Origin of the sequence: Nocardiopsis sp. LOL_012, from assembly GCF_048060475.1 — a bacterium.
Classification (GTDB): Bacteria; Actinomycetota; Actinomycetes; order Streptosporangiales; family Streptosporangiaceae; genus Nocardiopsis.
In genome coordinates, this window is the sequence record NZ_JBHMIV010000007.1 from 55,908 (window position 1) to 113,578 (window position 57,671).

A 57,671-nucleotide genomic window follows, 5' to 3' on the forward strand; every position below is an offset into this window, starting at 1 on the left:
GTGGTGGTTCGACCAGATCAGCGACATCATCCCCAACCACGTCGTCTCCGCCACCGACGTGCCCGAACAGTGGGCCGGACGAGCCGTGCGCTGCCGCAGGCTCACCATGCTCCCCGTGGAGTGGATCGCCCGCGGCTACCTCGCCGGCCTGGGCCTGAAGGAGTACCAGAAGCAGGGCACCGTCTCCGGCGTCTCCCTGCCCCCGGGCCTGGTGGAGGCGTCCAGGCTGCCCGAGCCGATCTTCACCCCCACCACCAAGGCCACCGAGGGACACGACGAGTTCATCACCTTCGACGACGTCGTCGACGAGATCGGCCGCGAGACCGCCGACCGCCTGCGCGAGACCACCCTGGAGATCTACCGTCGGGGTGCCGAGATCGCCGCCGAGCGCGGCATCGTCATCGCCGACACCAAGCTGGAGTTCGGCCGGGCCCCCGACGGCACGCTCATGCTCGCCGACGAGGTCCTGACCTCCGATTCCTCCCGGTTCTGGCCCGCCGACGACTGGGAGCCCGGACGACCCCAGCACGCCTTCGACAAGCAGTTCGTCCGCGACTGGTCCAGCACCGTCCCCGGTTGGGACCGCACCCCGCCCGGCCCGGAGATCCCCGACGAGGTCGTCCGGATCACCCGTGCCCGCTACGTCGAGGCCTACGAGCGCATCACCGGCCAGACCTTCCGGCCCTGACCCGGGCCCGCTCCCCCGGGGAGCGGGCAGCCTCACAGGACGTCGCGACCGGGTTCGTGCTCCACATCCCAGTACTGGATGAATCCCTCACCGCAGTCGAAGTCCTCGAAGTCCATGTTGGCGAGGGACAGGTTGTTCTCGATCGCCTGGATCGCGCCCGGAGCCGCCCGGAAGGATCTTCCGGGCCGATCCCACAGGTCCACCACCAGCAGCGGATGCCGGGGGTCGCGCATGGTCAGTTCATCCGCGACCATCAGGAACGAGTGGGAGTCACAGGGTGTCAGGGCCATGAGCTGTTCAAAGGTCAGGCCACTGTGGCTGGTGTCGTCCACTGTGTCGACGTGTGCCTGGGGCGCGCCCGGGTCGTCCTCAAGCGGTTCGGCGCCCTCGTCGAAGACGGGAAATCGCACAGCCCCTATGACCATGTCCCATACCTCGTCGTCACCGTGGTGAGTACGTACGACCAGCGGGTTCTCGCTCACGGGGAGCCGAGACGGATGTCCTGTGCAGGGGCGATAGCGGGGAGGGGCGGACAGTAGGTCCAATTCGGCGCCGAACACCTGGTCAGGTTCCCGGGGCAGTGTGGCCCTGTCGGCGTCCAGCCCTGTCGTCCCGGAAGAGAGCACCAGGTAGAGCATCGCCGCCTGGCGGGTTCCGATCCGCATCACACTCTCGTAGGAGACGAAAGGTTCCTCTCGTGGCTCGTCGTCCTCGGGAGAGAACATGAAGGCGAGGAGGGGTCGGTGCACGGGATCGTCCATCGTGCGGCCGTCGGCCAGCAGCACCAGTTCCGGGCGCCAGGGGCCGGCCTGTTCCAATGCCGAGGCGATCTCGGCGGTGGTGGCGTCCCGCCAGGCGGGATCGTCGACCAGGACCAAGATCCTGTCTTCCCGTGTGTGAGCGATCCCGTCGTCCCCACTCTTACGGGGGGACGGATACACACCGGGCAGGTCGATCAGGTGCGCAAGGGTCTCCCGCCACGCGTCCTGATCGTCGAAGGCCGTGCGCACCACCAAGAGGCCCGGGGGTGCCTCCTCGCTCGTGCCAGAGAAGGGAAGGGAGGGAAGCGGGGGACGTCGCATGGGAAGCACCTCGTACGTGGAGGGGACGGGACTGGCCACATGGATATCAGGAGCCCGCGACAAAGCCATCGATTCCGACCATGGTCCATCCCCACGTGCGCGGGGCTCACCTACCGTCCTGGGATAGGGTGCGCTCGGGAAACGTCATCAGGACGTAGAGCGGCCCCGGCACTCACCGGGGCCGTTTCTCTCGGCAGCGTCAGAACTGGTCGGCGCCGACCGCCTGGCCGATGGGGAAACTGTGCCGGGAGGCGGCGCAGATCGTTTCCAGCGCATGGATCGGTACGTCCTCGGTGGAGTAGCTGACACGCAGCACCTGGACGACCCACTCACCGGGGATGTCGAGAAGGTCGGCCTCATACGGTGTCGGCGGTCGTGCGGTCAGGGTTTCGGTGGCGTGCCCGAACTCGTGCCCCAGGTCCTCGATGGCGGCCTGGAGAGTAGGCAGGACGAACCCGTCACCGTCGAGCCGGGTGTTCTCGCCGACGTCCACCCGAAAATAGGACGTACTGATGCGAACCGGCACCGAATTGGCCCAGAACATTTTGCGCCGAGCGATGACGGAGTCCCCCGGCTCCACCCGTAGCCCGAGGGCTACGTGCTCGTTCGCGGGTTCTTGGCCAACGAACAGCATTTTGCGCTCCGGGGCGAGTCCCTGCTGTTCGGCCTCGGTCAGGTAGAGAGATTTCGATCCCCGCGTGGACGGAGGCGTTGGCAGCGCCCGCTGGACCAGTACCCGGGGGCGGGGCTCCACCGGCCCGGTCGGTGACCTGTGGGCGGAGCCGTCCGCGCCCGCCTTCTTCATCTGGGACACGCGGCCAGGGGATACACCGAGATGCCGGGCGATGTCCTCCTGGAGCAGTCCGGACTGCTGGGCCTCGATGATGGCGCCACGCCGGATACGGGACAGCTCAACACTCTGTCCCTGCAAGCTGGCCATGGCGGCGGATGCCGCCCGCGCTCTTTCCAACGGGTCGGTCATAGCTGCGATGTCGTGCAATGTCCTTGCATCCATGGCGAATCCTCATCTCCAGGTACTCCACACGGCAAACTTTAGCCCCCCTATTGCGGATGGCGAAAGGGTGGGTTACCGTCGTCACACGCGAAGGTTTAGCCCCTATAAAGTCAGCGCCTCGGCGTCGACCAGCAGTAGGCGATAGAGCGGTTGACGGCCACGGATCCAGTGTTCCCGAGGCCGCTCGGCCCGAGCGCGACACCGCATGTCCTCACCACCCGGGCACAGACATGTGGTGTACGTCCTGATGACCTATCCCGCCGGACCGCACGGCCCCTGGAGGTGTGCGCTTTGCGCTACCTGCGACACCACGAACCCCGCCCGGCGTGGCGGCTCGCGGCCACCGTCCCGCCCCCGCGCCGCCCGCGCCGCGCCCGCCGAGTGCGCTTCTACGCCCACCCCGTTGGGGACCTCGCACCGCTCGCCCAGGCCATCGCCCGCCTGCTCACCCTCCAGGGGGCCGCCGCAGGATCGACATCACCACAGGCGGCCTGCTCGCCGCCGCGAGCGGGGACCTGCTCGGGGCGCTGGACATGGTGGAGGGGGCGCTCTCGCGCCTGCCGGTGGCCTACGCCGCCGAGCCCCCGTCCTCCGGGAAGCCGCAGACCTCGGGGAAGCGAGCCTCCGGCTCCATCCGGCGGGTGGTCTGACATGAGGCGTGTGTGCGACATCGCCGAACTGCCCACCCTGGCCGAGCTCGCAGCGTGGGCGCGCGGGCACGGCGCGGGGCTGCGCTACCTGGGGCCGAACCTGGAGGGGCGGGCGGTCTACGCCGCGCCCCGGGGCCACCTCACCCGGGTGGCGGTGACGGAGAGGCCCGACCCGCACCGGCCGCCGCTGGTGTGGACCTCGCCCCTGGAACACCTGGAGGCGGTGACGTGAGCCTGGACAGGGCCCTGGGCGAAGTGCTGGAGGGCCGGTGGGTGCTCACCACCCGCACCGCCGACGACGGCACCGTCACCTACGTGGCCCACCGCCCACCGGGCTGGTCCGACCCCGGCGACGCGTTCGAGGAGACCACCGCGCCCGACACCGCCACACTCCGAGCCCGACTCGCCCAAAGGTGCCGCCGGGACGTGTGACAGGCCGCTCCGGCCCCGAGCACTCCCCCGCCCGGGGGCGGAGCCCACACACGCCGACCCCTGCACCAGTGCAGGGGTCAACCCCATCCCCGCGTGCGCGGGGAGCAGCTTTCTGAGCTGCGACTCTATCCGCGTGCACCCCTCGAATATGCAAGCTGCCGAGAAACAGACACCTCACGCATCCGCACCCTCCAAACGACATAAGACCCAAACGCTCTACGACGATTCCCGCAACGGCCAGACCTCGACCACGCCCTGTGCGACCGCGCACGGGGTCTTCGACACGAGTTCGGCGGCTTCCTCGACGGTCGCGGTCTCGATGACCGTGAACCCGGCTACCGGGAGGGCCGAGGACATGAAGGGGCCATGCCCCACCGTGGCACCAGCGCCGCCGTGGTTGCTCACCTGTACAGGTGCGTCGGCGACGCCCATGAGGGCCCCGGCCTCACGCAGGAGGGCGTCATGCGCGTGCGCCTCGTCCCGGACCGCCGCATCGGTGCGATCGTAGCCGTCCCGGTCCCCGTATCCGATGGCGACGAACTTGGCCATGACAGAACCTCCCTATCGTTCGAAGGAAGCACTCGCGATCACCGCCCCGGATGCACGCCGCAGCACTTCCCCACCCTGATTTCGCTACTGTGTTCGACTAAGAGAGTAGCGGGGCCGAGACGGTCTGTCAGGAGAATCGGCGAACTTCACCGGCCGACTTCTTCCCCCGGCCACCTGGAGGGCCGACGAGCGGCGGGCGCCGCACACGGTGGACTCAGGCGATCCCCAGCAGCCGCTGGACGCTGGGCCAGACCTCGTCCAGCAGGCCCGGGTCGTTGCGCACCCGAGCCAGCAGCACCCCGCCTTCGATCTGGGCGACCACCGAGCGGGCGAGGGCGTGCACCTCGCGTTCTTCCCCGACCACACCCGCCTCTCGGGCCTCGGCGACCAGACGGGCGACCATGTCGGCCTGCTCGTCGAACACACCGACCAGCCGTGCGCTCACCTCGGGTTCCCGCCCGCTCAGCTCCAGGGCGAGGTTGCCGTACACGCAGCCGTGGATGGCCCCTTCCTCGCCGTAGTCGGCGCGCTGGGCGCTGATCAGGCATTCGACCAGGTTCCGGAGCCGCTCCAGAGGGGTGTCGGCGCGGTCGAGGACCGCTTCCAGCGAACGGCGCTCCTCGGCCCAGCGGCTCTCCAGCATCTCCAGGGTCAGCGCCTGCTTCGAGTCGAAGAAATGATAGAAGCTGCCCTTGCGCACGCCGGCGTCGGCGCAGATCTCGGCGACCCCGAGGGCGGTGTAGCCGCGGGTGCGCATGAGCCTGCGCGAGGAGTCGAGGATGCGGTCCCTGGCGTCGCTGGTACGTCCCATGCGCTGAGGATATACGGACGGTCAACTACTTGTGAGATCCCCTACGAGGCCAGCGGCTTGCCAAATAGTTGACCGGTCGTCTATGTTGTTTCCACTGGAACCTCCCAGGTGCCCTCACCACTGATGTGAAAGCAGGAAACCCATGCCCGACGTTCGTATCGCCGTCGCCTTCCACAGCGGCTTCGGCCACACCGCCCGCCAGGCCGAGGCCGTGGCCCGGGGCGCCGAAGACATCGACGGTGCCAGTTCCTCACTGCACGACGTCACCGCGCTGGAGGACGGGCTGTGGTCGGCACTCGACGCGGCCGACGCCATCGTGTTCGGCGCCCCCACCTACATGGGCACCCCCTCCGCCGTCTTCCAGGCGTTCGCCGAGGCCAGCGCCCCCATCTGGCTACGGCGGGGGTGGCAGGGCAAGCTCGCCGCCGGGTTCACCAACTCCGCGGGCGCCAACGGCAACAAGGACAACGCGCTCACCGCGCTCTCGGTGCTAGCCGCCCAGCACGGGATGCTCTGGGTGCCGCTCGGGCTGCTCCCCGGGGGCGAATACACCAGCGGCGGCAGCCGCGACGACCTCAACCGGCTCGGCGGCTTCACCGGCGCCATGGCCCAGTCCTCCTCCGATCTGGGCCCCGACACCACACCCATCGACAGCGACCTGCGCACCGCCGAACACCTGGGCTCCCAGGTGGCCGGGGCGGCGCTGCGGTTCGCTCGCGGGCACGCGGAGGTGGCGGCATGACCGCGCGTCCCGGCAGCGCGCTCACCGAGGCGCTGGGCATCCGCCTGCCCGTCGTCCAGGGCCCGTTCGGCGGCGGGCTGTCCACGGTCGCGCTGGCCGCGGCCGTCTCGGAGGCGGGCGGTCTGGGCTCCTACGGTGTCCACGCCATGGCCGCCGACCGCATCGGCCCCCTGGTGGAGGAGATCCGGGCGGCCACCTCCGCCCCCTTCGCCGTCAACCTGTGGATACCGCGCGCCGGCGAGGAGCGCCCGATCCCGGACGAGGGCGCGCTGGCCGCGCACACCGACCGGCTGGCCCCGTACTACGCCGAGTCCGGCCTCACCCCGCCGAGCCTGGAGGAGGCCAACGCGCGCAAGGACTTCGACGCGCAGGTCGACGCCGTCCTGGCGGCCCGCCCGCCGGTGATCAGCATCGTGATGGGGACGCCTCCACCTCGGCTGGTCGAGGGCGCGCGGGGTATCGGGGCTCCGCTGGTGGGCACGGCCACGACGGTGGCCGAGGCCCGCGCGCTCGAAGAGGCGGGCTGCGACGTGGTCGTGGCCTCGGGGAGCGACGCGGGCGGGCACCGGGGGTCCTTCCTGGGGCCGGTGCGCGAGTCGCTGGTGGGCACGTTCTCGCTGGTTCCGCAGGTGCGCGACGCCGTGTCCGTGCCGGTGGTCGCGGCGGGCGGCATCGCCGACGGGCGCGGGGTCGCCGCCGCGCTGACGCTGGGCGCGGACGGGGTGCAGGTGGGCACCGGTTTCCTGCGGACCCCGGAATCTGGGGCGAGCCCGGTCCACCGCGAGGCGCTGGCCTCCGAGCGGGCCCGGACCACCGTGCTGACCCGGCTCTTCTCGGGGCGTCCGGCCCGGGGTATCGCCAACGGTCTGGTGCGCGGGATGGCCGACGCCGAGGACCGGGTACCGGCCTACCCGGCGCAGAACAACCTGATGATGCCGATCCGGGCGGCCGCCGCGGCGTCGGGGCGGGAGGACCGGCTCAACCTGTGGTCGGGGCAGGCCGCCGCGCTGGCCTCCGGGGCGGGCGCCGGGAAGTACCTGGCGTCGCTCGTGGCGGAGGCGGAGAAGGTGCTCGGCACCCCGCTGTAAGCGCCCGGGTCCGGACCGCCGCACTCGGCGGTCCGGACCCTCCCCGTATGCACGGGGATCGGACCGGAGTCCGATCCTCACGGCCCCTCGAATCAGCGCGTTTTCGGGAAGGAAGACCTCCCACGCGTCTCTGACGTTTCCCTCTGCTCTCCGCAGCCCGGTCGACGAAGGCCGGTCGAACGACCACAAGCGCTCACCCCGAGGAGGAAGGCGGGCACCGAGGGGGCGGCCCGACCACTACACTTTGGCACCGCTCTGGGACCGAGCGCTCTGGAAGATCGCCGGTGCTTACCGGAAACCAGGAGAAGCCGCACCGTTTTCAACGGATTTGTCGGCTGGCTCTGGTGCGGTGCCCCTGGGTGCCCTAGCGTTCTTTTCATGAAATTCCTGGTACGTGAACGCATCTTCGACATCGGTGACGACTACTGGGTCCTCGACGAGAACGACGAGAAGGTCTACCTCGTCGACGGCAAGGCCCTGCGGCTGCGCACGACCTTCGAACTCAAGGACACCGAGGGCGAGGTCCTGGCGACCATCCGCGAGAAGATGTTCAAGATCCGCGACACGGTGCACATCAAGCGCGAGAACGGCCCCTCCGCCACCGTGCGCGAGCGCCTGTTCGACCCCCTGCGCGAGAAGATCGTCGTGGAGGTCGACGACGCCCCCGACTGGGAGATCACCGGCGACTTCCTCGGCAAGGAGTACGTGATCAGCGACGAGAACGGCACCGTCGCCCACATCTCGCGCAAGCTGCTCACCGTCGTCCGCGACGCCTACGCGGTGGACGTCAACACCCACCGCGACGACGTCGGCGGCGACCCCGCCCTGGTGATCTCCGTGGCGGTGGCCGTCGACGCCCTGACCAAGGACGACGAGAAGGAGGGGGACGACGGGGAGGAGTGACCTTCCCCGGTCCTCACGCGGCGGGCCACGAACTCCCGGTCATGTCATAGGCCAGGTGGAACCAGACCTTGCGGATGCTGGGGTGCCCGTTGTCGCCCCAGGCGGTGGCGAAGCTGTCGACCAGGGCGAGCCCCCTGCCGCTCTCGGCGGTCAGCCGGTCGCCGGTCGGCACCTCGGCCGAGAGAAGGCCTCCCCCGTCGGGAAGCGAACGGGTCGGACGCCCGTTGTCCCTGCACACGAGCGTCAGCCCGTTCGCGGCCCGGGTCACCTTGAGGACGAAGGTCTGCCCCTCCTCGCCCGAGCGGCTGTGCCGCAGTGCGTTGGTCGCCAGTTCCGTGCCCAGCAGAGTGAACAGGTAGCGGTAGTCGCCCTCGCGCGCGGCCGCGCACGTGTCCAGGAAGGAACGGACCAGGGGCATGCTCCTGGCCTGGCCGGGGAACTCCCAGTGCCGCTTGGTGTAGGGGACCGGGGGGCGGCGGTTGAAGTAGTGCCGGTACTCGTCCGGTACACCCGCCAGGACGGACTGGGTGTCCTCGGCGAGGGCGGGCACGGGAACGAGCGTGGGCATGGAGGGCTCCTTAGGGGCGGTTCTGCGGGCGAGGAGGGAACCGTGGCAGGGGGCTGCCAAGAGTCCGGGACCGTGTGGGGGACGGGTCGGGACCGGCTACGACCTTACGCGATCGAAGCCCTGCGTAACAGGGGATGCGGCTATGGCGAACGCCCCGTTTCCCCTCAGCGGTGCCGCTCGGGTGCCCCCTGCACAGGCGTCCGGGACAATGGGGACGTGACACGAGGAAAACTCCGCGTCTACCTGGGCCCGGCCCCGGGCGCGGGCACCACGCACAGCGCGCTGGCCGACGCCAGGCGCAGGGCAGCGGACGGGGGCGACGTGGTCGTCGCGGCCGTGCACACCCGTCACCGGGAGGGGACGCTCGCCCTGTTGGAGGGGCTCGAAACGGTTCCTCCGCTCCCCTCCGGGGCGGTGGACACCGCCGCCGTCCTGGCCCGGTCCCCGCAGGTGGTCGTCGTGGACCACCTCGCCCACACCAACGGGGGCCGATCGGCCAACGAGGCCCGCTGGCAGGACGTGGAGGAACTGCTGGACGCGGGGATCGACGTCGTCTCCACCGTGGGCGTCCACCACCTGGAGTCGCTCAACGACGTCGTGAAGCAGATCACCGGCGTGCGCCCCGAGGAGACCGTCCCCGACCAGGTGGTGCGGCGCGCGGCCGAGGTCGAACTCGTCGACGTCACGCCGCAGGAGCTGCGGCGGCGCATGGCGCACGGCGACATCCACCCCGCCGAGCGCGTGGACGCGGCCCTGTCGTCCTACTACCGGGAGGGCAACCTGGCGGCGCTGCGCGAACTGGCGCTGCTGTGGACCGCCGACAACGTGGAGGAGGGGCTGTCCCGCTACCGCGGCGAGCACGAGATCCGCAGTACCTGGGAGGCGCGTGAGCGTGTCGTGGTGGCGCTCACCGGGGGGCCGGAGGGGGAGACCCTGATCCGCCGGGCGGCGCGGGTGGCGGCGCGTTCGCGCGGGGGGCGCCCACAGCCCAGCCACCTGCTGGCGGTGCACGTGGTGGGGCCGGAGGCCATCGGGCGGCCGCTCACGGAGGACCTGGTGCGGCAACGCAAGCTGCTCGCGGAGCTGGGCGGCACCTACCACCAGGTGATCGGCTCCGACGTGCCCAAGGGGCTGCTGGACTTCGCCCGGGGTGTGCACGCCACCCAGATCGTGCTGGGGTCGTCGCGCCGCCGGCCGTGGCAGTACGTGTTCGGTCCGGGGGTGGGCGCGATCGTCGCCCGGGAGTCGGGCGACATCGACGTGCACATCGTCACCCACGAGCAGGTGGGGAGCGGGATGTGGCTGCTCCCCCGCCCCGGGCGCGGGGTGGGCGAGCACCGCAGGGTGACCGGCTGGGGGCTGGCCGGCGTGGCGCCCGCCGTGATGGCGATGCTGTTGCTGCTGCCGCCGTTCCAGGGTGTGGGGCTGTCCTCGGACGCGATGTTCCTGATGCTGGCGACGGTCGCGGCGGCGGCCGTCGGCGGTCTGTGGCCCGCGCTGGCCTCGGCGTTCTGGAGCGCGCTGCTGCTCATCCTCGTGCTGTCCCCTTACCACGGGCGGCCTCCGGTGTCGCTGGACAACGCGGTGGCCCTGACCGCTTTCCTGTCGGTGGGGGTGCTGGTGGCGGTGGTGGCGGAGATGGCCGCCCGGCGCTCGGTGCAGGCGGCGCGGGGCCGCGCGGAGGCCGACATGATCGCCCTGCTGGCGGGGAGCGTCCTGGCGGGGAACGAGCCGCTCCAGGCGCTGCTGCGGCGGATCCGCAAGACGTTCGGCCAGCGGTCGGCGACCCTGTTGGAGCGGGTGGAGGGCGACCGGTGGCGGGCGGTGCACAGTGTGGGCGCCCCCGCGTGCGAGGCCCCCGACGACGCGGACGCGCTGGTGACGATCTCCGACTCCCTGGCGCTGGCGCTGCGCGGCCACGTGCTGCCCGCCGCCGACCGGGGGGTGCTGTGGGCGTTCGCCGCCCACCTGGGTATCGCCCTGGAGCACCAGCGGCTGGAGTGGGACGCGGCCGAGGCCCAGCGCAAGGTGGCGGGCAACCGTATCCGCACCGCGCTGCTGGCCGCGGTCTCGCACGATCTGCGCACGCCGCTCACCTCGATCAAGGCGAGCACGGAGAGTCTGCGCGCCACCGACATCGAGCTCGCTCCGGAGGACCGGGACGCCCTGCTGGAGACCGTGGAGGAGTCCGCGGACCGGCTCAACCGCCTGATCGACAACCTTCTGGACATGAGCCGGGTGCAGACGGACAGTGTGCGGCCCAAGATCCGGCCGATCGGTCTGGAGGAGGTCGTGGCGGCCACGCTGATCGGCCTGCCGGGCGGCGCGGTCACGGTGGACGTCCCCGACGGGCTGCCCCGGGTCAGCGCCGACGCGGGCCTGCTGGAGCGGGCGGTGGCCAACGTGGTGTCGAACGCGGTACGCCACAACCCCGATCCGGACGTGCCGGTCCTCGTCGCGGCGAGCTCGCACGGCGACCGTGTGCAGTTGCGGGTGGTGGACCGGGGGCCGGGCGTCTCCGACGAGGGGAAGCAGCGGATGTTCGAGGCGTTCCAGCGGTTGGGGGACGCTCCGCAGGGCACCGGGGTGGGTCTGGGGCTGGCGGTCGCGCGTGGTTTCGTGGAGGCGGTGCACGGCACGCTCACCCCGGAGGACACTCCGGGCGGGGGACTGACGATGGTGTTCGACCTCAGGGCCGAGGGTCCGGGCACGGAGGACGAGACACGGGAGAGGGGCGCCGATGCGGGTCCTGGTCGTTGACGACGACATGCAGATCATCCGTGCCATGCGTATCAACCTGCGGGCGCGCGGCCACGACGTGGACACGGCGCCCGACGGGGCGGCGGCCCTGCGGCTGGCGGCCGAGCACCATCCGGACGTGGTGCTGCTGGACCTGGGGTTGCCGGACATGGAGGGCATGGAGGTCATCCAGCGGCTGCGCGGTTGGTCGCAGGTGCCGATCATCGTGCTGTCGGCGCGCCACTCGGCGGGTGAGAAGGTGCGCTGCCTGGACTCGGGGGCGGACGACTACGTCACGAAGCCGTTCGGGATGGACGAACTGCTGGCGCGGATGCGCGCCGCCGAGCGCAGGTCGGTGCGCTCGGCGGAGGCACCGGTGGTGCGTACGCCCTGTTTCACCGTCGACCTGGGGGCCAAGCGCGTGCTCAAGGAGGGGGAGGAGGTGCGGTTGACCCCGACGGAGTGGCACATCCTGGAGATCCTGGCGCGCTGCTCGGGGCATCTGGTGAGCCAGCGCCGCCTGCTCCAGGAGGTGTGGGGGCCGGCGTACCAGAGCGAGACCAACTACCTGCGGGTGTACATGGCGCAACTGCGCCGGAAGCTGGAGCCGGACCCGGCGTGCCCGCGGTACCTCATCACCGAGGCGGGCCGAGGGTACCGGTTCGAGACACCGGAGGGGTCGGCCTGACCCCTACCGGGTCACCTGGCGTGGGCGCGGCCGGTGACGAGGGTGTCCTCCATCAGCTCCATGAGGGTGGCGAACTGGTCGGTGTGGCCCTGGGCCCGGTTGACCATGGCCACGGCCATGCAGGGGGCGAAGGCCCGGACCCACTCCATCATCCGTTCGCCGTCCACACCCATGGTGCGGGAGAGCTCGGCCACCCTGCGCTCGACCTCGGTGACGCTCGCGGCCTTCCACACGGCCCAGTCCACGGCGTCCACCGCCCCGTCTCCGTAGCAGGCGCGCGGGTCGACGGCGACCAGTCCCCGCGGCCCCCCGTCGAGGACGTTGCCCGGGTGCAGGTCGCCGTGCAGGGGGGCGAGGTCGAGCTCGCCGACGGCGAGGGCGCGGGCCCTGTTGTAGCCCTGGTGCATGGCCGTGGGGGAGACGATGTCCACGGCGGGCCCCTCGTTGCGTTCGCGGGACCAGAGGTCGAAGACGAACTGGACGCGGGCCATGAGCGGGCGCAGCTCCATGAGCCGTCGGCGCGGTACGTCGACGCCGTGGAGCTGGGAGACGAGGGTGCCGATGGTGGCCATCGGTGGGACCACTCCGGTCTCGGCGATGGTGGCGTCGCGTTCGATCCGCTCCATGAGGATGGCGCCGTGACCGGAGTCCAGTGCCCACACCCGCGGTACCCGGCCCGTGGGTCTCCACATGCGGAGCATGGCGGCCTCGGAGACGGCCAGGCCGCTGTCGGGGGTCAGTTTGAGGACGCCCTTCCTGCCGTCGGCGAGGGTGGCGTAGAGGACCACGGACGTGCGTCCGTGCGTGGCGGGCCCGTCGACGGTCAGCCGCCACTCCGCCGCGAGCTTGTCCACCACGGCGGGGAGTTCGGACAGCCAGTCGACCACATGGCCTCCGAAGCGGCGTTTGAGCCGCCGCAACTGCCGATCATCGACGAACTGCGCCGTGATGTCGTTCATACGTCCACCTTCGGTTCGCTGACGTCGGCGCCGTCGCGGTCCGGACACCGTGGCGGGGCGCACGGGCGCGTCCCTGCGGTCCGCCGTGGCCGGGGACTGCTGCGGGGGCCCTCCGCTGCGACGTGAGGGGCGCTTGGCCTGGGCGGGACCATGTCCGGCCCGTCCCGCGCCGCTTCCCTGCGGTACGGAGCCGTACGGTCGTGTGGGTGCGGGTTTTCCCACCCCTTGGGCACATACCCATCCGGGGGACTCCGGTAACGGTTTCGCCACAGTCGGACCTCCCGGGCAACCGTCGCCGCCTCAGGCGAGGCGGCCCTTGGCCGCCCTGTGCTGGGCGAGCAGGGTGTCCACGACGAGCTCGGACGGCCAGAGCGGTGCGGTGAGGGCGGTGACGTCGAGTCCGCGGAGGAGGTCGAAGTCGGGCCCGTCCACCAGGCGCCAGGCGGCCACGGCCACGCGCTCGCGGCCGTCGCGGCGCAGCCGGTCGACCGCGTCGAAGACCGACGGCGCCCATGTGCGCAGGTAGCCGACCTGGACCGGGGCTCCGAGGCGTCGGCTGAGCATGCGGGCGACGTCCGTGACCACCTGGCGCTCGTCCGAACCGGTGGTGCCGTCGGCGGCGAGGACCACGCCGTCGTCGGTGCTCCACCCGGACTCGGTGAGGCGGCCGGCCAGGTCGGCGACGATGGAGGGGACCGCGCCCAGCGGGGTGGTCCGGCAGGCGTCGCCCATGCTGGAGAGGTCGAGCCGGGAGAGCAGGTTGGCGCTGGCCACGTCCCCTCCCGCGACGTAGGCGGGGACGACCACCTTGGGCCCCTTCACGGAGGCGATGGCGGAGGCCACCTCGTCCGGGCTTCCGAAGGCCGGGGCCACGGGGGCCTCACCGCGTTCGGCTACGGCCTCGGCCAGGCCGCACAGGGCGTCCCTCCGGTGGGCGTCACGGGAATCGTCGGCCACGAGGACCATTGTGGGGACCATGTACGGCTCCTTGGGATCGCTGTGGAGATCTGCCGTTGCCCCGAGCGTAAAGCGACCCCGTTTCGGGGGCGTGCACGCGTGTTACGCCGAGGAAAACATCGGACAATGGCTGTGATGGTTATCTCCGGATGCTGCCTTGGTGAACCATAACGATCCGGGGTTCCTTGTGGGCGCGACCACCATATCCACCCCGATCTGCGACAATACTTCGAAAAATGGTGAAAGTGATCTCCGATGGGGCTGGAGAACTTCACGTGAATACGCGGAGGAGGGTTCGGGAAGACCGATGAACTCGACCCCCGGAAAGGTGGCACAAAGAAATTCCCATGCATATGCATCAAACATATGCACATGCTTCTTCCAGCGCTCCCCGGACCGGGTTCCCGGCCCCGTACCGCCACCGGAGCCAACCCTGCCCTGCCCTGCCCTGCCACAAGCGGATGACACCTGTCAAGGGTGCGCTCTCCCCTTCCGGGCTAGCCGCGCACCACCTGACGTGGGGAGACCAGGGTGCGAGTACGGCGTGATCACTTGCTATCGCGCCCCCGCTCTGTCCAGACTTGATTGTCGGACGCGCACCGCGTCCCGGTCCCCGCCCTTCGGCGGAGCCGACGAACCTCTCAGACTGGAGTGAGCATGGCCGTCCACCCACGGGTGCAGACGCTGGCCCAAGCCTTCCTCGCGCACGCGGACCGGACCGCCCCCGGGCTGGTCGAAGGCCTCTATCTGACGGGTTCCGTCGCACTCGGCGACTTCCGGCCCCACACCAGCGACGTCGACTTCGTCATCGTCACCTCCCGCGCTCCGGAACCGCACCTGCTGCGCCGCGTCCACGCGCTCACCCGGGCCGACGTGCCGCAGCCGCAGTTCAACGGAATCCACCTCACCTGGGACGACCTCACCCGGGACCCGGCCTCCTGCGGCCCGGTCGCCTCGGTGGTCGGCGGGCGGTTCCACGCCCGGTCCCGCAACGACGTCAACCCCGTCACCTGGCACGTCCTGGCCGAGCACGGCGTGACCGTGCGCGGGCCCCACCCGCTCGAACTGGACGTGTGGGACGAGCCCGGCAGTCTGCGCGCGTGGTCCCTCGGGTCGCTGGACGAGCACTGGAGCCGGTGGCGTGAGAAGGCCGGGCGCCTGGTCACCCCGCGCGGTCTGGCCGTGCTCGGGTCCCTGGCCCCCTCCTGGAGCGTCCTGAGCGTCAGCCGGCTGCACTTCACCCTCAAGACGGGGGAGATCACCTCCAAGTCGGGGGCGGGCGCCTACGCCCTGCACGCCTTCCCCGAACGCTGGCAGCGCATCCTCAACGAGTGCCTGCGCGTACGCCGCGGCGGCCAGGCCCCGTCCCTGTACGAGAACGCCCTGGCCCGCCGCCGCGCGGCCCTGGACTACATCGAGATGGTGCTGGACGACGCCCTGCGCCCCGGTCTGGCCGTCTGAGCACCCGTACGGGCCCCACACCGCCGTGGGGAGGGCAGCACGGATCCGGGTCCCCGGTGAACCGCTCATGTCCTAATCTGTGGGGCATGGCCATGCACCCCATCGTCCGTTTCGGCGACCCCGTCCTCGTCACCCCGACCACCCCCGTCACCCGTTTCGGCCAGCGCACCGAGGCCCTGGTGCGCGACCTCTTGGACACGGTGGACGCGCCGGGCCGCGCCGGGGTGGCCGCCACCCAGATCGGGGTGGGGATGCGGGTGTTCAGTTACAACGTCGACGGACGCATCGGGTACGTCATCAACCCGCGGATCGCGGAGCGGTCCGCGGAGACGCAGGAGGGCGACGAGGGCTGCCTGTCGGTCCCCGAACTGTGGTATCCCACACGCCGCGCCCAGCGCGCCGTCGTCACCGGGGTGGACCTGCGCAACGAGCCGGTCACGGTGGAGGGGGCGGGGCTCATGGCGCGCTGCCTGCAACACGAGACGGACCACCTCGACGGCATGCTCTACATCGAACGGCTCGACCCCGACACACGCAAGCGGGCGATGCGCGACATCCGCCGCTCCTCCTGGTTCCTGCCGGACGCGGCGCCCTCCCCCGCCCCGTCGCCGTCCCTTCCGAGCGCCTTCGGCGGTGCGGGCTGAGGCGGATCACCATCCGCTGCCCATCCTGTGCCCAACTCCGGGTATCTTTCAGGACACATCCCCGCACACTCCCCCGACGTCTCTTGAGTCGACACACCGCAACCGAGATCTCGTAGAGTCCGTCCCGCGCTCCCCAGCCACGGCACCTCCCACCCGCCGCGGCAGGAAGCGCGCGGCCGGACCAGGTACGGAGTCAGCACGATGCCACCCTCTCCCGGCCCCACCGCCCCGCGCCGCGGGCGCACGGTCCTCACGATCACCGCCCTCGCCTCGGCCCTCGTGGTCGCTGCGGCGGCCTCGGCGTACGCCGACCCCGAGGACGTCGACATCGACGAGCTCACCGAGCGCGCGGAGGAGCTGGAGGAGTCCTACAACGGCGAACTCCTCCAGTTCACCGAGATCCGCGACCGCGCCGAGGAGGCCGAGGAGGACCTGGCCGAGATCGAGGAGGAGCTGGAGGCCTCACGGGGCGGCGTCTCCGTCATCGCGCACTCGCGGTACAGGAACACCGGGATGGACCCCGCACTCCAGATCGTGTTCTCCAGCGACCCCGAGTCGATGTTCGCCGACGCGGCGGCCGTCGACTACATCGGTGAGAGCCAGGCCGGGCAGATCAGCGGTCTCGTCCGGACGCACGAGGAGCGGGAGCAGATCCTGGAGGACCTGAACGACGAGCTGGCCGAGGCCGAAGAGCTCATCGACCACCTGGAGGAGCAGAAGGAAGAGGTCGAGGAGCAGATCGCCGAGTACGAGGCCGAGCAGGTCCCCGAGACCCGGGGCAACGGCACGGTCCCGGCGAGCGCCCAGGGCGGCGGCTGGAGTTCCACCACGCCCCGTATGGCGGCGATCCGCGACGAGATCATCCGGGTCCACGGCGCCCCCTACCCGGTGGGCTGCTGGCGCAACACCGCGGACGACCACGGCGACGGACGCGCCTGCGACTTCATGATGAGCTCCGGCGGCGCTTGGCCCTCGGACGCCAACAACGCGCTGGGCGACCAGATCGCCCAGTACGCCATCGACAACGCCTCCCGGCTCGGTGTGGACTACGTCATCTGGAAGCAGCGGATCTGGCAGCAGACCAACCCGTCGTGGGTGTTCATGAACGACCGCGGCAGCACCACCGCCAACCACTACGACCACGTGCACATCAGCTCGTACTGATGGGCGGGCTACGACACGTCCCGCCCGTCACCCGCCACCACCCTCAACGGACACCTACGGCGCAGCCCCCACCAACCGTCACCCGCCACCACCCTCAACGGACACCTACGGCGCGGTTCTGCTGCGGGAACGGGTCCGGGCCAGTGGCAGGGCGGCCACCAGCGCGGCGGCGGCCAGTGCGAAGGCCGGCCCGTAGCCGAGCATCTGGATGAGCATCCCGATCACCATCGCCCCGGCGCCGGTGCCCCCGTCGTAGCCCATGTTCCACACCGCGCTGGCCCGGCCTACCCCGGCCGGGCCAGCGCGGTCCAGCATGACGGTGAGCGTCTCGTTCTGTACCGCGCCGAACCCGAGCCCGAGCAGGGCGGTCCCGGCCAGGACGAGGAGGACCGCCGCGGCCCCGGGCGCCGCCCCGTCCCCGCCGGACCACAGAGCGGCGGCGACGAGGCACACGCCCACCGCCGCCGCCACGGTGCCCGGCACCAGCAGTACGGTCCGTCCGAAGCGGTCATAGAGATTCCCGGCCGCGCCCCGGCCGATGACGACGCCCAGCGCGTACCCGGCGAGGGCTCCGGCCACGGTCCACGCGGCCCCCTCGAAGGGGATCGCCAGGAAGGTGCTGACGGCGGCGCCCGCCGAGGCGGTCAGGAGCATGAGGACCAGCGGTGCGGCCAGGAGTGGCAGTGGAACCGGCGGCGCGGGGGCGGCGACCCGCGTCCGTGTGCGGCCTGTGAGCACCGCCCGGTTGCGGCCGCCGTCGGCGTACCAGATGCCCACGGAGAACACGGCACCCGCCACCGAGCACAGACCGGTGATCCAGAAGGCGGTGTCGAACCCGAAGGCGAGGGCCAGTCCCACACCGCCGGGCAGGATGAGGACCTGGGGCAGGCCGAGCGCCAGCCCGTAGTAACTCGTGGCCCGCCCCACCTGCGCCGGGGGCACCAACCGCGCGGCCAGAGCGGTTCCGGCGACCGTGACCATCCCGAACCCGACGCCGCGCACGGCCGAGACGGCGATCAGCGGCGCCAGGTCGTCGGTGAGCGCGAACAGAGGGGTGGGGGCGCCCATGACCAGGCAGCCGACGGGCAGAATCCACCGGTATCCGCACCGCTCCAGGAGCCGGGGCATGAAGATCTGGGTGGCCACGGTGGTGAGCATGAACGCGGTCGTGGTGCTCCCGGCGCCGAACTCGCCCGCGCCTCCCCGCGTCGCCCACAGGGGGACGAGGGGGAGCACGGCAGCGAAGCCGCAGAACCCGACGGCGGTGGCCGCGAGCAGCAGGGCGAACCCCCGGCCTCGGAGTCCGGGAAGGCCGGTCGCTTCGGGTGCACGCGCCGAGGATGATGGGCGGTTTCTTGCCATCATTCCTTTTTAGCCGATTCTCTCGGACGGTCGGGCCGCGCGCTATCCCTGGTGTGCGGTGACCCGTGTCAGGAGCCAGTCCCGGAGCCGGATCGTCAGTTCGGGGGTGACACCGCGTTCCGCGTGCTTCATCCCCGGCACGACCCACAGTTCCCGGGGCTCCCTGGCCGCGTCGTGGATCGCCACGGCGTGGGATACGGGGAAGTAGGCGTCGGCGTCGCCGTGGACGACCAGCAGCGGGACCGGGGCGATGTCCCCGGCCACCGCGCGGGGCTCGGCGGGCAGGTCGGTCCACTCCTGGTCGGTCACCCGCACCTTGCGGGCGTACCGGAGGAAGGCGCGCCCCAGGGAGCCGTGGACACCGAAGTGCAGCAGGCGCATCCGCCGCGTTCCCCGGTAGTACCAGCGGCTGGGTCCGCTGACGGACACCACGGCGCTGACACCCCCGAAGGCGGCTGCGTGGCGGACGGCGACCGCTGCGCCCATGGAGAAGCCGACGGTAGCCACTGAGGTGTAGCCCTGCCCTCTGAGGTGGGCGACGGCCGCCTCTAGGTCGTGGATCTCGGCGTTGCCGACCGTGCTGCGCCCGCCGGAGTCGAAGTGGCCCCGGAAGTCGAAGGTCAGCACGTCCCCGACTGGCATGAGCCCTTCGGCGATGGCGCGGGTGTCGGAACCGTTGTGGGTGCCGGTGAAGCCGTTGGCGAGGACGACGGCGGTGGTGCGGTGGGCGTCGGAGCGGCGCAGGGCGGCGTCGAGCGGGACTCCGTCGGAGGTGACCAGCCGGTGCCGCTGGAGGTGGATCGGGGACTTCGGGCGGTCGATCGCGTCAGTCACCAGACCATCGTGCCCCATCGGTCCGGACCTGGGGAGTCCGCCCCGTGTGTCATCCCTCCCACCGGCCGCCGCCTCTGCGGCCGTCGGTGCGGAGCCGGGGCGGCTGGAGCCGGGAGGGCCGTCCGCGGCGGCCCCGGCGTCCCCTGCGGCCGCCGGGGGCGGCTGCGGCTGGGGCGTACTCGGGGTCGGGCTCGTCACGCGCCGAGGCGGGCGGGAACTGCGCCGTAGGCGTCTGTTGAGGGTGGTGGCGGGCGACGGTTGGCGGGAACTGCGCCGTAGGCGTCTGTTGAGGGTGGTGGCGGGCGACGGTTGGCAGGAACTGCGCCGTAGGCGTCTGTTGAGGGTGGTGGCGGGCGACGGGCGGGAAGACCAGCGACCGCAGGTTCAGCGCCGTGTGCACGGCGATCGGCACCCACAGGCTCCCCGTGCCCAGGTACAGGACCGTGAACAGGGCGCCGGAGGCTCCGGCCCCGACCAGCCCCCACCACCCCTGGTACAGGTGCGCGACGGAGAACAGGAGCACGGACAGCACGGCCGCGGCCCACAGGGGCGCGCCCATCCCCGCCACCAGGACGATGAACAGCCCCCGGTAGAGCAGTTCCCCGAACACGCCCCCGGTGACGGCCGCACCCGCTGCGGCGGCGCGCTCCCGGGGCGTGTCGGGGGCGAGCACCCACTGGGGCACCCTGCCCGGTTCCGGAAGGGGTGCGGCCCCGGCCGCCGGAGGGCGCCTGCGGTGGCCGCGTCGGCCGCCGCGCCCCTGCGCGGTGCGGATTCCCCGGGGTGTCCACCGCAGCGCCCACTCGGGAACCCCGTGGACCAGGACGTGGAGGGCGGCCAGTGCCAGCAGCCCGCCGACGGCACCCCCGACGACCGGGGACCACGCCTGCGGGGACCGCAGCCCCAGGTCGGCGGCGGTGAGGCCGGGTGACAGGGACAGGACCACCACCACCGCGACCCCCCAGAGGCCGTGGACCGCCATGGTGGAGCAGTGCAGGAGGGTCAGGGCGCGCGTGTCGCCGTCGCGGCGGCGCCGCAGCCAGGAGAGCGCCCGGCGGCCGAGGAGGGGCTCGCCGACCGCCGCGAAGAGCAGGAGCGCGACCGTCAGGAGGGTCCCGACGAGGCTGAACTGGGGGAGGGTGTCGGACCAAGGCACGGTGTCAGCTTAAAGCGTGCTTCACCTCACAAACGCCTTGATCTCCTGGATCGTGACACAACTTGTCACTTATCGCACACAACACATACCAGACCATAAGGGTGACTTCTTGTGGCAGAGGGCATGACACGCGAACGTAGAGAGTATGACGGGACGCACCTGGGTCGGTGACCACCGGCTCCGGCACGGCCGGCGACCCCGGAAGGGTGGAGAGGGATGGCGGATCGAACCGCAGTGGTAGCCGGGGCCGGACGGCCCGAGGACATCCGCAACGTGGTGCTGGTCGGGCCGTCCGGCTCCGGGAAGACGAGCCTCGTCGAGGCCCTGCTCCTCGCCGCCGGCCGGTTGGACCACGCCGGGCGTGTGGAGGAGGGTACGACGGTCAGCGACGGCGACGGGGTCGAGATCCGCCAGAAGCGCTCCGTGAACCTGACCCTCAACCCGGTGGCGGTGGACGGCGTCAAGGTCAACCTGCTGGACACACCGGGCTATGCCGACTTCATCGGGGCGGTGCGCGCGGGCCTGCGCGGCGCCGACGCCGCCCTCTTCGTCGTCTCCGCGCTGGAGGGGGTGGACGGGCGGACCCGCGTGCTGTGGGAGGAGTGCGCCGCGGTGGGCATGCCCCGTGCAGTGGCCGTCACCGGCATCGACCACCCGCGCGCCGACTACGACCGGGTGGTCGCCCAGTGCCAGGAGGCCTTCGGCGGGGGCGTGCACCCCGCCTACGTCCCCGCGGTGGAGGGCGAGGGCGATGCGCGCCGCGTCGTCGGTGTCTGGGGGCTCGTGTCCGAGCGCTACTACGACTACTCCTCCGGGCCCGCCCCCGAACCCCGGCAGGCACCGGAGTGGCTGCGCGAGGCGGCCGGGCCACTGCGACGCGTCCTCGTGGAGGAAGTCATCACCGAGAGCGAGGACGAGGACCTCATGGACCGCTACACCGAGGGCGGCGCGCTCGACACCGACCGCCTGGTCGCCGACCTCAAGCGGACGGTGGCGGCGGGCGGGTTCCACCCGGTCCTGGCGGTCAGTGGCACGACCGGGGTGGGGGTGCGCGAACTGCTGCACGAACTGCCGCTGGCGTGCCCGGGGCCGGAGCGCCGCGCACTGCCGGAGGTGATCGGCCCCGACGGACGCCCGGTGGAGGGCCTGTCCTGCGACCCCGACGGCCCCCTGGTGGCCGAGGTGCTCAGCACCACGAGCGACCCGTACGTGGGCCGCACGAGCCTGGTCCGCGTGTTCTCCGGGACGCTGCGCGCCGACTCCGGGGTGCACCTGCACGGGCACGGTGTGCCCACCGGCCGCACCGGGGACGAACGCCTCGACCGCACGGGCGACGACGAGCGGCTGGGGCCGCTCTCGATCCCGACCCCGGGGGGCGCACTGCCCGTGTCCGAAGTGGTCGCCGGCGACCTGTGCCTGGTGGGCAGGGTGCCCGGCGCGCGGACCGGGGACACGCTGTCCGGCCTCGGCCGCCCCCTGCGTGTCGCGCCCTGGGCGTTCCCGCAGCCGATCCACCCGGTGTCCGTCCGGGCGGCCTCCGACACCGACGAGGACAAACTGTCGCACGCCGTCGCACGGCTGGTCGCCGAGGACCCGTCGGTGCGCGTCGAGGTCGATCCGGAGACGCACCAGATGGTCCTGTGGACCCTGGGCGAGGCGCACCTAGACGCCGCGCTGGACCACCTGGAGCACCGGTACGGGGTGAGCGTGGAGACCGGCGGGGTGCGGATCCCGCTGCGCGAGACCTTCGCGGGCCCCGCCGAGGGTCTGGGCCGCAACGTCAAGCAGAGCGGCGGCCACGGCGAGTACGGCGTCTGCCGGATCAGGGTGGAGCCGCTGGAGTCGGGGGCGGGTCTGGAGTTCGTCGACGAGATCGTGGGCGGGGTGGTGCCCCGGCAGTTCGTCCCGTCCGTGGAGAAGGGGGTGCGCGCCCAGATGGCGGAGGGCGTGGAGGCCGGGTACCCGCTCGTGGACCTGCGCGTCACCCTCTACGACGGCAGGGCGCACTCGGTGGACTCATCGGACATGGCCTTCCAGAAGGCGGGGCGGCTGGCGCTCAAGGACGCCGCCGGCTCCGGTCGGCTCGCGAAGCTTGAGCCGGTGGACGCGGTGTCCGTGGAGGTGGACGAGGCCTGTCTCGGAGCCGTGATGGGCGATCTGGCCGCCCGCCGGGGCCGGGTGGTGGGCACGGAGCCCGCCCCGGGCGGCCGGACGGTGATCCGCGCCGAGGTGCCCGAGCTGGAGATCACCCGCTACGCGGTGGAGCTGCGCTCCCTGGCACACGGCACGGGGGTGCTCACCCGCTCCTACCTGCGCCATGAGCCGCTGCCCCCTCGGGTGGCGGCCCGCCTCCCCCGCCAGGGGACCGCCTGACGGCGGCCGGCCGACAGGGAAGGCCACGGCCAGGGGCCGTCGATTGAGGGCGGTGGCGGGAGACGGGCAGAGAGAGAGCTGCGGCCAGGGGCCGTCGATTGAGGGTGGTGGCGGGAGACGGGCCAGGGAGGACCGCGCCACAGGCGTCGGTTAAAGCACCCGGCCCGGACGGCTCCGGTCGGCTAGGGCGGCGAAGCGGAACGTGTTCACCGGGTGGCTGGAGAGCAGGTTCACCAGCAGGACGAAGAACCCGGTGTCGGTGGCGGCGCGCGCGGCGACGGCGTGGAAGTCCACGTCCCGGTAGAGGTACTTGCCCGCCGCGAGCGCCCGCATCCCGTACATGCCCTCGGGGCAGTAGGCGTAGGCGTGGTTGTCCGCGGTGTACTCCTGGGCGCGCCCCAGTGTGGAGCCCACTCCGGGGATCACCTGGGCCACGGAAACGCAGAAGTGCCGCCAGAAGGAGGTGTGGCCCGCAGCGATGTGCCCGACCTCGTGGCCGATCACGAAACGCAGCGCGTCGGGGTCGGCGAGCCTGCCGCCCACCTCGAACAGGTCGCTGTTGACCGCCACGTACCTGCGCATACCGTGTCCGGAGGCGAAGGCGTTGAGGACGCCGTTGCCCAGCACGACGTAGGCCTCGGGCACCCGGCGCATGTTGAAGGCGGCGGCCGCCTCGGCGACCATCCGGTGGGCCTCGGGGAACTGGTCCTCGGTGATGCGCACCCCGTTGACGCGCTGGCGGGCGTAGAGCTGGCCCCGCACGAAGTACACGAGCGCGGGGATGCTGAGCAGCAGGAGGGGCTCCTCCGGGTCGCCCGAGACGGCCCTGCTGACCGCGCCCACGACCGCGAGGAGCGTCACCGCCCCGCACGCCACCAGGATGCGGTTCTCCCGGGGGTGGCGGAGCCGCCTGCGCACACGGGGATCACCCCATTGCCAGGCGGATCCCATGCGCGGTCAGCGACCGTACCCCGGACCGGTCCGGTCCTCGTCCGAACCGCTCTCCGGGGGCGGCCCGGAGAAGGCCGGTCCGGACGGGGGCTCCTGCGCAGGCGGCGGCCCCAGCGGCAGGTCGTCGTCGAGGTAGGGAGACATGTCCGCGGAGAGTGTGGCCTCGTCCTCGTCCGCCTTCTTCTCCGAGGGCCGCTCCTCGTCCCGGGCACCGCCGGGGCGGTCCTCCGCGACGGGGGCCGGCCACGAGGACAGGAATGCGCTGTCGTAGGCGTCGCTCTCGTAGGATCCGCCGCCCGGCCGTGAAGCCGGGGCGGGATCGGGGAAGTGCCCCGGGGACTCCGCCGGGGGCGGTCCGGGGACCGCTCCGCCCGTCGGTGCCAGACCGTCGGCAGCGCTCTGGGAGAGGGGGCCGGGCGTGTCCGAGGTGAGCGGTTCGTGGGAGCGCGCGTCCGTCCCTCCGAAGGGGGCCGGCTTGTCACTGCCCAGGTAGGACAGCGCTGCCACGGTGATCGCCGCGAGCCCCGCGCGCAGGGTGGGCTCGCGCGCGGGGGCGAAGAACGGCGAGTGCGGGCTGGGCACGTTCGCCATCTTCTCGTAGGGGGTGGAGCCGGGGGCCGCCTCCCACACGTCGTGCGGGGTGGCGCCGACGAACCACAGTACGTAGGGGATCGGCTGGGGGTCGTCCGGCAGGCCGAACAGGCCGATGTCCTCGCTGCCCGGCGAGGGGTCGGGCAGGTGGATGACGTAGTCCTCGCCGAAGTAGGCGAGGTGCGCGGCGGAGACCGCCTCGGTGCTCTCGGGGTCGTTGCGGGTGATGCCCACGCCCCGGAACGCCTCGACCACGGGCTCGCGGGTGGCGCCGGAGGCGGCGGCCTCGGCGCGCACGATCCGGCCGAGGGCCTCCTCCAACTGGGCGATGACGCCGTCGTTGATCGCTCTGGTGCTGATCTCCAGGTAGGCCTCGTCCGGGATGACGTTGGCCCTGGTCCCGGCGCGGATCCTGCCGACCGTGAGCACCGCCATCTCGCCCGGGCTGACCTCGCGGGCGACGACGCCCTGGAGGCGGGTGACGATGTTGGCCGCGATGAGCACGGGGTCGATCGCGGTGTGCGGCATGGCCGCGTGGCCGCCCTCGCCGAACACGCGCACCCGGTAGGAGCGGGTGGCGCCCATGACGACGCCGGAGCGGTGCGAGATCAGTCCGGCGGGCTGCGGCCCCAGGTTCTGGGCGAGGATGACGTCGGGGCGGCCGAAGCGCTCGAACAGGCCGTCGTCGAGCATCCGCTTGGCGCCGTCGGTGGTCTCCTCGCCCGGCTGGGCGACGACCATGACGGTGCCGGACCACTCCTCGCGGGTCTCGGAGAGCAGGTCGGCCGCGCCCACCAGGCAGGCCGTGTGCGCGTCGTGCCCGCAGGCGTGCATGACGGGGACCTCGGCACCGTCGTCGCCGGCCTCGCGTGCCGTGCTGGCGTAGGGCAGTCCGGTCCGCTCGGCCAGGGGGAGGGCGTCCATGTCGGCGCGTAGCATCACGGTCGGCCCGGGCCCGTTGCGCAGGAGTCCGACCACCCCGGTGCCGCCGACGCCCGTGTGGACCTCGTAGCCGGTGCGGTTCAGCCACTCGGCGACGCCGCTGGCGGTGCGGTGCTCGGCGTGGGACAGCTCGGGGTTCTTGTGCAGGTCGACGTAGAACCCCTCCACGAGCGGGAACAGCTCGTCGAGGAGTCGCATCACCACACTTCCGTGCTGAGCGGCACGGTTGGGATCCACCGCGTGCGGCACGGTTTCCACCGCCTTCTTCGTTCCGGACCTGGTCGGCGCTGCCTGCGGGCACCTGCCAGGGTTCACCCTATCTGCGCAGCCGTGACCGGCTCACACCGACGTGTCGACCGGCGTCACCGCCCCGGGTCGGCCGTACACGGCGATCGGGCACGAAATCCCGCGCGATACGGCGTCACCCGTTGGCATATCGCCGTACGTCTCAGTAAGGTAACGCCCATTGGAAGGGGTCGTGAACATCCGGGTCTCCCCCTCGCGCTCCACGCGATCCGCAACGCCCGGACGCCTCCCGCCCGTGGGTCCCGCGCCGCACCAACCCGCGACGCATCCGCCCACGGCACACCGCAGGCCGACCCCGATTCCGCCACGGCCCCGCCTGTCCGCCGCCGCTCCCGCGTGCGGCGGCAGAGCCGTGGACCCGTCCCACCCATCACGCATTCGGAGTCCGTACGTGGCCTCATCCACGACCAGTCCGCAACACGGCCGCCCGGGGGAAGAGCAGGGCGCGTCCTCCTCCCACGCCTCTGCTCCGGTGTCCGCACCCGACCGGGACGCGCGCCTGGACAACGCCAAGTTCCTCCTCATCGCCCTGGTGGTCCTCGGCCACGGGATCGAACCCCTGACCGGCTCCTACGAACCGACCAGGGCTCTGTACTTCTGGATCTACCTCTTCCACATGCCCGCGTTCATCGTGATCAGCGGGTACCTCTCACGGTCCTTCGACGGCTCGTCCAAGCGTGTGGAGAAGCTGTTCCTGTCCCTGGTGGTCCCCTACCTCGTCTTCTGGACGATCCACCAGGCGATCTCCACGGCGGCACGCGGCGGCCTCCCCGACTCCCTGTCGGTCCTCAAGCCGACCTGGACGCTGTGGTTCCTGGTCGCCCTCTTCCTGTGGCGGCTCAGCGTTCCCGTCTGGAAGCGGCTGCGGTGGCCCGTGGCCGTCGCCGTGGTCGTCTCGTTGTTCGCCGCCACGGCCGACCTCGGCTCGACCCTGTCGCTGGGCCGCGTGCTCAGCCTCCTGCCGTTCTTCGTCCTGGGCCTGTGCCTGCGCCGGGAGCACTTCGCGTTCCTGGACCGCGTCTGGGTGCGCGTCTGCTCGGCCGCGGTCCTGGCGGGGACGGCCGTCCTCGCCGTGCCGATGTCCGGCGACCTGAGCCGGGAGTGGCTGTTCTGGCGGAACAGCCTCACCGACCGCGACATCGACCCCCTGACGCCCAGCATCGGCATCAGGCTCGCGTTCATGGCCCTGGCCCTGGCGATGACGGTGGCCGTCCTCGCCCTCACTCCCAAGCGCCGCACCTGGATGACGGCCCTGGGCGCCTACACGCTGTACGTGTACCTGGGGCACGCCGTCTTCTACAAGGTCCTCAAGGCCACACCCTGGTACGACCTCACGGGGGGCGCCGTGGGAACGGCGGTCAACATCGCGCTCGCGGCGGCCGTCACACTGCTGCTGTGCGCCCCGTGGGTGCGATGGTGCATGCGGTGGGCGGTCGAACCGCAGCCGACGTGGTTCCTGCCCGAGGACTCCCCGCTGCGCCGCGGCAAGGCCGGATCCGGCGCGGGCACCGGCTGAGGCCCTCCCGGGGCCCGCGGGCCCCGGGGACGGGCGGCCGGCCACCGGGCGGTGCTCAGCGGCCGTCCGCGGGCCGCAGTCGCGCCTGGACCCTGCGGGACTCCTTCCACAGCCGCCCGACCAGGACCGCCTCGAAAAAGCCCAGTGCCGCGCACGAGAGGACCGCGATCGGGAGGATCAGGCTGTCCAGGGGGGTGGCCAGGGAGACCAGCGCGGACGCGGGGGCGACGATGCACAGGAACATCTCGAACTCGATACCGCTGAACAGGTGTGGGCGCACCCGGTGCCGCAGGAGGGACGCACGGACCTTCGCGTACAGGCCCCGCGGAGCGGGAGCGGCCTCCCCCGGGGCCTCCTCGGCCCCCTCCCCCTCCGGATCGTCTTCGGTGCCGGCACGGACCGGCTCGGGTTCCCCGGCCACCTCCGCCAGGGCACGCTTCAGGGCCCGGCGGGTCTTGGCGACCTGTGAGGCGTTGAGGTAGCGCAGCAGGTCGAAGAAGACCACGACTGGCGCGGCGATCAGATAGGCGGTGCTGCCCGTGGCCGCCCACTGGCCGACCAGCAGCGCCATCACGCAGCCGAAGAAGCGGATGCGGTCGAAGACGAAGTCGACCCAGGCCCCGAAGATCGAACCGGTGCCCTTCAGGCGGGCGATCTTGCCGTCCATGCAGTCCAGTACGAAACTCAGGTGGAACAGCAGGGCACCGGCCAGGAGCCAGGCCCAGCCCGCCGCGCCGGCCCACGCCGGGACCGCGAAGCAGACCGCCGAGAACAGTCCGAGGAGACCGGCGCCCAGGGTGAGCTGGTTCGGGGTGAGCGAGGTCCGGTTCGCGGTCCAAACCACCAGGCGTCCGGCCAGGGGATCGACGAGGAAGACCGTCCACCAGGCGTCCCTGGCCTTGTAGGTCTCTTTGACGTGGTCGAGTGTGAATCTGGGCATGCGGTCTACTTCTACTTCCCAACGGGCCCGTCCCGGCCCGGCCGAAGCGCCGGGGGGCGTACCGTCCGAGCGGGGGTATGGCAGGGGTGAACCGGCCCATCATCCCAGATGGCTTTGGTGCCACCGGCCCTTCCGCTGCATAATTGACCGGTAAGAGGGGGATCAACAGGGTGCCGTCCGCGCGAGCGGCGGAGTGGTCCACCCCCTTCGGTCTCGACCGAGGTAGACACTTGCGTTTTCTCAACGACCAGGCTCCCCAGCAGGACCTCACCTACAGCGACGTGTTCATGGTCCCGGGCCGCAGCGACGTCGGCTCCCGGCTGAGCGTGGACCTGTCGTCCCCGGACGGCACAGGAACCACCATCCCGCTGGTCGTGGCGAACATGACCGCGGTGGCCGGGCGGCGGATGGCCGAGACGGTCGCCAGGCGCGGCGGTATCACCGTCATCCCGCAGGACATCCCGCTCGAAGTGGTCGCCGACGTCGTCTCCTGGACCAAGGAGCGGCACCTGGTCTACGACACGGCCATCACCCTGAACCCGTCGAGCACGGTAGGCGAGGCGCTCAACCTGCTTCCCAAGCGGGCGCACAACGCGGTCGTCGTGGTCGACGGTGCCCGCCGCCCCCTCGGCGTGGTCACCGAGGCCGACTGCTCCGGCGTCGACCGCTTCTCCCAACTGCGCGAGGTGATGACCACCGAGGTGCTGACCATCACCTCGGGCACCGAGCCCCGGGAGGCGTTCGGGGTCCTGCACGACGCCCGGCACCGGCTCGCGCCGGTGGTCGACGGCGAGGGCGCGCTGGTGGGCGTCCTGACCCGGACCGGCGCGCTGCGCTCCACGCTGTACACGCCCGCGGTGGACGCCCGCGGCCGGCTGCGGGTAGCCGCCGCCGTGGGCATCAACGGCGACGTGGCGGGCAAGGCCGCCGAACTGGTGTCGGCCGGGGCCGACGCGCTGGTGATCGACACCGCGCACGGCCACCAGGAGAAGATGCTCTCGGCGATCGCCAAGGTGCGCGCGCTGGAGCCCGGCGTCCCGGTCGTCGCCGGGAACGTCGTCACCGCCCGGGGCACCCGGGACCTCATCGAGGCGGGCGCCGACATCGTCAAGGTCGGCGTGGGCCCCGGCGCGATGTGCACCACCCGCATGATGACCGCGGTGGGCCGCCCGCAGTTCTCCGCCGTCCTGGAGTGCGCCGACGCCGCCCGCGAACTCGGCGGGCACGTGTGGGCGGACGGCGGCGTGCGCCACCCGCGCGACGTCGCCCTCGCCCTGGCGGCGGGCGCCTCCAACGTCATGGTGGGCTCCTGGTTCGCGGGCACCTACGAGTCGCCCGGCGACGTCATGCGCGACGCCGAGGGTGCGCAGTACAAGGAGAGCTTCGGCATGGCGTCGGCGCGCGCGGTCAGGCTCCGCACCGCCGACGACTCCCCGTTCGACCGGGCCCGCAAGGCCCTGTTCGAGGAGGGCATCTCCACCGGCCGGATGTACCTCGACCCCGAGCGCCCGGGCGTCGAGGATCTCATCGACCAGATCGTCGCCGGTGTGCGCAGCTCCATGACCTACGCGGGCGCCGCCTCGCTCACCGAGTTCCGCGAGCGCGCCGTCGTGGGTGTGCAGAGCGCCGCCGGCTATCAGGAGGGGCGTCCGGTTCCGACCAACTGGTAGAGGGGGGTGCGGCGGACAGCGCCTTGCGGTGTTCGCCGCACAATCGGTCGGCGTGGCGGACCGGCTCGGGGATCCGGTACTTCGGTGACAGGCGCAGCACCAGGTCGGCCGCCCCGGGCAGGTCCACCCTATGCCCGGCCGAGACGTAGACGGGCTTGACGCCCGCCCGGGTGCGCAGCACGCGCCCGACGACCTCCGCGCCCCGCTCGGCGAGGGCCACCGAGTCAGGCACCGTCTCCGAGCGCCCGGCGACCATGGGTGTCCACGCCCCCCGCTCCGGCCCCGGGACGCTGTGCTTGCCGTACAGGACCGACTTGGCCGATCCCACGACCGGCAGGTCGAGCAGCACCCCCAGGTGGGAGGCGACACCGAACCGCCGGGGGTGGGCCAGTCCGAAGCCGTCGCACAGGTACACGTCGGGGGTGGCCGTGAGCTCCGCCAGAGCCCTCAGCACCGGGGGAAGCTCACGGAAGGAGAACAGCCCCGGGACGTAGGGGAATTCCGGTTCGGCGGAGATGACGGCCGAGTCGACCACCTCCAGTGTCCGTGCGTCCAGGACGACGGCGGCGGCCGAGAGCAGGGAGTCGTCCCTGGCGTAGCTGACGTCCAGTCCGGCGACCAGGCGCACCGTGTCCGCGTCCAGTGGCTCCTCGCGCACCCGGCCCGCCATGCGCCGTTGCAGCGCGACGGCCTCGCTCGGATCGCGGGGCCACAGCTCCGCCTCGTCCAGGACCTGTTCGACCCGTGCGGCGATCTCCGGCATGTCCGCCTCCGTCCTCACGCTTGCGTGTTCTTCTCACATCCAACCGTGCACGCGTCACCGGCCGGAACGTAGAAATAGCGTCCGAACCCGGCCAGAGTGGTTGCGCGAGTCGCCTGATCGTGCATCGTTGTGTGCGTGCCACGGGCATGTCCCGGCCGACACAAGCGCAGAGAGGGCTCCGCGATGGCCGACCTGTACCCCCTGCTCCCCGTCGTCGCGGGACTGATCACACTCTGGACGGTGACCCGCAACACCCGACTGGACCTGCGCCTGGCGCGGCACGGTGTGCGGGCCAAGGGGCGGGTGATCGGTTACCACGAGACCTCGTCCGCCTCCCGGATGATCGTGCAGTTCCGCACCGAGGAGGGCGAGGAGGTGCACGCCGAGCACGAGAACACCGGTTGGACGGCCTCACGGGCCGGAGAGATCGTCACCGTCTCCTATGATCCGAACCTTCCGGAGATCGCCCGGATCGTCTCGGCGCCGTGGCTGAGCCACTGGGTCCGCGGACTCTTCGGTTCACTCGGCGTTCTTCTGGTGGCCATCGGACTGTTGCTCGGTTACCTGGCGTGGCGGTAGTCCCGTCCTCTGCGCACATGTTCCCTGACCAGTGTTCTATGGAGTTCCAAACGCCCTTATCCCCTGATAACGTCCCATAGCACTGATGTCCTGGTTTGGCTCGCAAGTCAAGCCTTTAACACAAGCCAACCTTCGTCACAGGAATCCGCGGAGAAAAGAGACGCAGCACCGGTGTAACGGCTGATCAGCGCCGCAGCCCCTCCCCTGCCTCGAACCCACCCGCTCGACAGACGGCCCCCCACACCGTCCTTCGACGTGGAAAGGCACTCTGTGGCCGCTCCTCAGCAGGTTCCACACCGCCTTCGGCGACAGAGCGCAATCGAAGACCAGGTCTGTGCGGTGCCCCCGTCGCCACGGACCACCGCCGCGCCGGCCGGTGGAAACGCTCCGCCTCGAGGCCCCCAGATTCGACGCGGACCGACAGGAGAACCGTGCAAGCAGTACAGAAGCGACGCGGGCGGACAATCGCCGCCCGCATCCGTTCCCTGGTCATGATCCCCACCTCCGCCCTGATAGCGATCTGGCTGGTCATCACGTTCTCCATGGCGTGGGACGGCGTCTACCAGCTCCTGCGGGCCCGGGCGGTCGACAACATGATCGTCCCGGCGGCCGAGGGCATGGTGAACGTGATGTACGAACGCTCCGCCACCATCGCCTACATCGAGGACCCCCGGGACCCCGAGCTGGAGGAGCGGCTCATGGAGTCGCGCGAGGAGTCCGACGCCACCCTGGGGGTGGCCATCGAGGACCTCATGGGCATCACCGACGTCTCACCGGGCCTGTCCGCGAAGATGATCGAGACCCTGTACGAACAGTACGAGGAGATCGACGGCATCCGCGCCTCGGTCGACTCCGGCACAGCCACCCACGACGAGGCGCTCGAGTACTACGACACCCTGATGACCGCCGGCGCGGACGTCTTCGACACACAGGCCCGCCTGGCCAGCGAGGCCGCCTCCGTCAACCCGGGGTTCACCGCCACCTACATGTTCCGCGCCATCGACCTGTTCGCCCGCACCGACACCCTGCTCTCCTACGCCTTCGCCACCGGGGAGCTCAGCCGCGAGGACCAGCGGGAGTTCACGGAACTGGTCGGCTCCTACCAGCACCTCATGGAGTCCAACGCCCAGTACCTGGAGGGCGAGGGGCAGCAGGAGCGCTACGAGGCCCTCGTCAACGGCCCCGAGTACGCGCAACTGCTCCAGATGCAGCAGACGGTCATCGACCGGGTGCCCCCCACAGCGATCGAGACGAACCCGACCACCTTCCAGCAGGAGGTCGTCGAGGACCTCTCCATGCCGATCGAACGCGACGCCTGGGCCGCCCCCTACGAGCACACGCTCACGGAACTGATCGGGATCGGCACCGACGAGGCCCTGCACTCCGCCGAGCTCACCGGCAACGAGGCGTGGTCGAAGGTCCTCGCCGCCATCGGCACCAGCCTCGGTGTCGCGGCCGTGGTCGGTGCGGCGTTCTTCCTGGCCCGACGGGGCTCCGAGAGGCTGACCACACGTCTGCTGCGCCTGCGCGACGACTCCCGGGACCTGGCCGAGAACCGGCTGCCCGACCTCATGCGCCGCGTGCACCAGGGCGAGCGCGTGGACACGCACTCGTCCCTGCCGGAACTGGCCACCGGCGACGACGAGATCGGTGACGTCGCCAAGGCGTTCAACACCGCGCAGCGCGCCGCCGTGGAGGAGGCGGTGCAGCAGACCGAGCTGCGCCACGGCGTCAACCGCGTGTTCCTCAACATCGCGCACCGCAGCCAGACGCTGGTCCACCGCCAACTGCGTCTGCTGGACACCATGGAGCGCGAGCAGGAGGACCCGGAGCAGTTGGCCCAACTGTTCAAGCTCGACCACCTGGCCACCCGCTCCCGGCGCAACGCGGAGAACCTTCTCATCCTGGGCGGCGAGGCTCCCGGCCGCACCTGGCACCGGCCGATGCCGCTGATCGACGTGCTGCGCGGTGCGATCTCGGAGTCCGGTGACTACACGCGTGTCAAGCGCGAGCGCATCGCCCGGGTCAACCTGCACGGACCCGCCGTCGCCGACGTGATCCACCTGGTAGCCGAGCTGATCGACAACGCGGCGATGTTCTCCCCGCCCCACACCCAGGTTCGGATCAGCAGCGAGGAGGTCCCCCACGGCGCGACGATCGAGATCGAGGACCGAGGTCTGGGAATGACCAACGGTGAACTCGCCGACGCGAACGCGCTGCTGACGGACCCGCCCGAGTTCGACGTCATGCGGCTGAACGAGAAGATGCGCCTGGGCCTGTTCGTGGTCTCGCACCTGGCGCACCGCCACGACATCAAGGTGCACCTGCGTTCCTCCCCCTACGGGGGCGTGCAGGCGATCGTGCTGCTGCCCCAGAGCCTGATCACGGAGACCGGGACGCGTTCCGGTGAGACCGGGGACCTCCGGAGGGACACGTGGCAGGTACGCGAGCTCACCGAACACGGTGTCCCCGGCCTCGCCTCGGACTCCGGCAACGGTGCGAAGCCGGCCCTGGCGCCGGTCGCCGCCCCCGTCTCCGAAGAGCCGGAGGACGAGGCGCCGACGCACACCGAGGCGACGATCACCACCGCACCTGAACCGGTGGAGGGCCCCGCCCCACACGACGACCGCCCCGCCCTGCCGAGCCGCAGACCCGGTGGGACCGCGGCAACGGACAACATCCCCTCCGCTGAGGCCGTGGACGAACGGCCTTCGCTGCCCAAACGGCGTCCACAGGAGAACCTGGCCCCGCAGTTGGCCGCGGCCCCCTCCGGTGCGGGGCGAACCGAACCCGCCGGGAGCGCCGGTGCCACCGGCCCCTCGGACGGCTCCCCCGACGGCGCGGAGCGGCTGGCACGCCTGCGCCGGAACATGTCCGCGTTCCAGAAGGGAACGGACCGCGGACGGCGCGACGGCAGACAGCAGATCCACGACACCGACAAGGACGCCTAACGTGACGAGCACTCCTGACAGCGCAGAACTCGACAACGGCAGTGGCGCGGACAAGAAGAACATCGACTGGCTCCTGGACGAGCTTCTCGACCGGGCGGTCGGATCGCGCAGCGCGATCGTGCTGTCGGCCGACGGTCTGCTGATCGGCCGCTCGCAGGACCTGACGGAGGAGGACGGAGAGCACCTGGCGGCGGTGGCCTCCGCCTTCCAGAGCCTGGCCCGGGGCACCAGCCAGCGCTTCGGCGGCGGCCAGGTCCTCCAGAGCATCGTGGAGATGGAGCGGGCCTACCTGTTCGTCACGGGTGCGGGCCGGGGCGCCCGGCTGGCCGTCATCGCTGAGGAGAGCGCGGACGTCGGCCTCATCGCCTACGAGATGAACGTGCTGGTCGAACAGGTCGGCCGGTACATGGAAGCCGCGCCCAGGCAGGCGGACGCGTCCGGTGAAGCCGCACGGTAGGGGACGTTCATGCGAGAACACAGCGAGTACGGCCCCGGTGAGGCGTCCGAGGAGCCCCTGGTCCGCCCGTACGTGATCGCGCAGGGCCGCGGCCGCTCGGACACCGTCCAGTTGGACATGATCAGCGTCGTCATCGCGGCGAAGCGTGTCGAGGTGGACGAGGTGGCCCTCGAACCGGAGCAGCTCCGCATCCTCGAACTGTGCCGCCGCCCCCAGTCGGTGGCCGAGGTGTCCGCGCACCTGGACATCCCGGTCGGCGTCGTCAAGGCCCTGCTCAGCGACCTCCTCAACCGCGGCCTGGCCCTGGCACGCGCCCCCTACACGTCCAAGAGCCCGGTGAACCGGGACGTCCTCCAGGCGGTACTCGATGGCATCCAGAAACTCTGACCCCACCCAGGAATCGGTCCCGTCCGCGCTGAAGATCCTCATCGCGGGCGGCTTCGGAGCGGGCAAGACCACGATGGTCGGTTCGGTCAGCGAGATCAGCCCGCTCAGCACCGAGGAGTTGATGACCGAGGCCAGTATGGGCGTCGACGACCTGTCGGGGGTGGAGGCCAAGTCCACCACGACCGTGGCGCTGGACTTCGGCCGCATCACCATCAACCCGCAGCTCGTGCTGTACCTGTTCGGCACCCCCGGACAGGAGCGCTTCTGGTTCATGTGGGAGGAGCTGTCGGAGGGCGCCCTGGGGGCGATCGTCGTCGCCGACACCCGCCGCCTGGAGACCTGTTTCGCGGCGGTGGACTTCTTCGAGCGGCGGGGGATCCCGTTCGTGGTGGCGGTGAACCACTTCGAGGGCTCCCACCACTACGAGCAGGAGGAGGTGCGCTCGGCGCTGAGCCTGGACCCGTCGATCCCGGTCGTCATCGGCGACGCACGCGAACGGGAGTCCTCCAAGGCGGTCCTGCTCTGCCTGATCAACCACGTGGTGAGCAACGTGGCGGCCTGACACCGGCGCACGGCCTCGGGGCTGGCACCGCATCCCTGTTTACACGAGGGCCGTTCAGGCAAAGTTCCGGTGGGGAGGCGGCACCGCCGTGGTGCCGCCCGCGTCCGGTCCCGAGTCTGCCCGCGCGGTCCCGAAGCGGCTGGAGTAGGTCTTGAAACGGTTCGAGTGGTATGAGCGGATCCACGCCCTGGACGCCGAGCGCGACTGCGAGCGGATCGTCCGCATTCTGAGCGGCCACGAGTTCCCCTGGGACATCGAACAGGCGCTGGGGCTGGCCCTGTACCGCACCTACGCGGTGCCCAGCATCGGTGAGCTCCTGGCCCGGACCAAGGAGTTCACCACCCGTACCCAGTACCGCTACGACGACACCGCCCTGATCCTGAGCGACATCCTGGAGCACGGGTTCGGCCCGGGCCGGGGCCGTGACGCACTGCGCCGCATGAACCAGATGCACCGCTCCTACGGGATCGGCAACGACGACTACCGCTACGTCCTCAGCACCTTCGTCGTCATGCCCGTCCGCTGGCTCAACGACCTCGGCTACGGGTGGCGGCGCCTGTCGGACCACGAGATCGCCGCGCAGACGAACTACTACCGCAAGCTCGGCCGGCACATGGGGATCAGGGACATCCCCGAGACCTACGCCGGGTTCCGCGAGCTCTTCGACTCCTACGAGCGCGAGCACTTCTCCTACACCGACGGCGGCCGGGCGGTCTCCGACGCCACCCTCGACCTCATGACCACCTTCTACCCCGCCTGGCAGCGCCCGCTGATCCGGCCGTTCACCAGGGCGCTCCTGGACGACCACCTCATCGAGGCCTTCGGCTACCCCGTGCCCTCCCGTACCTGGCGGACGCTCTCCCGCACCGCCCTGCGGCTGCGCGCCAAGGCGGTGCGCCGGATGCGGCCGCGCGAGGAACCGCGCATGCCCGCGCAGAGCCCCAACATCCGCAGCTACCCGCACGGCCACGACCCGTCCCGGATCGGGACCTTCCCCCGGGGCTGCCCGGTCCCCCACGGCATGGCGACCGTGGAGATCCCCGGTACGGACACGCGTGTGCCCGCCCCCGGCCAGGAGCGCACACCCGAAGCCGCGGAGTAGGCGGTCGCCCGGCAGGGGCGGCGGCCCGGTCCCCAGGGGCTCCAGGCCCCGGACGCGCGAGTGCCCGGCCAGGGACCCCGGCCGGGCACTGGAACCGGGAACGCGCTACTTGCGCTTGTTGATCTCCTCGGTGAGCTGCGGGGCGACCGTGTGCAGGTCGCCCACCACGCCGTAGTCGGCGAGCTCGAAGATCGGCGCCTCGGGGTCCTTGTTGACCGCGACGATGTTCTTCGAGGTCTGCATGCCCGCGCGGTGCTGGATGGCACCGGAGATGCCCAGCGCCACGTACAGGTTCGGGCTGACCGTCTTACCGGTCTGGCCGACCTGGAACTGGTTCGGGTACCAGCCGGCGTCCACGGCGGCGCGGGAGGCGCCGACGGCGGCACCGAGCGCGTCGGCGAGCTGCTCGACGACCGTGAAGTCCTCCGAGCCCACACCGCGGCCACCGGAGACCACGATGGCGGCCTCGGTGAGCTCGGGGCGGTCGCCCTTCTCCTGCGCGACGCGCTCGACGACCTTGGCGCCCTTGGCTGCGTCGGAGACCTCCACGGAGACCGCCTCCTCGGCGGCCGCACCGGTGGCGGGCTCGGCCGGGATGGAGTTCGGGCGGACCGCGACGACCGGCACGCCGGTCCTCACGCGGGCGTGGGCGATGGTGGCGCCGCCGAAGATGCTGTGCTCGGCGACCAGCTCGGCCGTGACGTCGACGACGTCGGTGAGCACACCGGAGCCCAGCTTGACGGCGGTCCGGCCGGCGATCTCCTTGTTCTCGGGCGTGGCCGAGACCAGGATCGCGGCGGCGGACTTCTCCTGGGCCAGTTTCGCCAGCAGCTCGGCCTTGGGGGCCACGACGTAGTCGTTCAGCTCCGACGAGGCGACGTAGACCTTCTCCGCGCCGAACTCGGCCAGCCCGGCCTTGCCCGACTCCGCGCCGTCGCCGATCCACACCGCGGCGGGCTCACCGATACGGCGGGCCGCGGTCAGCAGCTCGGTGGTGACCTTCTTGACCTGTCCGTCGACGTGGTCGACGAGGACGAGGACCTCAGCCATAATCCTTGAACCTTCCCTGAGTCTCTCGCCTGGCCTACACGAACTTCTTCTCGGAGAGGAAGTCGGCGATCTTCGCACCGCCGTCGCCCTCGTCCGTGACGATCGTGCCCGCGGCGCGCGGCGGCGCGGCGGCGAAGTCGACGGTCTCGGTGGTGGCGTTGGCCAGCCCCACCTTGCCGGTGTCGATACCGGCGTCGGCGGCCGACTTCTTGTCGACCGGCTTCTTCTTCGCCTGCATGATCAGCTTGAAGGACGGGTAGCGCGGCTCGTTGATCTTCTCGACCACGGAGACGACGGCGGGCATCTGGGCCTCGACGACGTCGTAGCCGTAGTCGGTCTGGCGCTGGATCCTGACGACGCCACCGTCGACGTCGACCTTGCCCGCGAAGGTGAGCTGCGGCAGGCCGAGGTACTCGGCGAGCGCGGCGCCCACGACGCCGGTGCGCGCGTCGGTGGACTCGGAGCCGAGGACGACCAGGTCGTACTCGATGGTGCCCAGGGCCTGCGCGAGCGCGTAGGCGGTCTGGAGGGCGTCCGAGCCGTGAAGGGCGTCATCGTTGACGAAGACGGCCTTGTCGGCGCCCATGGACAGGGCCTTGCGGATCGAGTCCGTGGCCTGGTCCGGGCCCATGGTCAGGACGGTGACCTCGCCACCGTGCTTCTCCTTGAGCTGAAGCGCCTCTTCGATGGCGTACTCGTCGAGCTCGTTGATGACGCCGTCGGACGCTGCACGGTCCAGCGTGTTGTCAGCGTCGCTGAGCTTCCGTTCGGTCGCCGTGTCCGGGACCTGCTTGACCAAAACGACAATATTCATGGCCGGTGGCCGACCTCCCTGCACTCCATGATCCGCCGTCTGGCGGAGCGGACGCTGGCGCGCCCCGTACTGCCAACAATGTCGAACGCCGTTCGGTCATCCGACGGCGGGGTCCGGTGTTCTCCTCCACCCGTCCCGCTGTGTACCGATGCCCAGATGTTACTGGCTAGTAGCCTCAGGACCAACCTGCGAACCCCGGGTCAAGTAAGGAATACCTCACAAGCTCGGGAGCGCAGCGCCCGGGGCCCTGTAACGGCGGCCCACCGCCCGTGCATCGGCACGGGCACGCGGCTCCGGCGTCCCGGTCACCACCCTATGGCCAGCGCCCCCGGCGACCGGCCGCGGACACGGGCGCGCCCTCCGTCCCGCTCGGGGAGGAGGGCGCGCAGGGCTCATCCGCGGCCGCGGATCACTCGGAGAACCAGTCCGAGGGCCCCCCGAAGGGTGTCCACTCCGGTGCGGCGCTCAGGCCGATGGACAGGATGAACATCATCAGCAGGACGACGGCGACGTTCAGGCCGACGAACAGGTAGATGTTGCGGAACCTGGCCCGCCGAACCGCCCACACCGCCTGGTGGCGGGCCTCCCGCCCGCTCGGCATGATGTAGCCGAGGAGCACCGCCACGAAGATCGCGAAGCCGCCCGTATAGTTTGCACCTTCGCTGCCGGTCTCCACTATCTGTGAATACACCAGTCCGACCAGGATGCCGCCGATCAGGTAGACCAGGCCGAACAGGACCGTGCGTACCAGCATCCGCCCGAAGGCCCAGGGGAAGCTCAGCGCCACCACCATGCCGTCGGAACCGCGCGGGCCGCGCGTCTGGAGCCGTCGCTCGTGCTCGGCCTTGACCACGTCCAGTGCGCCCAGTCCGGCGATCACCAGGACGCCGAGCGCGTAGCCGAACCACGGGAACCACAGGGCCGTACCGGCCAGGGCCACCATGAGCGGCAGGAGCATCAGCGGGTGCATCCGGTAGCCGGGGTGGTCGTCGTAGTACTCCCCGTCGTCGTAGGAGTCCGCCTCCCCGCCGCTGAAGTAGTCCCCCAGCCGGTCGCTGCGGCCTCGGCGGAACCGGCCCATGAAGCCGCCCCCGCCGTCGTCGTAGTCGTCCTCGTCGAACTCCTGGGTGTGGCCGGGGGACCGCTGGTCCTGCCCCACCGGTGGGAGGATGTCGGAAAAGTCACCCTTGGCGAGCGGAGTGTTGAAGAACTGCGTCTGGGGCGCGTCGCTCGGCGGCGCCTCGTAGGTGGACACCTCCTCGGCGTCCCGCCCCTGCGGAGGCATCATCATGGTGCCCGACGGGTCCTGCGCCCGCTGCGGCTCGGGGTCCACCGGGTCCAGGTACCGCGTGCCCTGGACACCACCGGACTCGTGGGCGGCCACCGGGAGGGCCTCCTCCTCGCCGCCGCGGTCGCCCGCCGCGCCGTCGTCGTGACCCCCGTCCGCGGGCTGCCACAGGTGGGCCTCCTCGACCTCGGCCACGCCGCCCAGGACGGCGCCGCCGCCGAACCCGGGCGACGAGGCGTTCCCGTCCCAGGGCAGGTCGAGGTTGAGCCGGCTCGTCTCGGCGACCAACTGGTCCGCGCTGGGACGGCGGGCCATGTCCCGCGTGACGGCCGCCTTGACCAGCGGCATCAGCGCCTCGTGCATGCCGTCGAGGTCGATCTCGCCGTTGAGGATGCGGTAGAAGATCACCTCGAAGGTGCCCGCCCCGTAGGGCGGCCGCCCAGTGGAGGCGAACGCGACCGTGCCGCCCCAGGCGTGGATGTCGGTGGCCGAACCCAGGTCGGTGCCCTCGATGACCTCGGGCGAGAGGTAGCTGGGGGTGCCGACGAAGGTGCCGGTCTGGGTCAGCTTGGCCCCGTCCACCGCGTGCGCGATACCGAAGTCGATGACGATCGGCTCTCCGTTGGAGATGATGACGTTGCCGGGCTTGAGGTCCCGGTGGATGACGTCGATCGCGTGGATGTCCTTGATCGCCCGCGCCAGCCCGGTGACGAACCGGGTCAGCGCCCGGCCCCGGAGCGGCCCGTGGTCGGTCACCGTCGCGTCCAGCGTGGGCCCCGGGATGTACTCGGTGACCACCCACGGCAGCTCCGCCTGGGTGTCGGCGTCGATGACCTCGGCGACGTTGGGGCTCTGCACACGGCGCATCGTCTCGACCTCGCGGTGCAGGCGCGCACGCGCGATATGGTCCCCCGCCACCTCGGGCTTGAGGACCTTCACCGCGACGAACTGCTCGGTCCGGGGATCCTCGGCCTGGTAGACCACGCCCATGCCGCCCTGCCCGATACGGCGGCGGATCACGTAGTGGCCGATGCGCTCCGGCAGCTCCTCACCCATGGGGAAACCTGCCGACATTGCCATCGAGAACTCATCCCCTCACAAGACCACATACCACCGCGTCCAGCTTATCGGCCGGGGGATGGGTCACCTTCGGCTTGTACGGCCCGGCTCGGGCCCGTTGCGGTCTGCTTTCCTTCCGCCGATGCGGCAGGGGTCCTGCGTCTGCTGTACGGGCCGTGGAAGAGACCACCACGAGTATGACGGAAAAACCGCCCGGCCGGTTCCGCGAAGCCCACTTACGGTGTCCGAACACGGACACGTCATGATTCAGTCCCCTATCGGAGCTTTGCGCACCCAGGGTAGGCCCAGGCGGCCCCCTCCCCGCGAGGTGTCATGAGAAGAGGAGCACCAGAGTGCCCAGCCTCGCCGACACCGTGTAGGCGACCGCCAGCACGCAGCACGCCCCCGCGATCAGGAGGGTGTCCGCGTGTACCCAGCGGCTCGTCCTCGCCCGGGTCCGGGGACCGGTGCCGAACCCACGGGCGTCCATGGCCGTGGCCATCAGCGTCCCCGCACGAATGGCACGCACCAGCAGGGCGAACAGCCGCCCGAAGAACAGGCCCGCCCCTCGGATCGGGTCGTACCCCGCCGCCAGTCCGCGCGCCCTCCGGGCGAGCGTGACCGTGCGCCACTGGGCGACGAGCAGCGGGATGAGCCGCAGCGCCGCGAGCACCGCCATCGCGGGGCGCTCGGGCACCCGAAGCCGCTGGACCAGGCCGTCCGACATCTCGGTGGGGTCGCTGCCCGCTGCGGCCAGCAGCCCGGGCAGGGCGATCGCCAGCAGCCGGACCGCGGCGCCCACCGCCCCCTCCGCGCCGTGCTCGCCGTAGAGGTAGTTGACCAGTCCGCTGGACAGGCCCATGAGGACGAACGGGCCGCCCAGCACCAGCAGGGTCCGGCGGTCGATCCCGCTGAAGGGCACCGACGCCAGCACGACCGCCAGCACCACCCCGCCGGTGACCGCGTCCACCGCCGGGACCAGCCCGAGTCCCAGGACCAGGGCTGCCAGGAGCTTGGCAGCCGGGTTGCGCGCGGCCAGCCAGTGGCGGGCGCCGCCGCGGGGCACCTCCAGTGTCAGCATGTCGCCCACGCTCACCCACCGTCCCTCTCCGGCCGTGGCCCCGCCCGCTCCGGGCCGTCCGCGCACACCTCGGTCCGCCCGTCGGCCACCCGTACCCGCACGTCCGCCAGGGAGCGCAGGAGCGGCTCGTCGTGGGTGGCCATGACCACGGCACGCCCCTCGGCGCGCAGCGCCCCCAGCAGCTCCACCAGCTCCCGCCACGTGCGCGTGTCCTGCCCGAAGGTCGGCTCGTCCAGCACCAGGACGTCCGGGGCATGCAGAGGGCCGGAACTGAGCGCCGTGGCCACGGACAGCCGACGCTTCTCGCCCCCCGAGAGCGTGTAGGGGTGCACGTCGGCCAGCGCGGTCAGGCGCAGCCGCTCCAGGAGTTCACCGACCCACCCCTCGGCCTCGGCCCGCGCGGCCCCCGCCCGCAGCGGCGCGAAGAGCAGTTCGTCGCGGACCGTCCCCGTCACGAACTGGTCCTCGGCGTGCTGGAAGACCGTGCCCACGTGCCGTGCCAGGCGCCGGGCGGGCCAGCGGCGCAGCGGACGCCGGTCGGCCCCGGCCAACGGGCCGCGCGGCAGCACCACGCCCCGGTGGGGCCGGGTCAGCCCCGCGAGCATCATCAGCAGCGTGGACTTGCCCGCGCCGTTGGGACCGGTCAGGGCAGTGGCGGTACCGGCCGCCACCGCCAGGTCCACGTCCGAGAGCACCGTGCGCGGCGGCGCGGCGCGCACCCCCGGCTCCCTCGGAGTGCGTGCGGCGACCCCGGCCGCCTCGGCGAGCACCGGCCCGCCGGGGGCGGCGGGCACCACGGGCGCGGGTTCGGCGCCGGGGATCCACACCCCCTGTCCGGCGAGGGCCGCGCCGTGCTCGGCGAAGACGGAGCCGGGCGGCCCGTCGGCGGCCACACCGCCACCCGGTTCCAGGACCACGACGCGGTCCACCAGGTCCACGACGTCGGCCACCCGGTGCTCGACCAGCACCAGTGTCGCCTCGGTCTCCGCCAACAGGGTCGAGAGCACGCCCCGGACGAGTGCGGCGCCCTCCGGGTCGAGGTTGGCCGTGGGCTCGTCCAGCAGCAGCAGGCGGGGGCGCATGGCCAGCGCCCCGGCGAGCGCCAGGCGCTGCTTCTCCCCTCCGGACAGGGCACCGGTGGGATGGCTCCGCCCGTAGGGGAAGCCCACCGCAGCCAGGGCGGCGTCGACGCGCGGCCAGATCAGCTCGGGGGCCACACCCAGGTTCTCCGGGCCGAAGGCCACGTCGTCGCCCGCGCGCGCCATCACGAGCTGGGTCTCGGGGTCCTGGCCGACGAGGCCGACCGCGCCCCGGCGCCGGTCGGCCGGGGCACCGTCCACCAGGAGGGTGCCCTCCTGGTCTCCAGCGATGGCGCCGTCGGGGCCGGTGAGCCCGGCCAGCGCGTGCAGGAGCGTCGACTTGCCCGCGCCGGAGGCCCCCAACAGCAGGACCCGCTCACCGGGTTCGACGGTCAGGTCCACGCCGCGCAGGGCGTGGGCGGTGCGTCCGGAGTGCTTCCATCCCCAGCCGGAGAGCTCGACGCGCGCTCCGCAGGGACCTGTGGTGCTGCCCACCGGGCTCAGCCCCGGGCCGAGGGGAAGGGGGCCAGCGCGCCCGCCTTGGCCAGGGCGGTGGTCAGCAGGCGGGCACCCACCCCGGCGATGGCCGCCGAGCTGGCGACGGCGATGAGGGCGTAGGCGATCTGGTAGCCCAGCGGCCAGGTGAGGTTGTAGAAGACGTTGTCGCGAATGGCGGGAGAGAGTCCGGCGACCGCGGCGGCGAGGACGGCCGCGCCCATGCCCCAGCGGCGGTAGCCCAGGAGGAGGAAGACCAGTTCGGGCAGGATCCCCTGGAGGGCACCGTGGAAGAGGACGATGATCTCCCAATGGTTGCCCAGCACGGCCGACACCGAGGCGGCGACGACCGAGGTGAGCAGGGCGGCCCCGGGCTTGCGGATGATCAGCCCGCCCAGCACGCCGGAGATCATCCACATGCCGTAGATGACGGCCTGTCCGGGCGGGAAGGCCACGAACAGCGGCGTGGTGACGGTCCACAGGATGTTCCACAGCCAGAACACGGCGCCGACGGCGACCCCGATCACGGCAACGGCCACAAGGTCGGCCGCATGCCAGCCCCATACCCTGTCGACGGTGTCTCTCCGTTCCTGGGAGGAGGGGGTGTCGTTGCTCATCGGTGTCCCTTCGCCGGTGTGACAAGGGCTCACGCGGCCAAAAGCGCCCCCGGGCAGCGCGGCACCGCACGCCGGAAACCGGCGCGCGGAACGCACGCCACCGGTGACGGTTCCTACGACTTCCTTCGCCGACATGACCCAGATCAGGTGTGTAAGGGTCTGCGGCCTCGGTGCCGCACTCTCAGCGCTCATGCGCTCCCCTGTCGATCGGCACCCATTATGCGTTAGAGATCGTCATGTATGACAACAAGAGGTGCTACCTCGCCTCGTTGCTCGTGCCGGATGACCGGCCGGTGCGTGCAGGAGTGCAGGCCTGCCCTCCCCGGAGGACCCGACCACCGGGTTCGACGGTCGGGTCGCCGACTCAGCCCCGGGCCGAGGGGAAGGGGGCCAGCGCGCCCGCCTTGGCCAGGGCGGTGGTCAGCAGGCGGGCACCCACCCCGGCGATGGCCGCCGAGCTGGCGATGACGATGAGGCCGTAGGCGATCTGGTAGCCCAGCGGCCAGGTGACGTTGTAGAAGACGTTGTCGCGAATGGCGGGAGAGATCCCGGCGACCGCGGCGGCGAGGACGGCCGCGCCCATGCCCCAGCGACGGTAGCCCAGGAGGAGGAAGACCAGTTCGGGCAGGATCCCCTGGAGGGTGCCGTCGAGGATCACCATGATCCCCCACTGGGTGCCCAGCACGGCCGACACCGAAGCGGCGGCGACCGAGGTGAGCAGGGCGGCCCCGGGCTTGCGGATGATCAGCCCGCCCAGCACGCCGGAGATCATCCACATGCCGTAGATGACGGCCTGTCCGGGCGGGAAGGCCACGAACAGCGGCGTGGTGACGGTCCACAGGATGTTCCACAGCCAGAACACGGCGCCGACGGCGACGCCGATGACGGCGGCCACCACGACGTCGACGGTGCGCCACTCGCGTGCCCTGCCGACGGTTTCCTTCCAGGCTCCCGTCGTACGGGTGTCGTTGCTCATCGGTGTCCCTTCGCCGGTGTGACGAGGGCTCATGCGGCCAAGAGCGCCCCCGGGCAGCGCGGCGCCGCGCGCGCCGGGAACCGGTGCGCGGGACACACGCCACCGGTGACGGTTCCTACGACTTCCTTCGCTGGCATGACCCAGATCAGGTGTGTAAGGGTCTGCGGCCTCGGTGCCGCACTCTCAGCGCTCATGCGCTCCCCTGTCGGTCGGCATCCATTATGTGCCATAAGGCGGCGTATCTGACAAGGGGCCCTATTCTTCGGCCTGGGTCCCGTCCCCGCCGCCGTCGTCCCCGTCGTCGTCCTCCGGCTCCGCGTCGGGGTTTCCGAAGACCTTGGGCGAACTCGCGAAACCGTTCGCGGGCAGCGACGCGGTCGCCCGGCTCATGGTGTCGCTCCAGATCGGACCGGGCAGGGTCCCGCCGTAGACGATGCCGTAGTAGCGCCCGCCGATGGTCACCCCCTCCAGGGGGTGGCTCTCACCACCGCGGATGTCGCCGACGGCCACGGCTCCGGCCAGGCCCGGCGTGTAACCGGCGAACCACGCGTAGGCGGCGCTGTCGGTCGTCCCCGTCTTGCCCGCGGCGGCGCGTCCGATCCCCAGCCCGGCGGCGGTCCCGCCGTTGAGGGGCTCCTGGAGCAGGTGGTTGACACCGTCGGCCACGTGCTGGTCGATGACCTGCTCGCATTCGGACTCCACCGGGATCTCCCGGTAGGACTCGCTCTCGGGCCGGCCGGCGGTGATGGAGCGCACCGGCAGGGGCTCGCAGTACACGCCCCGGGCCGCGAAGGTGGCGTAGGCGGCGGCCATGGTCAGCGGCGAGACCTCCTGGTCCCCCAGGGTGAAGGAGCTCCACACCCCCAGCGGCGCCCCGTCGGCGCGGTGCACGCCCAGCCGCTCGGCCATCCGCGCGGTCTCGCACAGGCCCACCTTGCGCTGGAGCTGCGCGAAGTAGGTGTTCACCGAGCCCCGGGTCCCGCTGAGCATGTTGTGCGAGCCCGCGCTGCTCTCCCCGGCGTTGCGCACCTCCCAGGGCGCCATCTGTCCGCCGTCACAGTTGGTCAGGCCCTTCACCTCCAGCTCCTTGGGCGAGGAGAAACTCGTCCCGTACCCCAGCCCGGCGTCGAGCGCGGCGGCGAGGGTGAACGCCTTGAACGTCGATCCCGCCTGGTAGCCGTTGCCACCCCCGTCGATCCGGTCCACCGCGAGGTTGATGGAGGTGGTGCCGGGGTCCGACTCGTCGAACCCGTACCGCAGGTTCTGGGCCATCGCCCGCACCTCCCCGGTACCGGGCTCGACCAGGGCCTGCACGGCGAACTTCGCCGACCCCTCGCTCGGCACGCGGTCGTCGACGGCCGCCTTGGCTGCGGCCTGCATGCCGCTGTCCAGCGTCGTGCGCACGGTCAGGCCGCCGTGCCGCATCAGTTGCAGGCGCTCCTCCTCCGTCTCGCCCAGGACGTCCGTGCGCGAGAGCCAGCGGATGACGTAGTCGCAGAAGAACGGGTGGTCACTGGAGTAGCAGCTCCCCCCGCGCGGGGTCGGTTCCAGATTCAGGTCCTCGGCGGCGTAGCGCGCCGCCTCGGCCTCACCCAGCTCCCCCACGGCGACCATCCGGTCCAGGACGAGGTCGCGCCGGGCCCGGGCCGCCTCCGGGTTGCTCAGGGGGTCGTAGTAGGAGGGCGCCCGCACGAGCCCGGCCAGCAGCGCGGCCTGGCCCGGGTCCAGTTCGGCGGCGGGCACGGAGAAGTACCGCTGGGCGGCCACCTCGATCCCGTGCGCGCCCGCGCCGAAGTAGGCGAGGTTCAGGTAGCCCTCCAGGATCTCGTCCTTGGTCATCCGCTCCTCGATGCCGAGGGCGTAGCGCAGTTCGACCACCTTGCGGGACAGGGTGCGCTCCTGGGCCAGGGCCACCTCCTCGTCGGTGACGGCGGACTCGATGAGCGCGTTCTTCACGAACTGCTGGGTGATGGTGGAGCCGCCCTGGGTGTCGCCCTGGAGGGTGCGCACCGCGGCCCGCACGAAGCCCTGGAGGTCGAAGCCGTTGTGCTCGTAGAAGCGGGCGTCCTCGATCGCCATCAGGGCCGCGGGCGCCCAAGTGCCCATGCGGTCGAGGGTGACCACCTCGCGCTCGCGTTCGGCGACCTCCGCGATCCGCTCCCCCTCGACGTCCGTGAGCAGGACCCGCTGTGACAGGTGGGGCATCTCCAGTTCGTCGGGCATCGCCATGAAGGCCCGTGCGGTGTCGCGGCCCATGAGGCCCAGGACACCGGCCCACGGCAGGACGAGGGCGGCCACCAGCAGCCCGGCCAGTGCCGCGGTCCCCGCGAGCCGGGCGAGGTCGTGCCTTCGCCAGAGCGCTCCTGTCCCCTTGCCGCCAGCCCCAGTCACAGGCCCCCCTCACAGCCGCGTTCAAAGACAGCTCTCGGAGCCCACACTCGCAGGGCCGCTGCGGACGGACCCCGGCGGCGAGGGACGTGTCATCGAAAAACTTCCCCAACCCATGGCAAAACACATAGATCACTCATAAGCCGCATAACAAAGACAGGCCCGACGGACGCCGTGGAGCACGTCCACACATCTCGATATCAAGAGGAATCTGCCACGAAGCGAACCGCGTTCGGCACATCGCTCCAAAACGGATGCAAACAACTCCTTTCACGCACTCCGAACGCGAGGGGATGTCCGCAATAGGAGACTGCAAACCAGGACCGCATTCGACCATCCCTACCCACATCCACGGCGCGCCCAACATGTGAGGGGATCATTCCAACTTCTCTCTACAAAAGCCCTGAAAACCTCCTCAGAGAGGGCTGCAGCTAGCTCTTCCTTATGTACCGTTTGAGAGGTTTGTCCAGGTCAAAGCGGCTTAATATCAAACAAATGCCATCAAGGACAGTGTGATAAGGATCACATAAATGATCCGGCCTCGACACTCAGCCAAACCCCACAAGAGGGCAGACGATAGACAGCGGAGTGCCCTGAAGCCGCAATCCGGACAGCTTTTTCCCGACACTTCGTTACGCGCGCCTTTCCTTGGATGACGTTCGCGTAATTTTTCAGAGAACCCACCGCCCGAAGTCCACAACGCCCGAACCATGACAATGACGGTGTAGCCAGTGATCGGTCGCCTGCCCATACTCGACATCTCTCCAGACAACGGCCTGGGACCGGTGAAAGCCGTCCCCGGCGAACGCTTCACCGTGAGCGCCACGGTCATCCGGGAGGGCCACGACTCCCTCGCGGCAGGCGTCGTCCTGCACTCCCCGGAAGGCCGGCGCGAAGCGCTCGTCCCCATGCGCGAACGCGCGCCCGGAACCGACCGCCACGAAGCCGAGGTCTCCCTGCCCCGCGAGGGCCGGTGGGCGTTCTCGGTCGAGGCCTGGACCGACCCCTTCGCCACCTGGCACCGCACGGCCCGGATCAAACTGCCGCTCGGGCAGGACACCGGCCCCGTGCTGGAAGAGGGCGCCCGGCTCCTCGCCCGCGCCGCCCGCAGGGTCCCGCGCAACCCGGCCCTGTCCAAGGCCGCCAAGGTCCTGCGCGACGCCGCCCTCCCGCCCGTGGAGCGCCTGGAGGCCGCCCTGACCGCCGAGGTCCTCTCCGCGATGGCGGCCCACCCGCTCCGCGAACTCGTCACCCGCTCCAAGCGCACCCCGGTCGCGGTCCACCGCGAACGCGCCCTCGTCGGCTCCTGGTACGAGTTCTTCCCCCGCTCCGAGGGGGCCGAGCTGGGCACCGCTCCCGGCCAGGAGCGGTCGGGGACCTTCGCCAGCGCGGCCAAACGGCTGCCCGCCATCGCCGACATGGGCTTCGACGTGGTGTACCTGCCGCCCATCCACCCCGTGGGGACCACGCACCGCAAGGGCGCCGACAACTCCCTGACCGCGGGACCGGGCGAGCCCGGCTCCGTCTGGGCCATCGGGTCGGCCGACGGTGGCCACGACGCCGTCCACCCCGACCTGGGCACCCTCGCCGACTTCGACGCCTTCGTCGCCGAGGCCGCCGAGCACGGCCTGGAGATCGCGCTGGACCTGGCACTGCAGTGCTCGCCCGACCACCCGTGGGTCACCGAGCACCCCGAGTGGTTCGTCCACCGCGCGGACGGGTCCATCGCCCACGCCGAGAACCCGCCCAAGCAGTACCAGGACATCTACCCGCTGCACTTCGACACCGACCCCGAGGGCCTGTACGCCGAGGTCCTGCGCGTGGTGCGCCACTGGATCGACCACGGCGTGCGCATCTTCCGGGTCGACAACCCGCACACCAAGCCGGTGGCCTTCTGGGAGCGCCTGCTCTCCGACGTGGCCGACGAGCACCCGGACGTGCTGTTCCTGGCCGAGGCCTTCACCCGCCCCGCCATGATGCGCACCCTGGCCAAGGTCGGCTTCCACCAGTCCTACACCTACTTCACCTGGCGCAACGGCAAGGAGGAGATCCAGGACTACCTCACCGAGCTCTCCACCGAGACCGCCCACTACCTGCGGCCCAACCTCTTCGCCAACACGCCGGACATCCTGCACGCCTACCTCCAGCACGGCGGGCGCCCCGCGTTCGCGGTCCGGGCCGTCCTCGCCTCGCTGCTCTCCCCCACCTGGGGGATCTACTCGGGGTTCGAACTGTGCGAGAACACGCCCGCGGCCCCCGGGAGCGAGGAGTACCTGCACTCCGAGAAGTACCAGTACCGGCCCCGGGACTGGGCCGCGGCAGAGGCGTCGGGCGAGACCCTCAGCGGTCTCCTCACCACGCTCAACCGGCTGCGCCGGGAGCACCCCGCCCTGCGGGAGCTGCGCAACCTGCGCTTCCACCACGTCGACCGTCCGGAACTGCTCTGCTTCTCCAAGCACCGGCCCGGTGACCGCCCCGGCGACCCCGACGACCTCGTCATCGTCGTCGTCAACCTCGACCCGCACCGCGCCCACGAGGCGACGGTGCACCTGGACCTGCCGTCCATCGGCCGCACCTGGGAGGAGGAACTCACGGTGACCGACGCGCTGTCCGGCCAGACACACACCTGGCGAGCGGACAACTACGTCCGACTCGACCCGGCGGCCGCGCCCGCCCACGTCTTCACCACCACCGGCAGATAGCGCGCTCCGGACACCAGCGGGGCCGACGTGCGCACGCGTCGGCCCCCCGTCCGAAACGCCCGTTGATCCGACGTCGAACCCTTCTTGGTGGGGAGCAGCAGATGAGCAAAGAGGAGCCCGGACCGCGCGGCCACGCCGAGCACGGTCCGCTCGCCCCGGCCACCGGGGCCGCCACCGGACCGCTCATGTCCTCCGGTGGCACCAGTGACCCCCACTGGTACAAGCACGCCGTCTTCTACGAGGTACTCGCCCGGGGCTTCTTCGACTCCAACGGCGACGGCACCGGCGACCTCGCGGGCCTGGTGCGCAAACTGGACTACCTCCAGTGGCTGGGCATCGACTGCATCTGGCTGCTGCCGATGTACGAGTCCCCTCTGCGCGACGGCGGATACGACATCTCCGACTACTTCAAGATCCTCCCGGAGTTCGGCAACACCGCCGACTTCGTGGCGCTGCTGGACGAGGCGCACCGGCGCGGCATCCGCGTCATCACCGACCTCGTCATGAACCACACCAGCGACCAGCACCCGTGGTTCCAGGCCTCCCGCACCGATCCGGACGGCCCCTTCGGCGACTTCTACGTGTGGTCGGACACCGACGACCGCTACGAGGACGCCCGCATCATCTTCGTCGACACCGAGACGTCCAACTGGGCCTACGACGAGGTCCGGGGCCAGTACTACTGGCACAGGTTCTTCTCCCACCAGCCCGACCTCAACTTCGAGAACCCCGCCGTCCAGGAGGCGATCCTGGAGGTCCTGCGCTACTGGCTCGACCTGGGCATCGACGGCTTCCGCCTGGACGCGGTGCCCTACCTGTACGAGCGCGAGGGCACCAACTGCGAGAACCTCAAGGAGACCCACGAGTTCCTCAAGCGGGTCCGGGCCGAGGTCGACCGCCTCTACCCCGACCGCGTCCTGCTGAGCGAGGCCAACCAGTGGCCCTCCGACGTCGTCCACTACTTCGGCGACTTCGAGTCCGGCGGCGACGAGTGCCACATGAACTTCCACTTCCCGCTCATGCCGCGGATGTTCATGGCGGTGCGCCAGGAGCAGCGGTTCCCGATCTCGGAGATCCTCGCCCAGACGCCGAAGATCCCCCGCGACTGCCAGTGGGCGATCTTCCTGCGCAACCACGACGAGCTGACCCTGGAGATGGTCACCGACGAGGAGCGCGACTACATGTACTCCGAGTACGCCAAGGACCCCCGCATGCGCGCGAACGTGGGGATCCGTCGGCGACTCGCCCCCCTGCTGGACAACGACCGCGACCAGATCGAACTGTTCACCGCCCTGCTGCTCTCCCTGCCGGGGTCGCCCGTGCTCTACTACGGCGACGAGATCGGTATGGGCGACAACATCTGGCTGGGCGACCGCGACGCGGTGCGCACACCCATGCAGTGGAGCGCGGACCGCAACGCCGGGTTCTCCCGGGGCGACCCCGGACGCCTGTACCTGCCGCTGATCATGGACCCGGTCTACGGCTACCAGGCGATCAACGTGGAGTCCCAGCGCGACAACCCCGGTTCGCTGCTGCACTGGACCCGGCGGATGATCCACGTCCGCAAACAGCACCCCGTATTCGGGACCGGGGAGTTCACCGAACTCAACGCCACCAACCCCAGCGTGCTGGCGTTCATCCGCGCCCAGGGCGACGACCGCATGCTGTGCGTCAACAACCTCTCCCGGCACCCGCAGCCGGTGGAGCTGGACCTGACGCGCTACGCGGGGATCAGCCCGGTGGAGTGCGTCGGCGGCGCGCGCTTCCCCGAGATCGGTGAGCTGCCCTACCTGCTCACCCTGCCCGGGCACGGCTTCTACTGGTTCCAACTGCCCGCACCGGCCGTCGGAGGGGCCGACCGGGCCGAGGGGGCCCCGACCTACGGCCTGCCCGCGGCCGGGGTCCGCGTCCGCACGGCCGACGCCGCCGCGAGGGGGCACGTGTCCGCGCCCGCACTCCGCGACACCGACCGGTACAGCACAGCCACCACGACGCCCGGCACCCCGGCGGACCGCGCCGCCGCGTTCGGCGACGCCGCGTCCGCTCCCCGGACCGCCGCTCCCGGGTTGCCCGACCCGGTCGCGGAACGCTCGGACCGGGGTGGCGGCGGGAAGGGAAACAGGCCGGACTGATATGTCGACACTCGAAGAACTGCTCGCCTCCTGGCTGCCCCGACAGCGCTGGTTCTCCGGCAAGGGCGTCCCCATCCGGCGCCTGCGCGTGGAGAGCCGCCACACACTGGTACCCGCACGGCCGGACGGCCCCGGCCTCGACGTCCTGGTCGTCCAGACCGAACAGCGCGGGGCCGGCTCCCGCTACCAGGTCCTGCTCGGCTCCCGGCCGCCGCGGTCCCTGCCGCCGGACCTGGCGCACGAGGCCATCGGCGTGTGTCGCCTGAAGGGGAGCCGTCCGCGCGCGGTCTACGACGCCTCGCGCGACACGGAACTGACCGCACTGCTCCTTCAGAGGTTCGCCCACCCCCCGGCGGTGGGGGACGACACGCAGGTGCGCTTCCGGACCCTGCCCGGCTGCCCGATCAGGGTCGGCGCCCACGGGCGCGTCCTCACCAGCGAACAGTCCAACACCTCCCTGGTCTTCGGCCAGGACTACATCCTGAAGACCTTCCGCAGGCTCTGGCCCGGACACAACCCGGACCTGGAGCTGACCACGGCGCTGAGCGGCTCGCCCCGGGTGGCGCGCACGTGCGGATGGATCGAGGCGGACCTGCCCGGGTCCCGGTCCCCGGCCACGCTGGCCATGCTCCAGGCCTACATCCCGCAGGCCACGGACGGCTGGCTCCTGGCCACGGGCCGCATCGGCGCGCTGGCCGGCAACGGCGGCCCCGACGGCGAGAACTCCTTCGCCGACGAGGCGGAACTGCTGGGCCGCACCACGGCCGAGGTGCACCAGGACCTGGCCCGTGAACTGCCCACCGACGTCCTCTCGCCCGTGGACGCGGCGGGGCTCGCCGAGGGCATGATAGAGCGCCTGGCCATCGCCAGCACGGAGGTGCCCGAACTCGCCCGGCACGCACCGCGGGTCATGTCGGCCTACACCGACTTCGCCCGGACGGACGAACCGCTGCCGGTCCAGCGCATCCACGGCGACTACCACCTGGGCCAGGCGATCCGCGCGTCCTCGGGGTGGGTGCTGCTCGACTTCGAGGGCGAGCCCACCGTGCCGGTGAGTGAGCGCCAGAAGCTCGCCAGTCCGCTGCGCGACGTGGCCGGCATGCTCCGGTCCTTCGACTACGCCGCCGGTCACCTGCTGGTCCGCCGTCCCGACGACACGGGGCTGGAGTGGTCGGCCCGCTCCTGGGCCCGGCGCAGCCGCGCCGCGTTCTGCGCGGGGTACGCGGACGCGAGCGGCACCGACCCGGACAAGTACCTGACGGCGCTGCGGGCCTTCGAGTTCGACAAGGCCGTCTACGAAGTGCTCTACGAGGCACGGAACCGGCCGGACTGGCTGCGGGTCCCGCTCGACTCGATCCGCTGGGCCACCTCCGGCGCCGCCGCGGCCACCGCACCGCCCGTACCCGGCTGACCGCCCACCACCGGCCCCGACACCCCGACCATCCGACGATGACGGAGACTCCTTGACCACGCCCAGCAGAAAACCGCGTACGCGCTCCACCACGACGACCGCCAAGGCCGCCCCCCGCCGGCGGGCCCCCAAGCCGAAGGCCGAGCGGGTCGGCCCCGCGGCGGCGGCCGATCCGGCCCTGCTCGCCGCGCTGGACCGGGTGGTGGACGGACACCACCACGACCCGCACGGCCTCCTCGGCGCCCACCCCGACGGCACCGGGCGCACCGCGGTCCGCGTCCTGCGCCCGGGGGCGCTGGAGGTGGGCCTGCTCCTGCCCGACGGCACCCGGGTCGCCCTCGACCACCTGCACCGCGGGGTGTTCGCGGGAACGCTCCCCGAGGGGGTCGGCCCCGCGACCGACTACCGGGTCGCCACGCGCTACCAGGACGGGCCGGAGACGGTCTCCGCCGACCCCTACCGCTTCACGCCCACCCTCGGCGAACTGGACCTGCACCTGATCTCCGAGGGGCGGCACGAGGAGCTGTGGCGCGCCCTGGGCTCCCACGTCCGCACGATCGACACCCCGATGGGCGAGGTCGAGGGAACCGGGTTCGCGGTGTGGGCGCCGGACGCGCGCGGCGTCCGCCTGATCGGCGGCCTCAACCACTGGAACGGGGTCGGACACCCCATGCGGAGCCTGGGCTCCAGCGGCGTCTGGGAACTGTTCGTACCCGGTGTGGGCGACGGCGAGCTCTACAAGTTCCAGGTGCTGGGCGGTGACGGCCACTGGCGGGACAAGGCCGACCCGATGGCGCGCCGGACCGAGATACCCCCCGCGACGGCGTCGGTGGTGACGACCTCCTCCCACACCTGGGGCGACCAGGAGTGGATGGCCGAGCGCAAGGGCGTGGAGGCGCACCGTGCGCCGATGAGCGTGTACGAGGTGCACCTGGGGTCGTGGCGGCCGGGGCTGGGCTACACGGAACTGGCCGAGCAACTGGTCGAGTACGTCACCGGCATGGGCTTCACCCACGTGGAGTTCCTGCCGGTCGCGGGGTATCCGTTCGACGGCTCGTGGGGCTACCAGGTGACGTCGTACTACGCGCCCACGCCGCGGTTCGGTTCTCCGGACGAGTTCCGCCACCTGGTGGACGCGCTGCACCGGGCGGGCGTCGGGGTGTTCCTGGACTGGGTCCCGGCGCACTTCCCCAAGGACGAGTGGGCGCTGGCCCGGTTCGACGGCTCGGCGCTGTACGAGCACCCCGACCCGCGCCGGGGCGAGCACCCCGACTGGGGCACCCTGATCTTCAACTACGGGCGCACCGAGGTCCGCAACTTCCTGGTGGCCAACGCCCTGTACTGGCTGGAGGAGTTCCACATCGACGGCCTGCGGGTGGACGCGGTCGCCTCGATGATCTACCTGGACTACTCGCGCGACTCCGGCCAGTGGGAGCCGAACATGTTCGGCGGGCGGGAGAACCTGGAGGCGATCGACTTCCTCAAGGAGCTCAACGCCACGGCCTACCGGCGCAACCCCGGCATCACCATGATCGCCGAGGAGTCCACCGCCTACACCGGGGTGACCACGCCCGTGGACCGGGGCGGCCTGGGCTTCGGGATGAAGTGGAACATGGGGTGGATGCACGACACCCTGGAGTACGTCAAGAAGGAGCCGGTCCACCGCCAGTACCACCACAACGACCTGACGTTCGCGATGGTGTACGCCTACAGCGAGAACTACGTGCTCCCGCTGTCGCACGACGAGGTCGTGCACGGCAAGCAGTCGCTGCTGAACAAGGTGCCGGGCGACGAGTGGCAGCGCACGGCCACCGTGCGGGCGCTGCTGGCCTTCATGTGGTCGCACCCGGGCAAGCAACTGCTGTTCATGGGCGGGGAGATCGCCCAGGGCGAGGAGTGGCGGCACGAGTCCGGGGTGCCGTGGTGGCTGCTCCAGTTCGACCACCACGCCGGGGCGCAGCGGCTGGTCCGCACGCTCAACGACCTCTACCGGCCGCGCCCGGCCCTGTGGTCGCTGGACACCGACCCGGCGGGCTTCCAGTGGCTGGACGCGGGCGACCACCAGGGGAACACGGTGACCTACCTGCGCCGCGGTGAGGACGGCTCCGCACTGGTGTGCGGGGTGAACTTCTCCCCGGTGCCGCGCCCGGGCCTGCGGGTGGGCCTGCCCTCGGGCGGCCGGTGGAACCGGGTTCTGGACTCCGACGAACCCCGGTTCGGCGGATCGGGCTACGAGGGGCCGGCCCACGTACAGGCACAGGAGCGCGAGTGGAACGGACAGCCGTTCTCCGCCGAGATCACCCTGCCGCCGCTGGGTGCGGTCTGGTTCGAGCCCGAGGGCTAGCCGGAAGCGGGGGCCGGTGCCCGCCGGCCCCCGTGACGCGGTCAGGAGCGGTGCCAGGCCTTCAGGCGCCGCACCGCCTCGTCGAGGACCCCGTCCCTCTTGCAGAAGGCGAAGCGCAGCAGGTGCGCGCCCTCCTCCTGGTGGTCGTAGAAGACCTGGGCGGGGACCGCCGCGACCCCGGCCTCCCGGGGCAGGGCGAGCGCCAGTTGGACACCGTCGTCGTGACCGAGGGGGCCGATGTCGGCCATGAGGAAGTAGGTCCCCTCACACGTGTGCACGCCGAACCCGGCGTCGGCCAGCCCGGCGGCCAGCCGATCCCGCTTGTCCTGGAGCGAGGCGCGCTGGGCCTCGATCCACGCCCGCTCGGTGTCGAGGGCGTCGGCGACCGCCAGTTGCAGCGCGCCGTTGGCGGAGAAGGTGAGGAACTGGTTGACCGTGCGCACCGCGCGCACCAGCGGTTCGGGTCCGGTGACCCATCCGAGCTTCCACCCGGTGACGGCGAAGATCTTGCCGACGGAGGAGACCGACAGGGTCCGCTCCCCCATCCCGGGCAGGGAGGCCAGCGGCAGGTGCGGCCGACCGTCGAAGGTCAGGAACTCGTAGACCTCGTCGGTGAGGGCGATCAGATCGTGCTCGCGGCACAGATCGGCGATGATCTCCAGCTCGTCGGCGGTGAACACCGTGCCCGTCGGGTTGTGCGGGGTGTTGACGATGACCATCCGGGTGCGAGGACCCACGGCCGCACGCAGCTCGTCGGGGTCGAAGGTGAACGCGCCCCGCTCGGGATCGGGCCGCAGCGGCACCGGTCTGCGCACACCCCCGGCCAGGGAGATCATCGCCGCGTAGGAGTCGTACATCGGCTCGAAGACGACCACCTCGTCGCCCCGCTCGACCAGGGCGAGCAGTGCCGCGGCGATGCCCGCGGTCGCCCCGACCGTCACGTACACCTCGGTGTCCGGATCCAGGTCGATGCCGTACTCCCGCGAGCGGTAGCGGCTCACAGCCGCGCACAGTTCCGGGCGCCCCGGGCCCGGAGGGTACTGGTTCACCCCCTCCAGGATGTGCCCGATAGCCGCCTCCAGCAACGACCGGGGCCCGTCGGTGTCGGGGAACCCCTGGCCGAGGTTGACGGATTCGGTCTCGACGGCCAGACGGGTCATCTCCGCGAAGACCGTCTCACCGTAGGAGCGCATGCGTTCGATCAGCGGTTCATCCACGCAAGCGAGCGTATCGGTCCCCCGGCGGACCGGACCGGGGTGGGGACCCGCGGGTCCCCACCCCGGTCAGAGCAGCAGGCTGAGCACCACCCACGCCACGGGGCTGGCGATGAGCAGGGAGTCGAGCCGGTCCATCAGGCCGCCGTGGCCGGGCATGAAACTGCCCATGTCCTTCACACCGAGATCGCGCTTGAACAGCGATTCGATCAGGTCGCCGACCGTGGCGGCCAAGACGACCGCCAGTCCCAGCACCGCGCCGACCCACCACGGGCCGTCCAGCATCAGGGCGACGCACAGGGCACCGGCGACGGCGCAGGCGACGACGGACCCGCCGAAGCCCTCCCAGGTCTTGTTCGGGCTGATCACAGGGGCCATCTTGTGTCGGCCGAGCAGGATCCCGGCGAAGTAGCCGCCGATGTCGCTGGAGATCGTCACC

Annotated in this window: 48 protein-coding genes and 2 riboswitches (2 of these 50 cut by a window edge); of the genes, 24 read left to right on the forward strand and 24 right to left on the reverse strand. The window is 71.2% G+C overall.

Annotation, left to right across the window (positions count from 1 at the left end):
• Positions 1-688 carry the 3' portion of a phosphoribosylaminoimidazolesuccinocarboxamide synthase gene (locus tag ACFHWE_RS06515; protein ID WP_416599698.1) on the forward strand. Its footprint begins 149 nt before the window's first position, so only the last 688 of its 837 coding nucleotides appear in the window; its start codon lies off the left edge, out of view; its stop codon occupies positions 686-688.
• A 32-nt stretch (positions 689-720) separates the two neighbouring features.
• Here ACFHWE_RS06515 and ACFHWE_RS06520 read toward each other — a convergent pair whose 3' ends face one another.
• A complete protein-coding gene (locus ACFHWE_RS06520; RefSeq protein WP_416599699.1) occupies positions 721-1,770 on the reverse strand; it encodes a DUF6924 domain-containing protein in 1,050 nt (349 codons plus the stop codon).
• 199 nt (positions 1,771-1,969) lie between these two features.
• Positions 1,970-2,710, reverse strand: coding sequence for a GntR family transcriptional regulator (locus ACFHWE_RS06525; RefSeq protein ID WP_416599700.1), 741 nt, complete (start codon positions 2,708-2,710; stop codon positions 1,970-1,972).
• Between the two features lie 726 nt (positions 2,711-3,436).
• Here ACFHWE_RS06525 and ACFHWE_RS06530 point away from each other — a divergent pair.
• Together ACFHWE_RS06530 and ACFHWE_RS06535 are read left to right on the forward strand one after the other, a co-directional pair.
• Complete coding sequence (locus ACFHWE_RS06530; protein WP_416599701.1) at positions 3,437-3,667, forward strand: hypothetical protein; 231 nt, start codon at positions 3,437-3,439, stop codon at positions 3,665-3,667.
• On the forward strand, positions 3,664-3,867 hold the full coding sequence (locus tag ACFHWE_RS06535; RefSeq protein WP_416599702.1) for a hypothetical protein: 204 nt from the start codon (positions 3,664-3,666) through the stop codon (positions 3,865-3,867). Before ACFHWE_RS06530 ends, ACFHWE_RS06535 begins: the two co-directional genes overlap by 4 nt.
• 216 nt (positions 3,868-4,083) lie before the next feature.
• Here the strand turns inward: ACFHWE_RS06535 and ACFHWE_RS06540 are convergent, their stop codons facing one another.
• Both ACFHWE_RS06540 and ACFHWE_RS06545 read right to left on the reverse strand, forming a co-directional pair.
• Positions 4,084-4,416 (reverse strand): YciI family protein, encoded by a 333-nt coding sequence (locus ACFHWE_RS06540; RefSeq protein ID WP_416599703.1) that lies wholly within the window; start codon positions 4,414-4,416, stop codon positions 4,084-4,086.
• Positions 4,417-4,630: 214 nt separating this feature from the next.
• A complete protein-coding gene (locus ACFHWE_RS06545; RefSeq protein WP_416599704.1) occupies positions 4,631-5,227 on the reverse strand; it encodes a TetR/AcrR family transcriptional regulator in 597 nt (198 codons plus the stop codon).
• Positions 5,228-5,369: 142 nt separating this feature from the next.
• On the opposite strand from ACFHWE_RS06545, the gene ACFHWE_RS06550 reads away from it, so the two are divergent.
• From ACFHWE_RS06550 to ACFHWE_RS06560, 3 genes are all read left to right on the forward strand, one after another.
• A complete protein-coding gene (locus ACFHWE_RS06550) occupies positions 5,370-5,969 on the forward strand; it encodes a flavodoxin family protein (RefSeq protein WP_416599705.1) in 600 nt (199 codons plus the stop codon).
• Positions 5,966-7,057, forward strand: coding sequence for an NAD(P)H-dependent flavin oxidoreductase (locus tag ACFHWE_RS06555; protein ID WP_416599706.1), 1,092 nt, complete (start codon positions 5,966-5,968; stop codon positions 7,055-7,057). The genes ACFHWE_RS06550 and ACFHWE_RS06555 overlap by 4 nt, the downstream gene beginning before the upstream one ends.
• Positions 7,058-7,435: 378 nt before the next feature.
• Entirely contained in the window at positions 7,436-7,960 is a 525-nt protein-coding gene (locus ACFHWE_RS06560; protein ID WP_416599707.1) for an LURP-one-related/scramblase family protein, read from the forward strand.
• A 13-nt stretch (positions 7,961-7,973) separates the two neighbouring features.
• Here the strand turns inward: ACFHWE_RS06560 and ACFHWE_RS06565 are convergent, their stop codons facing one another.
• The gene (locus tag ACFHWE_RS06565) at positions 7,974-8,528 is read right to left on the reverse strand and encodes an ATP-binding protein (RefSeq protein WP_416599708.1); all 555 of its coding nucleotides are present in this window, start codon (positions 8,526-8,528) and stop codon (positions 7,974-7,976) included.
• Between the two features lie 216 nt (positions 8,529-8,744).
• Here ACFHWE_RS06565 and ACFHWE_RS06570 point away from each other — a divergent pair, with 216 nt between their 5' ends.
• Both ACFHWE_RS06570 and ACFHWE_RS06575 read left to right on the forward strand, forming a co-directional pair.
• Positions 8,745-11,288: an ATP-binding protein gene (locus ACFHWE_RS06570; protein WP_416599709.1), complete on the forward strand. Its 2,544-nt coding sequence runs from the start codon at positions 8,745-8,747 to the stop codon at positions 11,286-11,288.
• A complete protein-coding gene (locus ACFHWE_RS06575; RefSeq protein WP_416599710.1) occupies positions 11,269-11,955 on the forward strand; it encodes a response regulator in 687 nt (228 codons plus the stop codon). Before ACFHWE_RS06570 ends, ACFHWE_RS06575 begins: the two co-directional genes overlap by 20 nt.
• A gap of 11 nt (positions 11,956-11,966) precedes the next feature.
• Here ACFHWE_RS06575 and ACFHWE_RS06580 read toward each other — a convergent pair whose 3' ends face one another.
• Together ACFHWE_RS06580 and ACFHWE_RS06585 are read right to left on the reverse strand one after the other, a co-directional pair.
• Complete coding sequence (locus ACFHWE_RS06580; protein ID WP_416599711.1) at positions 11,967-12,914, reverse strand: aminoglycoside phosphotransferase family protein; 948 nt, start codon at positions 12,912-12,914, stop codon at positions 11,967-11,969.
• A gap of 300 nt (positions 12,915-13,214) precedes the next feature.
• Positions 13,215-13,892, reverse strand: coding sequence for a sirohydrochlorin chelatase (locus tag ACFHWE_RS06585; protein ID WP_416599712.1), 678 nt, complete (start codon positions 13,890-13,892; stop codon positions 13,215-13,217).
• Positions 13,893-14,528: 636 nt separating this feature from the next.
• Here ACFHWE_RS06585 and ACFHWE_RS06590 point away from each other — a divergent pair.
• The 3 genes from ACFHWE_RS06590 (at position 14,529) to ACFHWE_RS06600 (ending at position 17,140) form a co-directional block, all read left to right on the forward strand.
• The gene (locus ACFHWE_RS06590; protein ID WP_416599713.1) at positions 14,529-15,332 is read left to right on the forward strand and encodes an aminoglycoside adenylyltransferase domain-containing protein; all 804 of its coding nucleotides are present in this window, start codon (positions 14,529-14,531) and stop codon (positions 15,330-15,332) included.
• A gap of 86 nt (positions 15,333-15,418) precedes the next feature.
• Complete coding sequence (def, locus tag ACFHWE_RS06595) at positions 15,419-15,976, forward strand: peptide deformylase (RefSeq protein ID WP_416599714.1); 558 nt, start codon at positions 15,419-15,421, stop codon at positions 15,974-15,976.
• Positions 15,977-16,177: 201 nt separating this feature from the next.
• The gene (locus ACFHWE_RS06600; RefSeq protein ID WP_416599715.1) at positions 16,178-17,140 is read left to right on the forward strand and encodes a hypothetical protein; all 963 of its coding nucleotides are present in this window, start codon (positions 16,178-16,180) and stop codon (positions 17,138-17,140) included.
• Positions 17,141-17,245: 105 nt separating this feature from the next.
• On the opposite strand, the gene ACFHWE_RS06605 is transcribed toward ACFHWE_RS06600, so the two are convergent.
• From ACFHWE_RS06605 to ACFHWE_RS06615, 3 genes are read right to left on the reverse strand one after another with little or no spacing between them, the layout of a single operon-like run.
• Complete coding sequence (locus ACFHWE_RS06605) at positions 17,246-18,502, reverse strand: MFS transporter (RefSeq protein ID WP_416599716.1); 1,257 nt, start codon at positions 18,500-18,502, stop codon at positions 17,246-17,248.
• Positions 18,503-18,544: 42 nt separating this feature from the next.
• Complete coding sequence (locus ACFHWE_RS06610) at positions 18,545-19,336, reverse strand: alpha/beta hydrolase (RefSeq protein ID WP_416599717.1); 792 nt, start codon at positions 19,334-19,336, stop codon at positions 18,545-18,547.
• Positions 19,337-19,385: 49 nt separating this feature from the next.
• Positions 19,386-20,492: a type II CAAX prenyl endopeptidase Rce1 family protein gene (locus ACFHWE_RS06615; protein WP_416599718.1), complete on the reverse strand. Its 1,107-nt coding sequence runs from the start codon at positions 20,490-20,492 to the stop codon at positions 19,386-19,388.
• Between the two features lie 216 nt (positions 20,493-20,708).
• Between ACFHWE_RS06615 and ACFHWE_RS06620 the strand changes: the two genes are divergently transcribed.
• A complete protein-coding gene (locus ACFHWE_RS06620) occupies positions 20,709-22,865 on the forward strand; it encodes an elongation factor G-like protein EF-G2 (RefSeq protein WP_416599719.1) in 2,157 nt (718 codons plus the stop codon).
• A gap of 150 nt (positions 22,866-23,015) precedes the next feature.
• On the opposite strand, the gene ACFHWE_RS06625 is transcribed toward ACFHWE_RS06620, so the two are convergent.
• Both ACFHWE_RS06625 and ACFHWE_RS06630 read right to left on the reverse strand, forming a co-directional pair.
• Positions 23,016-23,816, reverse strand: a complete 801-nt coding sequence (locus ACFHWE_RS06625; protein ID WP_416599720.1) for a M48 family metallopeptidase — start codon at positions 23,814-23,816, stop codon at positions 23,016-23,018.
• A gap of 6 nt (positions 23,817-23,822) precedes the next feature.
• Positions 23,823-25,607 (reverse strand): amidohydrolase, encoded by a 1,785-nt coding sequence (locus ACFHWE_RS06630; protein ID WP_416599721.1) that lies wholly within the window; start codon positions 25,605-25,607, stop codon positions 23,823-23,825.
• Between the two features lie 439 nt (positions 25,608-26,046).
• Here ACFHWE_RS06630 and ACFHWE_RS06635 point away from each other — a divergent pair, with 439 nt between their 5' ends.
• Complete coding sequence (locus ACFHWE_RS06635) at positions 26,047-27,171, forward strand: acyltransferase family protein (RefSeq protein ID WP_416599722.1); 1,125 nt, start codon at positions 26,047-26,049, stop codon at positions 27,169-27,171.
• Positions 27,172-27,226: 55 nt separating this feature from the next.
• Here ACFHWE_RS06635 and ACFHWE_RS06640 read toward each other — a convergent pair whose 3' ends face one another.
• Complete coding sequence (locus ACFHWE_RS06640) at positions 27,227-28,111, reverse strand: CDP-alcohol phosphatidyltransferase family protein (RefSeq protein WP_416599723.1); 885 nt, start codon at positions 28,109-28,111, stop codon at positions 27,227-27,229.
• Between the two features lie 230 nt (positions 28,112-28,341).
• Between ACFHWE_RS06640 and ACFHWE_RS06645 the strand changes: the two genes are divergently transcribed.
• The gene (locus ACFHWE_RS06645) at positions 28,342-29,781 is read left to right on the forward strand and encodes a GuaB1 family IMP dehydrogenase-related protein (RefSeq protein WP_416599724.1); all 1,440 of its coding nucleotides are present in this window, start codon (positions 28,342-28,344) and stop codon (positions 29,779-29,781) included.
• On the opposite strand, the gene ACFHWE_RS06650 is transcribed toward ACFHWE_RS06645, so the two are convergent.
• Positions 29,696-30,544: an endonuclease V gene (locus tag ACFHWE_RS06650; RefSeq protein ID WP_416599725.1), complete on the reverse strand. Its 849-nt coding sequence runs from the start codon at positions 30,542-30,544 to the stop codon at positions 29,696-29,698. The two genes, ACFHWE_RS06645 and ACFHWE_RS06650, sit on opposite strands and share 86 nt — an antisense overlap.
• 183 nt (positions 30,545-30,727) lie before the next feature.
• Between ACFHWE_RS06650 and ACFHWE_RS06655 the strand changes: the two genes are divergently transcribed.
• From ACFHWE_RS06655 to ACFHWE_RS06680, 6 genes are all read left to right on the forward strand, one after another.
• A complete protein-coding gene (locus ACFHWE_RS06655; protein WP_416599726.1) occupies positions 30,728-31,123 on the forward strand; it encodes a DUF3592 domain-containing protein in 396 nt (131 codons plus the stop codon).
• Positions 31,124-31,554: 431 nt separating this feature from the next.
• On the forward strand, positions 31,555-34,074 hold the full coding sequence (locus ACFHWE_RS06660; protein WP_416599727.1) for a nitrate- and nitrite sensing domain-containing protein: 2,520 nt from the start codon (positions 31,555-31,557) through the stop codon (positions 34,072-34,074).
• Position 34,075: 1 nt separating this feature from the next.
• The gene (locus ACFHWE_RS06665) at positions 34,076-34,531 is read left to right on the forward strand and encodes a roadblock/LC7 domain-containing protein (RefSeq protein ID WP_416599728.1); all 456 of its coding nucleotides are present in this window, start codon (positions 34,076-34,078) and stop codon (positions 34,529-34,531) included.
• Positions 34,532-34,540: 9 nt separating this feature from the next.
• Positions 34,541-34,918 carry a DUF742 domain-containing protein gene (locus tag ACFHWE_RS06670; protein WP_416599729.1) on the forward strand — a complete coding sequence of 126 codons (378 nt, stop codon included), beginning with the start codon at positions 34,541-34,543 and terminating at the stop codon, positions 34,916-34,918.
• On the forward strand, positions 34,899-35,480 hold the full coding sequence (locus ACFHWE_RS06675) for a GTP-binding protein (RefSeq protein ID WP_416599730.1): 582 nt from the start codon (positions 34,899-34,901) through the stop codon (positions 35,478-35,480). Before ACFHWE_RS06670 ends, ACFHWE_RS06675 begins: the two co-directional genes overlap by 20 nt.
• A gap of 151 nt (positions 35,481-35,631) precedes the next feature.
• Entirely contained in the window at positions 35,632-36,582 is a 951-nt protein-coding gene (locus ACFHWE_RS06680) for an oxygenase MpaB family protein (RefSeq protein WP_416599731.1), read from the forward strand.
• Positions 36,583-36,687: 105 nt separating this feature from the next.
• On the opposite strand, the gene ACFHWE_RS06685 is transcribed toward ACFHWE_RS06680, so the two are convergent.
• The 8 genes from ACFHWE_RS06685 to ACFHWE_RS06720 form a co-directional block, all read right to left on the reverse strand.
• A complete protein-coding gene (locus tag ACFHWE_RS06685) occupies positions 36,688-37,632 on the reverse strand; it encodes an electron transfer flavoprotein subunit alpha/FixB family protein (protein WP_416599732.1) in 945 nt (314 codons plus the stop codon).
• 34 nt (positions 37,633-37,666) lie between these two features.
• On the reverse strand, positions 37,667-38,446 hold the full coding sequence (locus ACFHWE_RS06690) for an electron transfer flavoprotein subunit beta/FixA family protein (RefSeq protein ID WP_416599733.1): 780 nt from the start codon (positions 38,444-38,446) through the stop codon (positions 37,667-37,669).
• Between the two features lie 409 nt (positions 38,447-38,855).
• Positions 38,856-40,814 (reverse strand): serine/threonine-protein kinase, encoded by a 1,959-nt coding sequence (locus ACFHWE_RS06695; RefSeq protein ID WP_416599734.1) that lies wholly within the window; start codon positions 40,812-40,814, stop codon positions 38,856-38,858.
• Positions 40,815-41,124: 310 nt separating this feature from the next.
• Complete coding sequence (locus ACFHWE_RS06700; protein WP_416599735.1) at positions 41,125-41,874, reverse strand: energy-coupling factor transporter transmembrane component T family protein; 750 nt, start codon at positions 41,872-41,874, stop codon at positions 41,125-41,127.
• An 11-nt stretch (positions 41,875-41,885) separates the two neighbouring features.
• The gene (locus ACFHWE_RS06705; RefSeq protein ID WP_416599736.1) at positions 41,886-43,448 is read right to left on the reverse strand and encodes an ABC transporter ATP-binding protein; all 1,563 of its coding nucleotides are present in this window, start codon (positions 43,446-43,448) and stop codon (positions 41,886-41,888) included.
• Positions 43,449-43,453: 5 nt separating this feature from the next.
• The gene (locus ACFHWE_RS06710; RefSeq protein WP_416599737.1) at positions 43,454-44,065 is read right to left on the reverse strand and encodes an ECF transporter S component; all 612 of its coding nucleotides are present in this window, start codon (positions 44,063-44,065) and stop codon (positions 43,454-43,456) included.
• 103 nt (positions 44,066-44,168) lie between these two features.
• Positions 44,169-44,277: riboswitch (TPP riboswitch) on the reverse strand.
• A 152-nt stretch (positions 44,278-44,429) separates the two neighbouring features.
• Complete coding sequence (locus tag ACFHWE_RS06715; RefSeq protein WP_416599738.1) at positions 44,430-45,041, reverse strand: ECF transporter S component; 612 nt, start codon at positions 45,039-45,041, stop codon at positions 44,430-44,432.
• A gap of 105 nt (positions 45,042-45,146) precedes the next feature.
• Positions 45,147-45,255, reverse strand: a riboswitch (TPP riboswitch).
• 41 nt (positions 45,256-45,296) lie between these two features.
• Entirely contained in the window at positions 45,297-47,432 is a 2,136-nt protein-coding gene (locus tag ACFHWE_RS06720; RefSeq protein ID WP_416599739.1) for a transglycosylase domain-containing protein, read from the reverse strand.
• A 728-nt stretch (positions 47,433-48,160) separates the two neighbouring features.
• Here ACFHWE_RS06720 and ACFHWE_RS06725 point away from each other — a divergent pair.
• The 4 genes from ACFHWE_RS06725 to glgB all read left to right on the forward strand — a co-directional run bounded on the left by ACFHWE_RS06725 (position 48,161) and on the right by glgB (position 56,018).
• A complete protein-coding gene (locus tag ACFHWE_RS06725; RefSeq protein WP_416599740.1) occupies positions 48,161-50,131 on the forward strand; it encodes a maltotransferase domain-containing protein in 1,971 nt (656 codons plus the stop codon).
• A 101-nt stretch (positions 50,132-50,232) separates the two neighbouring features.
• Positions 50,233-52,263 carry a maltose alpha-D-glucosyltransferase gene (gene treS / locus ACFHWE_RS06730; RefSeq protein WP_416599741.1) on the forward strand — a complete coding sequence of 677 codons (2,031 nt, stop codon included), beginning with the start codon at positions 50,233-50,235 and terminating at the stop codon, positions 52,261-52,263.
• A gap of 1 nt (position 52,264) precedes the next feature.
• Positions 52,265-53,674, forward strand: coding sequence for a maltokinase N-terminal cap-like domain-containing protein (locus tag ACFHWE_RS06735; RefSeq protein ID WP_416599742.1), 1,410 nt, complete (start codon positions 52,265-52,267; stop codon positions 53,672-53,674).
• Positions 53,675-53,852: 178 nt separating this feature from the next.
• Positions 53,853-56,018, forward strand: a complete 2,166-nt coding sequence (glgB, locus tag ACFHWE_RS06740) for a 1,4-alpha-glucan branching protein GlgB (RefSeq protein WP_416599795.1) — start codon at positions 53,853-53,855, stop codon at positions 56,016-56,018.
• Between the two features lie 41 nt (positions 56,019-56,059).
• Here glgB and ACFHWE_RS06745 read toward each other — a convergent pair whose 3' ends face one another.
• Together ACFHWE_RS06745 and ACFHWE_RS06750 are read right to left on the reverse strand one after the other, a co-directional pair.
• Positions 56,060-57,211 carry a pyridoxal phosphate-dependent aminotransferase gene (locus ACFHWE_RS06745; protein WP_416599796.1) on the reverse strand — a complete coding sequence of 384 codons (1,152 nt, stop codon included), beginning with the start codon at positions 57,209-57,211 and terminating at the stop codon, positions 56,060-56,062.
• A gap of 90 nt (positions 57,212-57,301) precedes the next feature.
• A protein-coding gene (locus ACFHWE_RS06750) for a phosphatidate cytidylyltransferase (protein ID WP_416599743.1) crosses the window boundary here: on the reverse strand, positions 57,302-57,671 show its final stretch. The gene runs 566 nt beyond the window's last position; the window shows 370 of its 936 coding nt (coding positions 567-936); its start codon lies off the right edge, out of view; the stop codon is at positions 57,302-57,304.

Bases quoted from the DNA above. Each gene is read 5' to 3' on its own strand.
- ACFHWE_RS06545 (WP_416599704.1), bottom strand. From the start codon at position 5,227: ATGGGACGTACCAGCGACGCCAGGGACCGCATCCTCGACTCCTCGCGC.
- ACFHWE_RS06700 (WP_416599735.1), bottom strand. From the start codon at position 41,874: ATGCTGACACTGGAGGTGCCCCGCGGCGGCGCCCGCCACTGGCTGGCC.
- ACFHWE_RS06560 (WP_416599707.1), top strand. From the start codon at position 7,436: ATGAAATTCCTGGTACGTGAACGCATCTTCGACATCGGTGACGACTAC.
- ACFHWE_RS06625 (WP_416599720.1), bottom strand. From the start codon at position 23,816: ATGGGATCCGCCTGGCAATGGGGTGATCCCCGTGTGCGCAGGCGGCTC.
- ACFHWE_RS06600 (WP_416599715.1), top strand. From the start codon at position 16,178: ATGCCACCCTCTCCCGGCCCCACCGCCCCGCGCCGCGGGCGCACGGTC.
- ACFHWE_RS06620 (WP_416599719.1), top strand. From the start codon at position 20,709: ATGGCGGATCGAACCGCAGTGGTAGCCGGGGCCGGACGGCCCGAGGAC.
- ACFHWE_RS06695 (WP_416599734.1), bottom strand. From the start codon at position 40,814: ATGGCAATGTCGGCAGGTTTCCCCATGGGTGAGGAGCTGCCGGAGCGC.
- def (WP_416599714.1), top strand. From the start codon at position 15,419: ATGGCCATGCACCCCATCGTCCGTTTCGGCGACCCCGTCCTCGTCACC.
- ACFHWE_RS06655 (WP_416599726.1), top strand. From the start codon at position 30,728: ATGGCCGACCTGTACCCCCTGCTCCCCGTCGTCGCGGGACTGATCACA.
- ACFHWE_RS06590 (WP_416599713.1), top strand. From the start codon at position 14,529: ATGGCCGTCCACCCACGGGTGCAGACGCTGGCCCAAGCCTTCCTCGCG.
- ACFHWE_RS06580 (WP_416599711.1), bottom strand. From the start codon at position 12,914: ATGAACGACATCACGGCGCAGTTCGTCGATGATCGGCAGTTGCGGCGG.
- ACFHWE_RS06540 (WP_416599703.1), bottom strand. From the start codon at position 4,416: ATGGCCAAGTTCGTCGCCATCGGATACGGGGACCGGGACGGCTACGAT.
- ACFHWE_RS06520 (WP_416599699.1), bottom strand. From the start codon at position 1,770: ATGCGACGTCCCCCGCTTCCCTCCCTTCCCTTCTCTGGCACGAGCGAG.
- ACFHWE_RS06675 (WP_416599730.1), top strand. From the start codon at position 34,899: ATGGCATCCAGAAACTCTGACCCCACCCAGGAATCGGTCCCGTCCGCG.
- ACFHWE_RS06685 (WP_416599732.1), bottom strand. From the start codon at position 37,632: ATGGCTGAGGTCCTCGTCCTCGTCGACCACGTCGACGGACAGGTCAAG.
- ACFHWE_RS06550 (WP_416599705.1), top strand. From the start codon at position 5,370: ATGCCCGACGTTCGTATCGCCGTCGCCTTCCACAGCGGCTTCGGCCAC.
- ACFHWE_RS06650 (WP_416599725.1), bottom strand. From the start codon at position 30,544: ATGCCGGAGATCGCCGCACGGGTCGAACAGGTCCTGGACGAGGCGGAG.
- ACFHWE_RS06640 (WP_416599723.1), bottom strand. From the start codon at position 28,111: ATGCCCAGATTCACACTCGACCACGTCAAAGAGACCTACAAGGCCAGG.
- ACFHWE_RS06710 (WP_416599737.1), bottom strand. From the start codon at position 44,065: ATGAGCAACGACACCCCCTCCTCCCAGGAACGGAGAGACACCGTCGAC.
- ACFHWE_RS06530 (WP_416599701.1), top strand. From the start codon at position 3,437: ATGAGGCGTGTGTGCGACATCGCCGAACTGCCCACCCTGGCCGAGCTC.
- ACFHWE_RS06670 (WP_416599729.1), top strand. From the start codon at position 34,541: ATGCGAGAACACAGCGAGTACGGCCCCGGTGAGGCGTCCGAGGAGCCC.
- ACFHWE_RS06735 (WP_416599742.1), top strand. From the start codon at position 52,265: ATGTCGACACTCGAAGAACTGCTCGCCTCCTGGCTGCCCCGACAGCGC.
- ACFHWE_RS06585 (WP_416599712.1), bottom strand. From the start codon at position 13,892: ATGGTCCCCACAATGGTCCTCGTGGCCGACGATTCCCGTGACGCCCAC.
- ACFHWE_RS06745 (WP_416599796.1), bottom strand. From the start codon at position 57,211: ATGCGCTCCTACGGTGAGACGGTCTTCGCGGAGATGACCCGTCTGGCC.
- ACFHWE_RS06690 (WP_416599733.1), bottom strand. From the start codon at position 38,446: ATGAATATTGTCGTTTTGGTCAAGCAGGTCCCGGACACGGCGACCGAA.
- ACFHWE_RS06525 (WP_416599700.1), bottom strand. From the start codon at position 2,710: ATGGCCAGCTTGCAGGGACAGAGTGTTGAGCTGTCCCGTATCCGGCGT.
- treS (WP_416599741.1), top strand. From the start codon at position 50,233: ATGAGCAAAGAGGAGCCCGGACCGCGCGGCCACGCCGAGCACGGTCCG.
- ACFHWE_RS06565 (WP_416599708.1), bottom strand. From the start codon at position 8,528: ATGCCCACGCTCGTTCCCGTGCCCGCCCTCGCCGAGGACACCCAGTCC.
- ACFHWE_RS06575 (WP_416599710.1), top strand. From the start codon at position 11,269: ATGCGGGTCCTGGTCGTTGACGACGACATGCAGATCATCCGTGCCATG.
- ACFHWE_RS06555 (WP_416599706.1), top strand. From the start codon at position 5,966: ATGACCGCGCGTCCCGGCAGCGCGCTCACCGAGGCGCTGGGCATCCGC.
- ACFHWE_RS06715 (WP_416599738.1), bottom strand. From the start codon at position 45,041: ATGAGCAACGACACCCGTACGACGGGAGCCTGGAAGGAAACCGTCGGC.
- ACFHWE_RS06605 (WP_416599716.1), bottom strand. From the start codon at position 18,502: ATGGCAAGAAACCGCCCATCATCCTCGGCGCGTGCACCCGAAGCGACC.